Source organism: Nocardioides zeae (assembly GCF_010686755.1).
Classification (GTDB): Bacteria; Actinomycetota; Actinomycetes; order Propionibacteriales; family Nocardioidaceae; genus Nocardioides; species Nocardioides zeae.
In genome coordinates this window covers 16,941-73,994 of the sequence record NZ_JAAGXA010000014.1, presented here as the reverse complement: position 1 = coordinate 73,994, position 57,054 = coordinate 16,941, and the positions used below count along the sequence as shown (strand labels likewise).

Here is a 57,054-nt window from a genome sequence, read left to right as displayed (position 1 = left end):
GGGCTGCTCAGACCTCGAGCAGCTCGGACTCCTTCGACTTGAGCATGTCGTCGATCGCGTCGACGTGCTTCTTGGTGAGGCCGTCGAGACGCTTCTCGGCTCCGGTGACGTCGTCCTTGCCGACCTCGCCGTCCTTCTCGAGGCGCTCGAGGTTCTGCTTCGCGGTGCGTCGCAGGTTGCGGACCGCGACGCGACCCTCCTCGGCCTTCGTGCGGGCGACTTTGATGAACTCCTTGCGGCGCTCCTCGGTCAGCTCGGGGAACACGCAGCGCAGCACCTTGCCGTCGTTGGACGGGTTGACGCCGAGGTCGGAGTCGCGGATCGCCTTCTCGATGGCGTTCATCGCCCCCACGTCGTAGGGCGAGATGAGGATGATCCGGGCCTCGGGGGCGGTGAACGACGCGAGCTGCTGGAGCGGCGTCGGGGAGCCGTAGTAGTCGACGACGATCTTGTTGAACATGCTCGGGTGGGCGCGGCCCGCGCGGATCGCGGCGAACTCCTCGCGGGTCGCCTCGACCGACTTGTCCATCTTGCCGTCGGCCTCGTTCAGGACCTCGTTGATCACTGCTTGCTCCTCATCGATCTGCGCGCGTCGCTCGTCGGGCTGACGCCCAGCGACTCTGGTCTACGTTCGGCTCCCACCGCAACCGGGCCGTGGCCGGTCGGAGTGGACTCGGCTCAGCTCTCGGCGCTGACGAGCGTCCCGATCTTCTCACCCTGCACGACGCGCAGGATGTTGCCCTGCGGCTGCATGCCGAACACGACCATCGGCAGCTTGTTCTCCCCGCACAGGGCGAACGCCGTCTGGTCCATGATCCGCAGGCCCTGGCTGATCGCCTCGTCGTAGGTCACCTGGTCGAGCTTGACCGCGTCGGGGTCGATGCGCGGGTCGGCGGAGTAGACGCCGTCCACCCCGTTCTTCGCCACGAGCACGGCGTCGCACTTGTTCTCCAGCGCACGCTGCACGGCGACGGTGTCCGTCGAGAAGAACGGCATGCCCATGCCGGCGCCGAAGATGACGACGCGGCCCTTCTCCATGTGGCGGATCGCGCGGCGCGGGATGTAGGGCTCGGCGACCTGACCCATCGTGATCGCGGTCTGCACGCGCGTGTCGACGCCGAGCTTCTCGAGGAAGTCCTGCAGGGCCAGGCAGTTCATGACGATGCCGAGCATGCCCATGTAGTCGGCGCGCGAGCGGTCCATGCCCCGCTGCTGCAGCTCCGCCCCGCGGAAGAAGTTGCCGCCGCCCGTGACGACGGCGACCTGCACGCCGGCCTCGACGACGGAGGCGATCTCGGCGGCGATCTCCGACACGACGTCGGGATCGACGCCGACGCTCCCTCCTCCGAAGACCTCACCGGAGAGCTTGAGGAGGACGCGGCGGTATGCGGGCACGGGGTTCCTTTCGGTACGGCGCTGCGGCGGGTGGGCGCGGGCGGCTCGGTCAGGCGGTGGGTGGGTCCGCGACGACGCGGTCGGCATCGGTGCGGCGGTGACCCGGGCACGACGAAGGCCGGTCCGCGTGACGGCGTGGAGCTCTGCACGTCATGCGGACCGGCCTCCTCGTGTGGCGGTGGATCGCGAGGACCACTGCCGGGGTCAGTGCTGCCGGTGGACAGCGGGCCTCACCTTACTGGCCCGCGTGCCCGGAGGGGACACCTCCGATCAGGCGCCGGCCTCGAAGCGCGCGAAGCGCGTCACGGTGGTGCCGGCGGCGTCGAGGATCTGCTTCACGGACTTCTTGTTCTCCGTGACCGAGGGCTGCTCGAGCAGCACGACGTCCTTGAAGAACGCGTTGAGGCGACCCTCGGCGATCTTCGCGGCGACCTGCTCGGGCTTGCCCTCCTCCTGGGCCTGAGCCTGGGCGATCTCGCGCTCCTTGGCGACCACGTCGGCGGGCACGTCGTCGCGCGTGAGGAACTGCGGGCGCATCGCGGCGGCCTGCATGGCGGCGCCGCGAGCGGCCTCGGCGTCGCCCGAGTACTCGACGATGACGCCCACGGCGGGCGGCAGGTCGGCGGAGCGGCGGTGCAGGTAGACGACCGTGTCGCCCTCGAACACGGCGACCTGGCCGAGCTCGATCTTCTCGCCGATCTTGACCGCGAGGCCCTCGACGACCGAGCCGACGGTGCCGTCGCCGAGCGGGACGGCCTTGAGCGCCTCGGCGTCGGCCGGCTTGGCCTCCGCGGCGGCGTCCGCGATCTGCTGGGCGACGGCGACGAACTCGTCGCTCTTCGCGACGAAGTCGGTCTCGCTCTTGAGCTCGACGAGCGCGTTGCCCGACGAGGCGACGAGGCCGGCGGAGGTCTCGCGCTCGGCGCCGCGCGCGGCGGCCTTGGCGGCGCCCTTCACGCGGAGGAGCTCGACGGCCTTGTCGAAGTCGCCGTCGGTCTCGGTCAGTGCCTTCTTGCAGTCCATCATGCCCGCGGCGGTGAGCTCGCGGAGCTTCTTGACGTCAGCGGCAGAGAAGCTGGCCATGGTGTCTTCTTCCTCTGGCTTCGGGGGTGGGGGGTGGCGCTACGTCGCGCCGGGCCCGCGGAACGGCGTCCACGAGCCCGGCGCGACGTCGGTGCTGGTCAGGTCGAGCTGAGGCTCAGGCCTCGGCGGGGGCCTCGGCGGGGGCCTCGGTCGCCTCCGCCGGAGCGGCCTCGGTCTCGACGGCCTCGACGGCGGCGTCGGCCTGAGCGGCCTCGGACGCGGCACCCGTGGCCTCGGCGGCCGGCGTGTCGCCCGCCTCGCCACCGGTCGCGGCGACGGCGGCCTGCTCGGCGTCACCCGTCAGGAGCTCACGCTCCCACGCGGCCAGGGGCTCCTCGGCGGTCGCGCCGGCCTTGCCGCCCGAGCGCTCGATGAGGCCCTCGGCGACCGCGTCGGCAACGACGCGCGTCAGCAGGCCGACGGCGCGGATCGCGTCGTCGTTGCCCGGGATCGGGAAGTCGACCTCGTCGGGGTCGCAGTTGGAGTCGAGGATGCCGATGATCGGGATGCGCAGCTTGCGCGCCTCCTCGACCGCCAGGTGCTCCTTGTTGGTGTCGACGATCCACACGGCGGAGGGCGTGCGGCTCATCTCGCGGATGCCGCCCAGCGTCTTGTCGAGCTTGTCGCGCTCGCGCTTGAGCTGCAGCAGCTCCTTCTTGGTGCGGCCCGAGCCGGCGACGTTGTCGAAGTCGAGCTCGTCGAGCTCCTTGAGGCGGTTGATCCGCTGGTGCACCGTCTGGAAGTTGGTGAGCATGCCACCGAGCCAGCGCTGGTTGACGTAGGGCTGGCCGACGCGCGTGGCCTGCTCCGCGATGGCCTCCTGCGCCTGCTTCTTCGTGCCGACGAAGAGGATCGTGCCGCCCTTGGCGACCGTCTCCTTGACGAACGCGTAGGAGCGGTCGATGTAGGCCAGCGACTGCTGGAGGTCGATGATGTAGATGCCGTTGCGGTCCGTGAGGATGAACCGCTTCATCTTCGGGTTCCAGCGACGGGTCTGGTGTCCGAAGTGGACGCCGCTCTCGAGGAGCTGGCGCATGGTCACGACTGCCATGATGTTCTTCTCTTCTCCCGGAGGCGCACCCGTTGCGTCCGCCCTTGGCACGACGCGGACGTCGTGAGGCGCGGACCGGGAGCGGAGCTCCTGATCGTTCCCAGTTGTCACGACCGGCGGTCGCCGGTCGTCCTGGTGCTCGCACGCGACCGGACCCGGTGGACACCGGGACTGAAGGTCGCGCCCCCGGGCGGTCACCGTGCACCGCCGGAGCGGTGCGCGATGTCGCGGTCAGCGAGCACGCGTAGTCAACCCATACAGCGGGCTGCGGCGGCCAGCCTAGACCCGCGCCCGCGTCGTACGCCAATCGTCCACAGCCCGCCCCTCCCGCCGCGTCCTCCACAGCTCGCGCAGCACGACCCTCGCGACCGGCGCCGGGCCAGCACGATGCCTCCATGCCCCGCCGTCGCCGCCACCTCCTGCCTGCCCTCGCCCTCGCCGGCCTGCTGCTCCCCGGTGCGGCCGCCCACGCTGCCGACGACCCGGTTGGCGGGTGGCCGCTGCGTCCGGAACCGACCGTCGTGACGCGCTTCGACCCGCCGACGAACCCGTACGGCGCGGGTCATCGCGGCGTGGACCTCCTGGGCAGTGCGGGCCAGGTCGTCCACGCCGCGCTGCCCGGGACCGTCACGTTCGCGGGGCGGATCGCCGGGCGGGGCGTCGTGGTGGTGGGCCACGGGGCGACCCGCACGACCTACGAGCCCGTGGCGGCGTCGGTCACCGTCGGGGACACGGTCGCGGGCGGCGGCACGATCGGCACGTTGGAGCCGGCCGGGTCGCACTGCGCGCCCCGCGCCTGCCTGCACTGGGGCTGGTTGGAGGGCGAGACCTACCTCGACCCGCTCCGCCTCGTCGGGGCCGGCCCGGTGCGCCTCGTGCCCCTGGACGGCCTGCCGAGCGGCACCGTCCCCCGTGCGGCGCGCCCCTCCCCCCGGCTGCCCGTCCCCGCTCCGGCGACGCCTGCACCGCCGACGCCCGCGGACGGCGCGTCCGAGGTGCGCGCCGGGGCGGGTCACGCCGGACTGCGGGCAGTCTGATGCCCCTGCCCCGCCCGGCCTCGTCCCTCGCGACGTCATGCGGCGCGGTGCCCCGGCCGACCGGCCCGCATGACGTCCCACGGGGCCTTGCCACCGCCCGGCCACCGCCCGGCCACCGCCCGCCCTCGTCCCTCGGGACGTCATGCGAACCGCCGGCCGGAACCACCACGTCGCATGACGTCCCGGGACGCAACCGGGCGGGGGCAGGGGCCGCAAGAGACATCGGACGGGGAAAGGGGCACGAACGACACCCGGATCCGGCTCCGGCCCGTCGTTCGTGCCCCTTCCTGCCTGGCTGACCTACGTCAACCCGTGTCGCTCCCCGGTCGCGGAGCGAGGCGCCACCCCGAACCGCTCTGCTCGACGAACCCGTCGGCGTCGAGCTCGGCGATGTCACGCTGCGCGTCGGCCGAGGTGACGCCCGCGGCCCGGGCGATGGAGGCCACCGTCGCGCCGCGGTGGACCGGGACGGCGTCGAGCACCTGCTGCTGCCGACCGGTCAGGCGGTCGCGGGGGCGTGCCGGACCCCGGGGTACGACGAGGAGGTGCTCCCCCGGCGCCCCGACGGCCTCGAGGACCTCGGCGCCCTTGGTCACCAGCAACGCGGCGCGCGACCGGATCAGCTCGTGCACACCCTGGGAGAGCCCGCTGGTGACCGGACCCGGGAGGCCCATGACCACGCGCCCGACCGACTCCGCCCAGCTGGCCGTGTTGAGCGCACCGCTGCGCAGCGCCGCCTCGATGACGACCGTGCCCCGGCACAGGGCTGCGATGAGCCGGTTGCGGGCCAGGAAGCGGATGCGGGTCGGCGCCTGGCCGGGCGCCGCCTCCGAGACGATCGCTCCGTGGTCGCCGATCAGGTCGATCAGGGCGGCGTGCGCGGCCGGGTAGGCCTTGTCGACCCCGCTGGCCAGCACCGCGATCGTCGGACCACCGGCTCCGAGCGCACCCCGGTGAGCGGCCTGGTCGACGCCGAAGGCGGCTCCGGACACGACGCACAGACCCGCGACTGCGACCTCGGAGGCGATGTCGTGGGCCGCGCGTCCGCCGTACGTGGTCGCAGCACGCGATCCGACGATCGCAACCGAGCGCCCCACCTGGTCGAGGCGGAGCGGTCCCCGCACCCACAGACCGACCGGCACCTCGCCGCGGCGATGGAGGGCGGGCAGCCCGGCGAGGTCGTCGAGCGCCGTCGGCCACTCCTCGTCCCCCGGCACCACGAAGCGGGCACCCTGACGCATCGCCAGCTCCAGACGACGCCCGGGCTCGACCCCGTCGACCCGCGCCGCCACCCCGGACAGGGCACGATCGACGCGCCGGGGGTTCCGCTGCACCTCGCACACGGCCTCGTACACGGCCTCCGGGCCGACGCGGCGCACCATCTCCAGCAGACGCGCGTCGCCCGGTTCGCCGATGTGGCTGAGCGCGACGCGGGCCAACCGCTCGCGGTCGTCGACGCTCATCCGGCACGCTCCACGAGCTCGAACGGAAGGGGAAGGCCGAGGCGCAGCGCGAGGGCCACGGTCACGTCCTGGGGCCGGGGCGCCGGGGCACCGGCGAGGTCGGCGACGGTCCAGGCCAGGCGGTGCACCCGCGTCGCCCCGCGCCGAGTCAGGAGCCCGTCGTCGACGTGGGCCTCCACCTGCTCGACGCTCGCCCCGTCCAGCGGCCACCGGGCGCGCAGGGCGGACCCGGGGGCGTGGCCGTTGAGGCGCCAGCTGGCGCCGACGTACCGCTCCGCCTGGAGGCGGCGCGCCGCCGTCACCCGTGCTCGCGCCTGGGCGCTGGTGGTCACCGCCCCGAGCGCCGGGCCGCCTCCCCGTGGTGGCGGGCGCACGTCGCGCACGATGTCGACGCGGTCGGCGACGGGGCCCTCGAGCTTCTCCTGGTAGGTCCGCAGCTTCACCGAGGGGCACGTGCAGGCACCCGTGCCCGAGTCACGCTCCCCGCAGGGGCAGGGGTTGGCGGCGAGGACCACCATCGCGCGCGCCGGGAAGGTCGCGGTCTCCTCCCCGCGCGCGATCGTCACCTCGCCGCTCTCCAGCGGCTCCCGCAGTCCCTGCGCCACGGTGCTGGAGAACAGCGGGAACTCGTCGAGGAACAGCACGCCGCTGTGGGCCCGGCTCACCGCGCCGGGACGGGCGCGTCCGCTGCCGCCGCCGAGGATGCTGGCCTGGCTCGCCCCGTGGTGGGGCGCCAGGTAGGGCGGACGGCTGATCAACGTGGTCGTCGCCGGCCCACCGGCCAGCGAGTGGATCGCGGTCAGCTCGAGCGCCTCCTCGTGGTCGAGGTCCGGCAGGATCGACGGGATCCGCTCGGCGAGCGTCGTCTTCCCGGAACCCTTCGGCCCGCGCAGCAGGAGGTGGTGACCACCCGCGGCGGCGACCTCCGCGGCGTACACCGCCTCCCCGATCCCGACGAGGTCGGCGAGGTCGCCCTCCTCCAGGCGCTCCTGGCCGCGCCACGAGAGCAGCCTGCTGCCGGACTCGGCCACGACCGGTGGCGCCTCGGGCACCTCGACGCCGCGGAGCTCGGCCACGACCTGGGCCAGCGACCGCATGCCGAACACCGCGACGTCCGGCACGAGCGCCGCCTCGGCGGCCTGCGGCTCGGGCACGAACACACGACGGATCCCGTGGCTGGCGGCGGCCAGCACCATGGGCAGCACCCCGGGCACCGGGCGCAGCGCCCCGGCGAGCGTGAGCTCCCCGAGGAACAGCGCGTCGTCGGTCGGGATCGGCGGGTCCTTGCGCGGGTCGACGGCGGCGGCCAGCACGGCGACGGCGATGGCGAGGTCGAAGTGCGTGCCCCGTTTCGGCAGGTCGGCGGGCGAGAGCAGGATCGTCGTGCGACGGGTCGTGGGCCAGGCGAAGCCCGAGTTCGACACGGCCATCCGGCAGCGGTCCCGGGCTTCGCTGATCGCCGCGTCGGGACGGCCCACCATGATCGTGGCGACCATGCCGGGCGAGACGTCGACCTGCACGTCGATGAGGTGGCCGGTAGCGCCCTGGAGCGCGATGGTGCGGGAGGTGGCGACCGCCATCAGGCGGCCCTGCGGTGAGGAGTCATGGATCGATCCTCGGAGCGCGGACGGCCCCGTGGGTCGGCCCGGACCGCTGCTGTGGAGAACCCGGCCCGGCGGGCCGGCTGGGGACGGGGAGCGGGCTACCCGATGCCCGCGACGTGCTCGACCTCGGCCGGCCCGGTGCGCGGGCAGAGCACCCCGACCATGTCGATGCGCACGTGCTCGACCCGCAGGCGGTGCTCGGTCATCCAGCGCGCGCCGAGGCGACGGAGGCGCCCGAGCTTGGCAGGCGTGACGGCCTCGAACGGGGAGCCGTACGCCGCCGAGCTCCGCGTCTTCACCTCGCACACCACCAGCACGTCGCCGTCACGGAGCACGAGGTCGAGCTCACCGGCCTCGCAGCGCCAGTTGCGGTCGAGCAGCACCATGCCGGCGGCGACGAGGTGGCGCGCGGCGAGCTCCTCGCCGTGGGCGCCGAGGGCGAGGCGGTGATGGGTCACCGCTCCACCGTGGGCCGTCGGCGTCCGGGCGGCCACCGGCACCGGGGCGTCTGTGGACAGGCGCGGCTCAGGCCGACGCTGGGGACGGTCCCCGGGCTGTCACTGCCGCAGGCGCGGCGCCCGGCAGGTCGGCTCCCGGACCGCGAAGACGTCGGCTCCGCCCAGCTGGACGCCGAGGAGCTCGGCCAGCGGCAGCACCAAGGCGTTCTGCAACGTCGTCACCAGGGGCGTCAGCACGGATCCGGTCAGTGACGACAGCACCGGGTTGACGACCGAGCTGAACAGCGGTGCCGTGTTGAGCACGCGCTGCGTGCGGTACTGCCCACCGATGCCGAGCAGACCCGGATCCCAGTAGCGCAGGTCGAGGGTGGTCGCCGACGTGACCGACACGGACGGCACCGTGAGAAGCACACCGGACCCGGAACCCTGTGGGATCTCGTAGCTGCCCGGCAGCTTGAGGGGGATCTCCTTGTCGAACCCGCCGGCCGTCGCGTGACCGGCGATCGACACCGGGGCATCGAGCTCGAGCGACGGCGGCCGGAGCAGGCTGCCGAGACCCAGCAGGTTCAGGATCGGCGTGATGAGCGAGTCCCCGAGCGGCACCCCGATCGACGCCCGCAACCGCGTGGAGGCGTTGAGGCTGATCGCGCCCACCAGGGCGGACCGCACCCGCACGCGCACCGTGTCCGGACCGGTCGGGTTGCACTGCACCCCGAGCAGCGTGGCGACCGCCTTGCCGAGGTCGATCGAGAGGCTGAGGTCCGTCGCGTCCATGCTCACGCTGGATCCCAGGGCGCTGATCGTGCGACCCTCCACCCGCGCCGTGAGGTCGAGCCGCACCTGCGCGGTCTCCGCCGAGTCGTTGACGCCGAGGCATGCCCCCTGCGTCGGCTCGACGATGGTGAGCCTCGTGGACGTCACCACGGCGCCGGGCAGGTTGATCCCCAGGTTGGGCACGTTCACGGTGCGCCCGTCGTTGACGAGGTACGCCGCGCCCGTGATGAGGTCGAGCACGTTGAGGCTGGCGGCCAGTGCGGCCTGCGGGGTGCCCTGCACGCCGAGGAGGTCCGCCACGGAGATCGTCGGTGTCCCCACCGTCGCGGCCAACGCCCGCAGCACGTCGGCCTGGACGCCCTTGCCCTGGCGGTCCAGCACCGTCGCCGAGGCGATGAAGAGGTCCGCGACCCGCACCGCGGGCAGGTCGAGCAGCTCGTCGACGGTGCCGACACCGAGCCCGGGCACCTGCACGAGGTCGAGCAGGGACACGTTCGCACCCGCCAGGCCCTGGTAGGAGACCGCGGTGAGGTTGACGGCGCTGCCGAACAGCGCGCTGAGGAGGGGGTTGAGCAGAGCGCTCTGCGCCGTGTCGAGCGAGGCGAGGAACGACCCGATCCGGATGCACGCCGACTGGTCGGACGTGGACACGGCGCTCCGCGTCACGTCGCCCCGCCCGCCGGTGAAGAGGTAGCCCACCGAACCGACCGCCGTCACCTTCACCGCCGTCGCCACCACGCTCCCACCGATCGACTGGAACGACCCCGTGGCGTCGAGCCGGCCCAGCTCGTAGGAGTAGTCGTCGGGCTCGGCGCCGAGGCCGTCGTCGTTGCGGTCCACGCTCGCCGCGAAGGCACGGTCGAGCGCGGCGCCCGAGTACGCGCTCTTGGCCCGGCCGTCGAGCTCGCGGGCCATGTCGAGGGACACCAGGTCGGCGATCGCCTGGGCGTCCCGTCGGGCGACGCGCTGCATCCCGAGGTCGACCGCGAACGCGGTGATGATCATGAGCAGGGCGAGGCTGAGCGCGACGAACAGGGCGACCGCACCGCGCTCGTCCCGCGACGTACGCCCTGCCGGCCCGGACGGGCCGAGCAGCAGCCGCCGCAGCATCAGCTCGTCCTCGCCGAGGCGGCGTAGCTGAGCGTGTCGGGCATGACCGCGCCGACGAGCGGGAGCGGGATGAGCGGGTGGCCGTCGTAGTCGTAGGACAGGCTGACCTGGAAGCAGCTGGTCCCGGCGGCGCACCCCGCCGGCGCCGGGTCGAACGTGCAGGTCATGCCGGCGTCGGAGCACGAGACGCCGTACGCCCGCAGGGCCTCCTCGACGGCCGCGCGGGCGTTGCCCTCACGCTTCGAGGAATCGATCGACACCGCCGCCGCACGGGCGCCCTCGGCGGCGGCCTGGCTCATGGAGCCGCGGAAGCTCAGCATGTAGCCGTAGGCGATGATCCCGAACAGCAGCAGGAGCAGCAGCGGGAGCACGAGGGCGAACTCGACCGCCGCCGCGCCGCGCTCCCCTCGCGCCGCGCTCCGCGCCCGGAGCCGGGCCACCACAGCCGCTACCACCATCGCCGTACCTCGACCTGATCACGGGGACGCAGTTGTCCCCTCCCGCAGGTCAGGCTAGGACCGTCACGGCGCCTTGTCCGCGGAGTCGCAGAACAAACCTCTGGAAAGCCGCAAGATTTTGCCAGCCTTCTTGAGGAAGCGCCGCTCAGCCCTTCGGGGGCTCGAAGTCGTCGGGAGCCAGCTCCTCGACGTTGACGTCCTTGAAGGTCAGCACGCGCACGTTGCGGGCGAAGCGCGCCGGCCGATACATGTCCCACACCCAAGCGTCCGACATCGTCACGTCGAAGAACACCTCGCCGTGCTCCGACTTCGACCGCACGTCCACCTTGTTGCAGAGGTAGAACCGGCGGTCGGTCTCCACCACGAACTTGAAGATCTTCACGACGTCGCGGTACTCGCGGTAGAGCTTGAGCTCCATCTCGGCCTCGTACTTCTCGAGGTCTTCGGTGCTCATCGAGGCTCCTTCACGCGGGGACGGACGGGATCACGCCGGCGGCGCCGGGCGCGCCGGGGGCGACTCTAGCGAGCGGGCGGCAGCCGCGCGCCGCACATTGACGAAGCACCACCGGTGGAGGACGGAGGGCCCGTGGGCGGTCAGCCGCTCCTCGTGGAGCGGCGTGATGTATCCCTTGTGGACGTCGAACCGGTAGGCGGGGTGCTCCTCGTGGTGCGCCGTCATGATGCGGTCCCGCGTGACCTTGGCGATCACGGAGGCCGCGGCGACACAGCCGGCGACCCGGTCGCCCTTCCACACGGCCAGGCTCGGGGCGCGCAGCCCGTCGACCGCGAACCCGTCGCTCAGCACGTACGACGGGGCGATCGTCAGGCGCGCCACCGCCCGTCGCAGCGCCTCCACGTTCGCGACGTGCATCCCCATCCGGTCGCAGTCCCCGGGCTCGACCACCACCACGCTCCAGGCGAGCGCGCGGCGCAGCACCTCGTCGTACGCGCGCTCGCGCGCCCGAGCGGTCAGGAGCTTGGAGTCCGCCAGCCCCGGTACGACGCCGGACCGGCCCTCGGGCAGGATCGCGGCGGCAGCGACGAGCGGCCCGGCGCAGGCACCGCGGCCGGCCTCGTCGACGCCCGCCACCGGGCCGAGCCCGTGCCTCCGCAGGGCGCGCTCGTAGCCGTAGAGCCCGGCGTCCCGACGGATCGTGACACCGCGGGGACGCGCGGTCACGCGGCGGTCACTGGGGGTCGGGGACGTCGGCGAACGTCGCCGGGCGCTCCAGCCAGTCCCAGCTCGACCGGGGCCACACGACCGCGAAGACCTTGCCGACGACGAGGTCGGTGTCCACGAACTCGCGCCCGGTCGTGCACGCGGTGTTGACCGCGGGGTCGCAGATGCGCGCCGCGGAGTCCTCGGACTGCGCGCGGTTGTCACCCATGACGAACATCTGGCCCTCCGGCACCTCGACCGTCTCCCAGTCGGCGGTGCAGCCGTTCACCTCGGGGCCGTTGCACTGCAGGCCGTCCGCCAGGTAGGGCTCGTCGAGGGGCTGGCCGTTGACCAGGATCCGACCCTGCTCGTCGCAGCACGAGACGACGTCCCCCTCGAGGCCGATCACGCGCTTCACGAGGTGGCCGCCCGTCGGGTAGAGGCCGATCTTCGACATGACCTGCGCGATCGGGTTGCTCGGGCCCTCCGCGGCGGCGGGGCCGAGCCACCCGCCCGGGTCCTCGAACACGACGACGTCGCCGCGCTCGGGGCCGTTGTCGCCCCAGTACGACGGCTTCTCGACAAGGATCCGGTCGTTGACCTGGAGGCCCGGCACCATCGACTCCGACGGGATGTAGAACGCCTGGAGGAAGAAGGCCTTGATGACGAAGGCCAGGGTCAGGGCCACCACGAGGAGGAGGATCGTCTCCTGCCACAGGGGCAGCTGCTTGCGCTTGCGTCGACGCCTCGCCCGGCCCGCCGGCGCGGCCTCGGTGGTGGTGCCGCCGGCCGTCTCCTCCGCGGCATCGTCGGAGAACGACGACGACCGCGGGTCCCCGTCCTCGTCGTGAGGGTGGGGGGACACGCGGTCGTCGGACGTCACGGGGACGAGACTAGCCACCCGCGCGGCACCCGGCTCGGGCGCCTCGCGGCAAGCCGGTTCAGCTGTCGCGACGCTCCTTGATCTTGGCGGCCTTGCCGCGGAGGTTGCGCAGGTAGTACAGCTTCGCGCGGCGCACGTCACCGCGGGTGACGACCTCGATCGTCTCGAAGATGGGCGAGTGCAGCGGGAAGGTGCGCTCGACACCGACGCCGAAGGAGACCTTGCGGACGGTGAAGGTGCGGCCGATGCCCGAGCCCTGCACGCGGATGACCACGCCCTGGAAGATCTGGACGCGGGAGCGGCTGCCCTCGACGACCTTCACGTGCACCTTGACGGTGTCGCCGGCGCGGAAGGCGGGGATGTCGCTGCGCTTGCTCGCCGCGGCGAGCTCGGTGATGACGTTGTTGCTCATGTGTGCTCCTCGCGAGTGCCACAGGTCAGCCGCGGTTCGATGGTGCGGATCCGATGAAGTCGCGCCGGCACGGCAGTTCCCCTGTGGCAGAGGCGTGCGTGGCGCGACTGGTGATGTTCGCACAGACGGCCCGCCCCGATCCAATCGGGGCGGGCCGCGTGCGGCTGGATCAGTTCAGGGCGTAGCCGTCACCGTGCAGCACGGTGTCGATGCCCGCGATCTCGTCCTCCTCCTTGGCGCGGAAGCCGATGGTCTTCTCGATGAGCAGACCGATCGCGCCGGCGACGACGAACGAGAAGGCGATGACCGTGAGGGACGACAGCAGCTGCGCCGCGAAGAGCTTCCACTCGCCGCCGAAGACCAGGCTGCCGCCGGTGAGCGCCTCGGAGCCGAAGACACCGACGTAGAGGCAGCCGATGAAGCCGGCCACGAGGTGGATGCCGACGACGTCGAGGGTGTCGTCGTAGCCGAGCTTGAACTTGAGGTCCACGGCGAAGGCGCAGATGGCACCGGAGACGAGGCCCAGGACGAGGGCCCACAGCGGGGTCACGAACGCACAGGCGGGGGTGATGGCCACGAGGCCGGTCACGATGCCGGACGCGGCGCCCACCGCGGTGGCCTTGCCGTCGCGGAGCTGCTCGATGACGATCCAGCCGATGAGGGCAGCCGCCGGGGCGACCAGCGTGTTGAAGAAGATGAGCGACGTCTGGCCCGCGTCGGCGCCGTAGACGCCGGTGTTGAAGCCGAACCAGCCGAACCACAGGATCGATGCACCGAGGAGCACGAGCGGCACGTTGTGGGGCACCGACTCCTCCTTCGTGAAGCCGACCTTGCGGCGGCCGAGCACGAGGGCGAGAGCGAGCGCCGCAGCACCGGAGGACTGGTGGATGACCGTGCCGCCGGCCCAGTCGAGGGCACCCTGGCCGAGGCCCCACACGTCGTTCGCGAGCCAGCCGTAGAACTCACCGTCGGCGTTGACGCCCCAGATCCAGCGGAACGTCGGGAAGACCACGAAGGTCGTGAAGAGGGCCGCGAAGAGCATCCAGGGCCAGAAGCGCGCCCGGTCGGCGACCGCACCCGAGACGAGGGCGACCGTGATGATGCAGAAGGCGACGAGGAACGCGTGGCCGCCGAAGAGGTTGCCGGCCTCACCGCTGCCGGCACCCGTCACGAGGTCCGACATCGCGAAGTCTTCGAAGGGGTTGCCGAACAGCTTGCTGCCGCCGTCGGTGCCGTTGCCCGCGATCCCGGTGCCGCCGATGAGCACGTAGAGGATGGTGACGACCGCGATGGAGCCGAAGCTCAGCATCATCATCGACACCACGGACTTGGACTTCACCAGGCCGCCGTAGAAGAACGCCAGGCCCGGGGTCATGAAGATCACGAGAGCAGCGCACAACAGCTGCCACGAAAGATCGGTATCCATTGCCAACCTCTTTGCTTGTCTCGGAGGGAGCCGTGCGACCGCTCCGTCGCCAGTCACCACGTCGGCGGGAATGTTTCCGACGCCGTGTTGCGGGGGGCGCGCCGAGTTGTTTCGACCGCGTAACACCCTTCGAGGCTGTGTGACGCTCAGGTCACAGGCGCGTCATCGGAGCCTCAGATGTGGCTCACACGACACTCAGGAAGCCCTCAGGCTCCGTCGCGCCCGCCGAGCAGGTCCGGCCGCCGCTCGGCCGTGCGGCGCAGCGACTCCTCGCGGCGCCAGCGCGCGACCGCTCCGTGGTCGCCGCTGAGCAGCACCGGGGGCACGTCGCGTCCGCGCCACGACGCGGGCTTGGTGTAGACGGGGTACTCCAGCAGCCCGTCCTCGTGCGACTCCTCCACGAGGGACTCGGGGTTGCCCATGAACCCGGGCAGCAGCCGCACGACGGCCTCGACGATCGCCAGCACGGCGACCTCGCCACCGTTGAGCACGTAGTCGCCGATCGACACCTCGCGCACCTCGGCGCCCGCCTCCGCGGCGTGCTCCACCACGCGGGCGTCGATCCCCTCGTAGCGCCCGCACGCGAACACGAGCCGCTCGCGCGTGCTCAGCTCGCGCGCCGTCGCCTGGCGGAACACCTCGCCCGACGGGGTCGGTACGACGAGCGTGGCGCCCGCGATGTCGAGGGCGTCCAGCGCCTCGCCCCAGGGCTCCGGCTTCATGACCATGCCGGCTCCCCCGCCGTACGGGGTGTCGTCCACGGTGCGGTGCCGGTCGTGGGCGTGGTCCCGCAGGTCGTGCACCCGCAGGTCGAGCAGGCCGGAGCGCTGCGCCTTGCCGGGGAGGGAGAGGTCGAGCGCCCGCAGGTACTCGGGGAAGATCGTGACGACGTCGACGCGCACGCCTCAGGCCCCGGCCTCGCCGGCGCCGCTGGCCCCGTCGGTCTCCTCGGGGTACGGCGCGACGAGCCCCGGCCGGTCGGCGACGACCACGTGGCCGGCCGCGAGGTCCACGGTCGGGACCAGCGCGACGACGAAGGGGACGAGCGTGTCGCGGCCGTCAGGGGTGCGGACGCCGAGCAGGTCCTGGGCCGCACCGTGCAGCACCTGGGTGACCTCGCCGATCACCTGGCCCTCGAGGTCGTGCACGGCCAGGCCCACGAGCTGGTGGTCGTAGAACTCCTCGGGATCGTCCGGGGTCTCCCCCGCCTCGATGGTGGCGTGGAGCATCAGCCCCCGGAGCGCCTCGGCCTCGTCGCGCGAGGCCACGTCCTCGAAGCGCACCAGCAGCACGCCCTGGTGCCACCGGGCCGACTCGATCCCGATGCTGGTGCGCGACGTCGTCACGTCGCGCGGAGCCGTCACCCGCAGCCGGTTCCCCGGCGCGAACCGCCGCTCCGGCTCGTCCGTGCGTACGTCGACGGTGACGTCCCCCCGGATGCCGTGCGGCTTCCCGATGCGACCCACGAGGACCTCGATGCTGCTGCTCACGGGACCGGATCCTACGTGTCGGCGAGGCCGGGAAATGACGGACGGGCGCCACCCCCGAGGGGGTGACGCCCGTCCGGCGAGCGGTCTGCGTCAGCGACGGCGGTCGACGTCGACGAAGTCGACCCGAGCGCCGCTCCGACCGGCGAGCGCACCGATCACGGTGCGGAACGCCGTGGCGGTGCGACCGTTGCGGCCGATCACCTTGCCGAGGTCGTCGGGGTGCACCCGGACCTCGAGCACGGAGCCGCGTCGCAGCTCCTTGTCCCGCACGGTCACGTCGTCGGGGTGGGCGACCACCCCGCGGACCAGGTGCTCGAGCGCGTCGGCCAGCACGGTGCTCAGGCCTCGGTGCTCTCGGCGGGCGCCTCGTCGGCCGCGGGCTCCTCGGCCTTCGCCTCGTCAGCCTTCGGCTCGTCCTTCTTCGCCTTCTTCGTCACGGCGGCACCCTTGGGCTCGTTCTGAGCCTCCTTGAGCGCGGCGTTGAAGATCTCGAGCTTGTCGGGCTTCGGAGCCGCCGTCTTCAGCGTGCCCTCCGTGCCCGGCAGGCCCTTGAACGTCTGCCAGTCACCGGTGATCTTGAGGATGGCCTCGACCGCCTCGGTCGGCTGCGCGCCGACACCGAGCCAGTGCTGAGCCCGCTCGGACTTGACCTCGATGAACGAGGGCTCCTCCTTGGGGTGGTACTTGCCGATCTCCTCGATCACCTTGCCGTCGCGCTTCTTGCGCGAGTCGACGATGACGATGCGGTACTGCGGCACCCGGATCTTGCCCAGGCGCTTCAAACGGATCTTGACGGCCACGGTGGGTGGTGTCTCCTCGAACGTTGCGGGTTGATGAGGGACGTCGCGACGGCGTGGGGCACCGGCTCCGGACCTCGAAGGGCGAGCGGCTCACGGATGAGAGGGTCCGCGGGTCGCACGACTCAGCCGGTCATTCTGCCAGAGCGCGCACGTCGCGGCGAATCGGGTCCACCCGCGTCGTACGCGCCCCGGCAGCGCCGGACCTCAGCTGACGCCGGCGTCGTCCAGCAGCGCGTCGCGACGGGCGCGGCGCGCCCGCTGCTCCACCGGGTCGGGCACGGGCACCGCGGCGACGAGGCGCTGGGTGTACGGGTCCTTCGGGTGGTTGATGACCTGCGCGCTGGGGCCGATCTCGACCAGCTTGCCGTGGTGCATCACCGCGATCCGGGACGCCAGCATCTCGACGACGGCGAGGTCGTGGCTGATGAAGAGGCACCCGAACCCGTGCTGCGCCTGCAGCTCGGAGAAGAGGTCGAGCACACGGGCCTGGACCGAGACGTCGAGGGCCGACGTCGGCTCGTCGGCGACGAGCAGCCGCGGCTCGAGCGCCAGGGCCCGGGCGATGCCGACGCGCTGCCGCTGACCGCCGGACAGCTCGTGCGGGTAGCGGTTGCGCATGGCGCGCGGCAGGTGCACCTGGTCGAGCAGGGTCTCGACGCGCTGGCTCAGCTCCTTGCCCTTCACCCCGGTGTGGAGGTGCAGCGGCTCGCCGATCGACTCGCCCACGGGGATGCGGGGGTTGAGGGAGGACCCCGGGTCCTGGAAGACGATGCCCACCCGGCGACGCAGGTCGCGCAGCGTGCGCCGGTTGGCGTCCGCCATGTCGACGCCGTCGACCATCAGGCGTCCGCCGGCGACGGGCAGCAGGCCGACGACCGCGCGCCCGATGGTGGTCTTGCCGGAGCCCGACTCCCCCACCAGGCCGACGACCTCGCCCTCGCCGATCTCGAGGCTGACCTCGTCGACCGCGCGGAAGACCGGCTGCGATCCCCGCTTGGGGTACTCGAGCACGAGGTCCTCGATGACCAGCACCGGCTCCCGCTTCTCGGTGGGCACGGGGTCCGGCCGCGTCGTGGCACCGTCACGGGCCTGGGTGCGGGTGGCCTGGCCGAAGTGGGGCACCGCGGCCAGCAGCTGCTGGGTGTAGGGGTGCTGCGGGCGGGCGAAGACGTCGGCGGTCGTGCCGGTCTCGACGATGCGTCCGTCCTTCATGACGACCATGCGGTCCGCCATGTCCGCCACCACGCCCATGTCGTGGGTGATGAGCACGATGCCCGAGTCGATGCGGTCCTTGAGGTCCGCGATGAGCTTGAGGATCTCGGCCTGCACCGTGACGTCCAGCGCCGTCGTCGGCTCGTCCGCGATGAGCAGCGTCGGGTCGCAGGCCAGCGCCTGGGCGATCATCGCGCGCTGCCGCTGGCCGCCCGAGAGCTGGTGGGGGGAAGGAGTTGAAGCGTCGCTCCGGCTCCGGGATCTCGACGAGCCGCAGCAGCTCGAGCGCCCGCTCCTTCGCCGCCGACGGCGACATCGGGAGGTGGGTACGCAGGGCCTCCACCACCTGGGCGCCGATCGGGTAGACCGGGTTGAGCGCCGTCATCGGCTCCTGGAAGATCACGGCGATCTCCTTGCCGCGCAGCCGACGCTGGGCGGCGCCCCGGAGCCCGAGCACCTCGGCACCCTTCAGCTTGGCGCTGCCCGTCGCCCGGCCGTTCGGCGGCAGGAGGCCGAGCAGCGACATCGACGACTGGGTCTTGCCGGAGCCGGACTCGCCGACGATCGCCAGCACCTCGCCCGCGCGCACCTGGTAGGACACGTCGAGCGCGGCCGGCACCCACTCGTCGTCGACGAAGAAGTGGACGCTGAGGTCCTCCACGTCCAGCACGACGGGCTTGGCCGCGGCGTCGTCCGACGCCGGCTTGGTCAGCGACGGGCCCTCGGGGGTGGTGGTCACAGCTCACCTTCCTGGATGGATGCCCGGGGCGACCCCGGGGTGCTGCTCTGCTGGTCTGCGTGTCGCTCTGGGAGGCTGGCCCCATGGCCACCCCGTACGTCCAGACCTACCGATCCGCGGTCGCACGCCGTCTGGCGGTCGCCCTCATGGGCGGCGCCGGCGTGGTGCTCGTCGGCCTGGCGGTCGGCGGTGACGTCGAGCTGCTCCTGCGTTGGGGCGGCGCCGTGCTGCTGGTCGGCGCGATCGGCTGGGTCGTCTACTGGCGCCCCGCCCTCCACCTCACCGACGACGGCCTGCAGGTCGTCAACCCCTTCCGCACCGTCGAGGTGCCGTGGGGTGCGCTGGTGGAGGTCGACGGCCGGTACGGCGTGCGTCTGGTGCTCCTCGACGACAGCTCCGTCGACGCCTGGGCCTGTCCCCCACCGCTCGGCATGGACCGGGCGAAGGGGAAGGAGTCCGAGGCGGCCGGAGCGGTGCGCGATCGCTGGCGCCGCGAGGAGGCCACCGGTCGCGCCGGCGGTCCCGAGGCCACGCGGTCCGTGGTGCGCCCCGACCCCGCCGCCGTCACGACGCTCGCGCTCCTGGCGCTGGCCGCGGTGGTGACGCCCTTCCTGGTCTGAGGCCCGGTGGCGGCACGAGGTCACGCGGAGCCGCCCGGCTCGTCGTCCCGACGGTCCGTCTCCCGCGCCCTCTTCTCGACGTCGACGCCCGCGACGTCGACGCCCGCGACGTCGGCGCCCGTCGGCAGCGCCGGGGTGGCCGCCACGAGGCTCTCCTGCTGGGCCAGGCGCGCCCGGTTCATCGCGCGGACGGACGGGATCTTGCGCTGGCGCGGGTCGAACGCGTCGCGGAGGCCGTCGCCGATGAAGTTCACGCACAGGGCGATCACGATGATGAAGGCACCCGGCCACCAGAACAGCCAGGGCCGCGTCTGGAAGTAGGACTGGTAGTCCGAGACCATCTTGCCGAGGGAGATGTCGGGCGCCTTGACGCCGAACCCCAGGTAGCTGAGGGAGGCCTCGAGGAGCACCGCCGCCGACATGAGCAACGTCGTGTTGACGATGATCGGGCCCATCGCGTTGGGCAGCATGTGCTTGAGGATGATGCGGGTGTCGCCGGCCCCGGCGACGCGGGCGGCGTCCACGAACTCGCGTTCGCGCAGCGACAGGAACTCCGCCCGGACGAGACGGGCGAGCGTCGTCCACACGACGAGACCCAGCACGAGGGCCAGCACGTAGACACCCGCTCCACCTGCCATCTTGCCGAGCACCGCGCCGATGACGATGAGCGGGAAGGTGATGACGAGGTCGGTGAAGCGCATGAGGACCTGGTCGGTCGCACCGCGGTAGTAGCCCGCGAGCGCACCGACCGCGATGCCCATGACCGCGGCCACGATGCCCATGATGACCATCACGATGAGCGAGGTCTGGGCGCCCAGCATCGTGCGGGCGAAGATGTCGCGCCCGAGGTTGTCCCGGCCGAACGGCGCGTCGCCCCAGGCCAGCCCGCTGCCCCCGAGCCAGGAGGGCAGGCCGAGGGTCGGACCACCGCGGTCGTTGACCGCGTCGAACTCCGCCGGGCGGTCGCCCGGTGCGTACTTCCACCAGCCGGGGATGTTGCCGACGCCGATGGAGCTGAAGGCAAGGATCGCGACGAGCGCGAGCACCACCATGCCGACGAGGGCGCCGCGGTGCGTGAGGAAGCGCCGCAGGACGATACGGCCCTGCGAGAGGCCCGCGACGTCGCGGTTCTCGATGCCGTTCTCGTGCGGCTCGTCCGGCGTGGGGGCCGGAGGCGGGGTCGTCATGGTCATGCGAGTGGTCCTCCGTGCAGAGGTCGGCAGGGGGCGGTCACGGGACCCGGACGGGTCGGGGTCGACGCACTCATGCGTTCACCCGGATCCGGGGGTCGAGCACCGCGTAGACGAGGTCGGCGACGAAGTTCGCCACGACGGCCAGGATCGCGACCACGAGCAGGTAGGCCATGATCGGGTCGATCACGTTCTTGCCCAGGGAGTCCACGAACAGGAAGCCCATGCCGCGCCAGCCGAAGATGCGCTCCGTGATCACCGCGCCGCCGATGAGCGTGATGATGTCGACCGGCACGATCGAGGCGAGCGGGATCAGCGCGTTGCGGAACGCGTGCCGCATGATCACCGTCCGCTCGGTGAGGCCCTTGGCCCGCGCCGTGCGGATGTAGTCCTGGTTGAGCACCTCGAGGGTGCTGGCCCGGGCGTACCGCGTGTAGGCCGCGAACGAGATGAGCGTCAGGGTCAGGGTCGGCAGCAGCAGGTGGCCGAACAGGTCGAGCGTCTGCATCCAGAAGTTGCCGTCGAAGTTCGGCGTGCGGCGACCCGACGTCGAGATGGGACGCCCGCCGATGCGCACGTGGTTGACGTAGACGTCCCACGTCGAGAACAGGCGGTCGATGAAGAGCAGGAACGCCACGGGCAGCGCGGTGAGTGCCGCGGTGCGCACGACGGTGCTGCGGTCGGGCCCGCCCCACAGGAAGCCGACGAGGCCGCCGACCACCACCGCGAGCAGGCCCATGCCGATGACGATCGGCCAGCTGGCGCCCGCGTAGTACCAGAAGAAGCGCATCGGCTGATAGAGCGCGATGCCCAGCCCGGCGACGGTCAGGGCGGCGTAGAGCGAGCGCCGGTCGCCGAGACCGGTCGAGAGGATCGTGACGCAGAGCGCCGCACCGATCGACAGCACGGCGACGCCGACGATGCCGAGGGTCGGGTTCGAGATGAAGTCGGTGAGCTCGACGTAGAGGAGGACGGCGAGCGTCGCGCCGCCGGCGATGGCGAAGTTGCGGAGCCGGTTCGTCGCGGTGCCCCCGAGCGCGGCCATGAGCGTGACGCCTGCGAGGAGCACGCACACCACGTAGAACCACCACGCGATGGACGGATCCGCGAGGAAGTCGTTGAAGCCGATGGCCAGGAACTGCTTGAGGAGCACCGCCACCCAGAAGGTGGGCAGCGAGTAGAGCAGGAACGACACGAAGGTGATCGAGTAGTCGAAGCCCGAGTACTGCCGCAGCGCGCTCACGATGCCGACGAAGACACCGATGAGGATGGCGAGCACCGTCGCCAGCGAGACCAGCTGCAACGTCGTGAGGATCGCGCCGCTGAGCAGGTCGCTGACCTGCTGGTTGGTCTGCCAGTTGGAGCCCAGGTCGCACTGGCCGACGACGCAGCCCGCGGCGCCGCCCAGCCAGTCGAAGTAGCGGTGGAACACGGACTCGTCGAGCTGCAGCAGCTGGCGCCGCTGCTCGATGAGCTGTTCCTTGTTCTGGGCGGTGCTCGTGCGGAGATCGGCCAGCGGGTCGATCGCGATGCTGACGAGGACGTACATCACGAACGTCGAGACCAGCACGACGAGGCTCGAGGTGAGCAGTCGTCGGACGAAGAACATGACCATCGGTGTGCCAGGACCTTCGGGGTGAGGGGGGCCGTCGGTTTCGACCCCGCAGGGGTGGACGGTCGCGAGCAGGGGCCGCCGGCCGGGCGACGGCCGACGGCCCCTGACTCACGGGTGGAGGCGGAGGATCACTCCGTCTCGGGACCCGTCCAGTTCCAGTAGCCGTAGAAGATCGTCGGGTTCAGCGGCGCCGAGGTGACGTTGCCGATGACGTTCTTGTTGTAGGCCTCGACCGACGGGAACTGGAAGACGGTCGAACCGATCGCGTCCTCCGTGAGGATGGCGTCGATCTGGCCCTGGATGTCCTCCTGCTCGCCCTCGTCCGTGGTGACGGCCAGCTCGTCGAACAGGTCGTCGACCTCGGGGTTGCTGTAGCCGATGAGGTTGTTCAGGCCGCCCGTGTAGAACGTCGCCTGCGACTCCGTCACCGCGGTGGACGTGGACTGCCAGCCGAAGGAGACGGCGTCGTACGTGCCGGAGCCCAGGTCCTCGCCCCACGTGCCGCGACGGTCGGCGATCAGGTTGAAGCCCGCGTCGGCCAGCTTCGGCTGGACGATGTCGAACTGGTCCGAACGGCGCTGGTTGTCCGCGGGGATCAGGAAGCGGACGTCGATCGGGCCCTCCACCCCGGCCTCGGCCAAGATCTGCGCAGCCGCCTCGCTGTCGCCGTCGCCGTACGCCTCCTCCATGCCGCTGGCCTCGGAGACCGCCTCGTAGGACGGGGAACCCGGGGTGACGAGGAACGAGTTGCGGACCTCGGCGTCGGGGTTGATCGGCTTGATGAGCGTGTCGACGATGTCCTGGCGCGGGTAGGCCGTGAGGAATGCCTGACGCACCTGGCGCGCCGTCTCGGCGTCGCCGCCGTAGGTGGCCGGGTCGAACGGGCCACCGTTGTCCATCACGAGGTCGACGTGCTCGTAGGTGCCCTCGACGCCGGTGTCGACCTCCGCCTGGTCGACGGCCTCCAGGGCCTCGAGCACGTCGGTCGTGGCCTGCGGGCCGAAGAGGTCGAGCTCACCGTTCTGGAGCTGCTGGACCTGCGCGAGCGGGTCGTCGCTGTAGGTGACCGTGACCTCGTTGATGGAGGCCGGCAGCTCGCCCGTGTAGTCGGGGTTCGCCGTGAGCGTCAGGTACTCGCCCTCGACGTAGTCCGTCAGCTCGTAGGCACCGCTCGAGAGGTGGAGCAGCTCGTCGTCGGGAAGCGCCGTGAAGTCGTAGCCCGTGTTCCAGAACTCGGCGAGCGACGACAGCGCCGCCTTGTCGTTGCTCTGGACCGCGTCGACGAGCGCGTCCTTCGCCGCCTGCGGGTCGTCGATGCCGAGGGCCTTCATCGCAGTGACGTGGGCCGGGACGCCGAAGTCGAGCGCCACCTCCCAGTCGGCGAAGGGCTCGGAGTAGACCAGCGTCAGCGTCTTGTTGTCGTTGCTGAGCTCGGGGAGCTCGGTCACGAGGGGCAGACCGGGCGAGGACGAGTTGAAGTAGACCTCGCCGCCCAGGTTGCCGACGTCGTCGGAGGCGTCGATGGTGTTGAGGTTGCCGCTCGTACCCACGAACTGCAGCAGGAGGTCCGTGGCGTCGATCGGCGTGCCGTCGGACCACGCCGCGTCGTCGGCAACCGTGTACTCGACCGTCAGCGGGTCGTCGCTCGTCTTCTCGAACGTGCCCAGGGACTCGTCGCGGACGAGGGCTTGGTTCTCGTCGTAGTAGAAGAGGTTGCCGCGCAGCATGTAGTTGATGATCGAGTTCGCGGTGGCGTTGCCGTCCGACGTGTCGTCGTTGTACGAGTAGTACGGCTGGTTCCACCCGATGGTGATCGCGTCCGGCGCCTCGCCCGCGGCGGCCCGGTCGGAGTCCTCCCGGGCCCGCTCCTCGCTCTCGTCCTCCGGTGCCGAGCACGCGGTCAACGCCATGGTGACCGCGATCGCGGCCACGGTGAATCCCCTGAGTCTCACAGGTCCTCCCGCTCTTTCCGTCTCACCGGTGCACCCCACACCCCTCGGGTGGGACCGAGTGGCACCGCGGCGTGAAGTTAGCGTGCGGGTCGAGCCCACGAACAGAGAGCGGCAGCGTCTAGACCTCTATCGTTACGCAAGCGAGACTTGCGGTGTCCTCCCCGTTCAGCCGCAAGGACCCGCCTCCACGCCGCACTCGCCGCAAGATCTTCGCCCTCGCGCCGACCTGTCGGACCGATCTGCGGCGGAGTGGTCGCGTCAGCGGACGCCCGCCACCACCCGGCCACGCAGCACGACGGCGCGGGGAGCGAAGAGGGTCGAGAGATCGCGCAGCGGGTCGGCTGCCGTGACCACGAAGTCGGCCGGCGCGCCCTCGGCCAGGGTGGCGTTCCACCCCAGCCAGGCACGCGCTCGCCACGACGCGGCTCCGAGCGCGTCGTACGCCGGCAGGCCGAGCGCAGCGAGCGCGACCACCTCCCCCACGAGGTTGCCGTGACGGGCGACCCCACCGCCGTCGGACCCGGCGTAGAGCGGTACGCCGGCCTCGAAGGCGCCCATGAGCGTGGCGCGGCGGCGCACGTGCAGGTCGGTCATCGTGGCGGCGTACGCGGGGAAGCGAGCCGCCCCGCCGCGGGCGTGCTCCGGGAACTTGTCGAGCTGCATGACCGTCGGCACCAGTGCCGTGCCGGCCGCGACCATCCGCTCCACGAGCTCCGGCGTCAGCCCCGTGCCGTGCTCGATGCAGTCGATGCCCGCGTCGAGGAGCCCGGCGAGCACGTCGTGGCCGAAGCAGTGGGCCGTGACCTTGGCGCCCTGCTCGTGGGCGGCGGCGATCGCCGCGGCGAAGGACGGCGCGTCGAAGGACGGCGCGAGGTCGCCCGTCTCCCGGTCGATCCAGTCCCCCACGAGCTTGACCCAGCCGTCGCCGCGCCGCGCCTCGTCGGCGACCCGGGCCGCCAGGTCCTCCGGCTCCACCTCGTGGGCGTAGCCCCGGATGTAGCGCTTGGTGCGCGCGACGTGCCGCCCGGCCCGGACCAGCCGCGGCAGGTCCTCGCGCTCGTGCATCCACGCGGTGTCGAGGGCGGAGCCGCAGTCGCGGATGAGCAGCGCACCCCCGTCGCGGTCCGCGATCGCCTGCGCCTCGGCCTCGGCGTCCGAGACCGGACCGTGGTCGTCGAGCCCGATGTGGCAGTGGGCGTCGACGAGACCGGGCACGATCCAGCCCTCGGCCGCGACCTCCGCGCCAGGCTGGGGCTCGTAGGTCACGTGCCCGTCGACGACGTAGAGGTCGGCGACCTCACCGTCGGGCAGGACCGGTCCGGAGAAGCGCAGCGCCGTCATGCGCCGGACGTTACAGGCGGTCGAGCAGCCAGGTCGGGCCGACCGCGAGCGCACCCAGGTGGGTCACCCGCGCCTGCAGTGCCCGGTCCCCCGTGACCACCGTGGTGCGAGCCCCGTCGGCCACGGCCGCCTCGGTGCGCGCGACGATCTCGGAGTCGCCGTCCCGCGGCGCGTGGACGACGAGCACGTCGCCGTCCCTGCCGGCGCGGACGCCGCCCTTCGCGCCACCCTCGAGCACGAGGACGACCCGGTCGGTGTCGAGGTCGGCCACGAGCAGCCCCTCGTGGAGCCGCCGGGCCGCCCCGGCGCGGTCCTTCCACCACCCGTCGGGACGCGCGCCCACCACGTTGGCACCGTCGACGACGAGCACCCTCACGCCGGGCCCTCGCCCCGAGAGCTCACTTGAGGAACTTGGAGAAGTCCGAGGGCAGGTCGAGCGCCGCGGCGGCCTTCTCGTAGTCCACCGGCTCGTCGTTGCCGCCGAACGGGTTGCCGCCCCCGGCGGCGGCCTTGTCCTTGGACGCCCGCTCCTGCTGCGCGGCCTTCGCGGGGTTGCCCGAGACGCGGCGCCCCTTGCCCTTCTTCGGCTGCTGCTTGGCCTTCGCCTTCTTGCCGCCCCCGCCCGGCATCCCGGGCATGCCCGGCATCCCCGGCATGCCGCCGCCCCGGGCCATCTGCTGCATCATCTTGCGCGCCTCGAAGAAGCGGTCGACGAGCTGGTTGACGTCGGAGACCTGGCGGCCGGAACCCTTGGCGATGCGGGCGCGGCGCGAACCGTCGATGAGCTTCGGGTTGGCGCGCTCGGCCGGCGTCATCGACTGGATGATCGCCTGGATCCGGTCGATCTCGCGCTCGTCGAAGTTCTCGAGCTGCTCGCGGAACTGCCCCATCCCGGGCAGCATCCCCATGATCTTCGACAGCGAGCCGAGCTTGCGCACCTGCTGCATCTGCTCGAGGAAGTCGTCGAGGGTGAAGTCGCCGTCGCCGCGCCCCGCGAGCTTGTCGGCCGCCTTCATCGCCTGCTCGGCGTCGAAGGTGCGCTCCGCCTGCTCGATCAGGCTCATCATGTCGCCCATGTCGAGGATGCGGGACGCCATGCGGTCGGGGTGGAAGAGGTCGAAGTCGGTCAGCTTCTCGCCGTTGGAGGCGAACATGACCGGCTTGCCCGTGATCGAGGCGATCGAGAGGGCGGCGCCACCACGCGCGTCGCCGTCGAGCTTCGTGAGGACGACGCCGTCGTAGCCGACGCCGTCGAGGAAGGCCTGCGCGGTCGAGACCGCGTCCTGGCCGATCATGGCGTCGACGACGAAGAGGACCTCGTCGGGCTGCACGGCGTCACGGATGTCAGCGGCCTGCTGCATCAGCTCGGCGTCGACGCCGAGACGGCCGGCCGTGTCGACGATGACCACGTCGTGCAGGCGACGCTTGGCCTCCTCGATCGACGCCCGCGCCACCGAGACCGGGTCGCCGACGCCGTTGCCCGGCTCGGGCGCGTAGACCGGGACGCCGACGCGCTCGCCGTTGACCCGGAGCTGGTTGACCGCGTTGGGGCGCTGGAGGTCGCAGGCGACGAGGATCGGGGTCTTGCCCTGGTCCTTCAGCCACAGCGCCAGCTTCGCGGCCAGCGTCGTCTTGCCGGCGCCCTGGAGGCCGGCCAGCATGATGACCGTCGGGCCGTTCTTGGCGTACCGCAGCCGCCGGGTCTCGCCGCCGAGGATCGCGACGAGCTCCTCGTTGACGATCTTGACGATCTGCTGCGCCGGGTTGAGCGCCTTCGAGACCTCCTCGCCGCGCGCCCGCTCCTTGACCGCGCCGACGAACTGCTTGACGACGGGCAGGGCGACGTCCGCCTCCAGCAGCGCGATGCGGATCTCGCGCGCGGTGGCGTCGATGTCGGCCTCGGAGAGCCTGCCCTTGCCGCGCAGGTTCTTGAAGGTGTCCGACAGGCGGTCGGAGAGTGTGGCGAACAACGAATCGTTCCTCAGGCTCGTGCGGACGGTGCGCGGCCCGACGCCGCGACGTCCCAGGGTAACCGGCGGGCGCCCCTCACCGGTCCACGGTCGCCGAGAGCAGTCCGCGCAGGGTGTGCGCCGCCTCCGCCGCCCGCTGCTCGGACAGCACGCCGGCCGATGCCTCCTGCACGTAGAAGACGTCGACGGCCTGCGGGCCGAGGGTCGAGATGTGCGCCGAGCGCACGGAGATGTCGAGCTCGGCGAGCGCCCGGCACACCAGGGCGACGACGCCCGGTCGGTCGTCGGTCCGCACCTCGAGCACCGTCGCGCGCCGCGACGCCTCCGGGCGCACGACGACCGACGGCTCCCGCGTCGACCGCACCATGCGGGCGATGCGGTCGCGCGGGTCGAGGCGCGCGTCGACGATGGCCGCCACCCGCTCGCGCAGCACCGCGGCGGCCACCTCGCGCTCCCCCGTCTCCCACACCGACACGGCGTACGGGCCCTGCGACCAGGCGCGCGCCGCCCGCACGGTGATCCGCTGCACGGCGAGCGCCGCGGCCACGTCGGCGAGCACCCCGTTGCGGTCCGCGGCGAGCGTCGTGATGCGCGAGCCGTCGACCGTCTCCTCCACGGTGACCGCGACGGCGCGGGGGTCGCGGCGTACCTCCGCGGGGACCTCCAGCTCCACCTCCCCGGCGACCGGGGCGGCCGCGCCGGTCGCGCGGGCGAGCAGGGAGGCGAGGGTACGGCGCGCCAGCTGCCGCACCAGGCCGGCGCGCCAGCTGGACCAGGCCTTGGCGGAGGCCGCACGGCAGTCGGCCTCGGTGAGCGCCACGAGCAGCGAGAGCGCCTCCGGGGTGGTCACGTGCCGCGCGACGAGCTCGACCGTCGCCGGGTCGTCGGGGTCGCGGGTGGTGGCCGTCTCCGACAGGAGGAGGTGCCAGCGCACCAGGTCGCCGACGAGGTCGACCTCGTCGGGCGCGAAGCCCATCCGGGCCGCGACCTCACGGGCGATCGGCTCGCCGGCGACGCTGTGGTCGACGAGCCCGCCCTTGCCGATGTCGTGGAGCAGCGCCGCGACCATGAGCACGTCGGGCCGGGCGACGGTGCGGATGAGCGCCGCGGCCTCGATGCAGGTCTCGACCACGTGCCGGTCGACGGTGAAGCGGTGGATCACCGAGGCGTGCGGCAGGCCGTGCACCCGCGACCACTCCGGCAGGAGGCGCTCGGCGACGCCGGTCTCCTCGAGGGTGCTCCAGACGTCGAGCAGCCCTCGGCCCGAGGCCAGCAGCCGCACGAAGAGCTGGCGCGCCTCGGCCGGCCACGGCACCGGCAGCGGAGCCGACTCGGCGCCGAGACGGGCCGCGGTCGCCGGCGCCAGCAGCACGTCGCGCTCGGCCGCCTCCGCCGCCGCCCGCAGCACGAGCAGCGGATCAGCGGACGGACGCGCCCCCTTCTCCAGCACGATCTCCCCGGCCGCCAGCGCCACCCCGGGCGCGACCCGCTCCAGCTGGGGACGGCGGGGGCGCGTGGGCACACGCTCCTGGGCCAGCACGGCGTCGACGCGCCGCCAGGTCGTGCGCGAGATGTGGTCGATGCGGCGTCCGATGCCCCGCACGTGCCCCTGGGCCGCGACCGCGTCCGCGAGGCCCAGGCGCGCCGCGAGCTCGTCCCACAGCTCGGGGGCGACCCGGTCGGTGGCCCGCCCGGCCGCGGCCTGCAGGTGGTCGCGCACGTCGAGCAGCGCCCGGCGGCTCTGGTCGAGGTCGGTGTGGGGGATGTCGACGAGCCACGTCGCCACCAGTGCCTTGAGCACGGTGGCGTCGCGGAGGCCGCCCTCCGCCTCCTTGAGGTCGGGCACCGACACGTGGGCCAGCTCCCCCACGAGGTCGTGGCGCGCCCGGGTCAGCGCACGCAGGCCGGGCAGTCGTCGCCGGGCGTCGCGCCGCCACGCGGCGAACAGCTGCGCCCGCAACCGCAGCGTCACGTTGGGGTCGCCCGCGAGGTGCCGCGCGTCGAGCAGCCCCAGGGCGACCTTGAGGTCGTCGGCCGCCGCGGTGAGCGTCTCGTCGACGGTCCGCACGGCGTGGTCGACCTTGAACCCGCCGTCCCACAGCGGGTACCAGAGCCCCCCGGCCAGCGCCTCCACGTCGACGCCGGCGTCGTGCACCAGCAGGAGGTCGAGGTCCGAGTACGGCGCGAGCTCGCGCCGCCCGTAGCCCCCGACCGCGACGAGCGCGACCCCCACCTCGGGGCCGCCCCCCGCGTCGTACGCCGCCGTGCACGCCGCGTCGGCCACCGCCGTCCGCTCGCTCCGCTCCGTTGCGCTCACGTGCTGCTCCCTCCCGGACACGCACGACGCCCGGCCGCTCCGAGGCGGCCGGGCGTCGCGGTGACGTCGTCGGCGGCGTCGTGGATCAGGGGTCGGTCAGATCGCCGAGGCGTCGCGGTCGCCGGTGCGGACCCGCACGACCGTGTCGATGCCGGAGACCCACACCTTGCCGTCGCCGATGCGACCGGTCTGCGCGGTCTTGACGATGATGCCGACGATGTCGTCGGCGTCGCCGTCCTCGACCACGATCTCGATGCGGATCTTGGGGACGAGCGCGATGTCGTACTCCGCGCCGCGGTAGACCTCCGTGTGGCCCTTCTGCCGGCCGTAGCCGCTGACCTCGCTGACGGTCATGCCGGTGACCCCGAAGGTCTCCAGCGCCTCGCGCACGTCCTCCCACTTGTGGGGCTTGATGACTGCGGTGACGAGCTTCATGTTCACACTCCCTCGGAAACGTGCGTGGACCCTGCCAGGTGCTTGGAACCGCCGAGACCACCGCTGCGGGCGCCGACGAGATCGTAGGCCGACTCACCGTGCTCGACGCCGTCGATGCCCTCGACCTCGTCGTCCTCGTGGACCCGCAGGCCGACGATCGCCTTGACGACCAGGCCGACGACCAGCGTGGCCACGGCGGACCACAGGACGGCGAAGAGCGCGACCGCGGCCTGCACGACGAGCAGCTTCGGGCTGTGCCCGTAGGCGATGCCGCCCGAGGTGCTGAGCACGCCGATCGCGACGGTGCCGATGAGGCCGCCGACGAGGTGGACGCCGACGACGTCGAGCGAGTCGTCGTAGTTCCAGCGGTACTTGAGGCCGACCGCCAGCGCACACGCCACACCGGCCACGATGCCGAGGGCGATCGCACCCAGCGGCGAGAGCGCACCACAGGCGGGGGTGATGGCGACGAGGCCGGCGACGACGCCGGACGCGGCGCCGAGCGACGTGGCGTGACCGTCGCGGATCTTCTCCACGACGAGCCAGCCGACGATCGCGGCGCAGGTGGCGACGGTCGTGTTGAGCCACACCAGGCTGGTCTCGTCGAGCCAGTACTGACCCATCGCGTCGCCGGTGAGGTCGCCGGGCACCCACGAGCCGACGTTGAAGCCGAACCAGCCGAACCACAGCAGGCCGGCACCGAGCATGGTCAGCGTCAGGTTGTGCGGCTTCATCGGCTCCTTGCCGAAGCCGATGCGCCGGCCGAGGAGCAGCGCGAGCACGAGGCCGGCCACGCCGGCGTTGATGTGCACCACCGTGCCGCCCGCGTAGTCCACCGGGGCGACGGCCGCACCGCCGTCACCGGAGAAGACCAGGTCCGCCAGACCGTTCTGCGCACCGCTCAGGAAGCCACCGCCCCACACCATGTGCGCGAGCGGGAAGTAGGAGAGCGTCACCCACAGCGGCACGAACAGCAGCCACGCCGAGAACTTGAGGCGGTCCGCCACGGCACCGCTGATGAGGGCGGCCGTGATGACGGCGAAGGTGAGCTGGAAACCGACGGTGAGGTACGTCGCTCCCTCCACGTTGCGCAGACCGAACAGCTCGAACGGGTTGCTGAACAGCAGCGCGACGTCCTGGGTGCCGTAGGTCATCGACCAGCCCCACAGCACGTAGACGAGGCCCACGACGCCCGCGGCCGAGAACGACATCATCATCATGTTGAGGACCGACTTGGACCGGCTCATGCCCCCGTAGAACAGGGCGAGGGCCGGCGTCGTCATCAGAAGCACCAGCGATGCCGAGGCCAACATCCAGGCCTGGAGCGCGTACTCCATGGAAACTCCCGTCGTCGTACGTCGTCCTGCCCGTCCGCGACGGCGGTGTGCGGCGCACGGGAGGACCGGTGCAGGCAACCATCGAGTCCCGAGGTTTCCTCGCCGACCTCACCTTGTTTCGCGCGGGAAACACGTCCGGACGCTTTGTTACGTTCCGGTGAACCGCGCGGTCGACGCTCAGCCGTTCGGCGGAGCGCTCGCCTCGGCCTCATCCATCGCCGCCAGGACGCGGTCGACGAAGAACGGGGTCAGCGTGCGCACGAAGGTCGCGGTCATGTGGGTGAAGTCCCGGTAGACCGCGACGTTGCCGATGACCGGGGAGCAGGACCGCTCGGTGCACTGCAGGTCGCGGAGGCTGACGAGCGCGCTGCCCGGCGTCTGCTCGACGGCGGGCGCGATCGCGTCGTAGCCCGCGAACGCGCGCGACGGCGGCTGCGCGCACTCGGTGACGGCGGCGAGGCCCTCGCGCTCGACGCACTGCACGACGTCCTTGTCCATCATCGGGTTGTCCTGGATCGCGACGACGACCGCGCCCCGCGCGATCTGCGACTCCCAGGCCTCGCGCAGCCCGCGCACCGTCGTCTCCTCCGGCGTCTCCCCGTCGACGGGCTCGGCGAGGAAGCCGGACTGGAGGCTCGTCGTGATGATGAGGTCGTAGGGCTCGGAGTCGGCGAGCAGGTCGGCGACGTTCCGCTTCCACTCGTTGCACTCGTCGCGCCGCGCCCCGACGCTGTTGCCCTGGGGCACCGTGCTCCAGGAGCACCCCGCGCGGCCCGTCACGTCGATCTGCCACCCGAGCTCGGAGTACATCTCCTCGTAGGCCGGCAGGAACACGTTGTTGTGGGAGTCCCCCACCGCCAGCACCCGGAGCGGCTCGGCGTCAGCGGGGGGCTCCGGGGTGTCGTCCCGCAGCGGCAGGCTGCAGACCTGCGGGTCGCTCACCCCGTACGGCGCCCAGCAGCGCCCGTCGTTGTAGTCGTCGCGCCCGGCGACGGACGGGTCGGGCACGATGACGGTGCCGAAGTCGCCGCAGTCGTCGTTGACCAGCTGGCCCGCGCCGAGGCAGCGGAAGTCCGCGCTGGCGAGGAGCGCGTTCGCCTCCGCGATGAGCTCGTCCTGGCGGTGCTCGGCGTAGCGGATCCCGCCGAACGCCGACCCGGCCACGACGCACGTGACCGCGAGCATCCACGCCCCGACGGCGCGGGCGGACCGCCCGCCGCCGAGCAGGCGCGGAGAGAACCGCACCGGGTCCTCGATGAAGCGCGTCGAGATCCACGCGAGCAGCACCGTGACGACGGCGATCCCCAGCTTGTCCACGGTGCGCAGCGGCTGCTCGGTCACGAACGGCACGAGCACGATGAGCGGCCAGTGCCACAGGTAGATCGCGTAGGACAGGTCACCGATCCAGGTGACCGGGCGGAACCGGCTCGCGAGCGCGACCGGACCCGCGTCGGCCGCCGCCAGGAGGGCCACGGTGCCGAGGACGGGCAGGGCCGCGGCGTACCCCGGGAACGCCGTCTCCCCCGTGTAGGTGACGACGGTGACGAGCACGGCGGCCGCGCCCGCCCAGCCGAGCACCTCACGCGTCCAGCGCGGCAGCCGCGGCGCGAGCGCGGCGAGGAGCACGCCCGCGAGGAACTCCCAGGCGCGCGTCCAGGTCGAGAAGTAGGCGATGCCCGGCTCGGCGGTGGTGAGGTGGATCGAGTACGCGAGGCTGGCGCTCGCGAGCACTGCGAGCACGGGCACCACGACGACGCGGCGGGGCCGGCGGCTGCCACCCTCGCCACCCTCGCCACCCTCGCCGCCGCGGCGGCGGAGCAGCAGGGCCAGCGCCGCCAGGATGAGGGGCAGCAGGATGTAGAACTGCTCCTCGGTCGACAGCGTCCAGTAGTGCTGGATGGGCGACGGTGCGTCACCGGCCGCCAGGTAGTCGACCGCCTCGTTGGCGAGCACCCAGTTCTGGACGTAGAAGGCCGAGCCCACGACCTCCTTCAGCACGCCGGTGCGCTCGCTCAGCGGCATCACGACGTGGGCGGCGACCGTCACCACGAGCAGCACCAGCAGCGAGGCGGGAAGCAGGCGCTTGGCCCGCCGGGCCCAGAACCGGCCCAACCGGATGCGCCCCGTGGACTCGAGCTCCCTGAGCAGGTGGGACCCGATGAGGAAGCCGGAGATGACGAAGAAGACGTCCACCCCGACGAAACCGCCGGTGAGACGGTTCGGCCACAGGTGGTAGAGCAGGACCGACCCGACCGCGACCGTCCGCAGGCCCTGGATGTCCGGCCGGAGGTCACCGGGGGCCGGTGCCGCCGCACCGGGCTTGAGCGGGGCGGGCGCGCGGTGGGCGCCGCGCGGGCTGCCCCCGGAGGTGGTCGCCACCAGGGTCAGCCCAGCAGGGCGTCGACGAACGCGCCGGCGTCGAACGGCGCCAGGTCGTCCGGGCCCTCGCCCAGGCCGACGAGCTTCACGGGCACGCCCAGCTCGCGCTGGACCGCCACGACGATGCCGCCCTTGGCGGAGCCGTCGAGCTTGGTGAGCACGATGCCGGTCACGTCGACGACCTCGCTGAAGACGCGGGCCTGCACCATGCCGTTCTGGCCGGTGGTCGCGTCGAGCACGAGGAGCACCTCCGTGACCTCGGCCTGCTTCTCGATGACGCGCTTGACCTTGCCGAGCTCGTCCATGAGGCCGGCCTTGTTCTGCAGGCGGCCCGCGGTGTCGACCAGCACGGTGTCCACACAGTCGGCGATGCCCTGCTTCACCGCCTCGAAGCCGACGCTCGCCGGGTCGGAGCCCTCCGGACCGCGGACGACCGGAACGCCGACGCGCTCGCCCCAGGTCGCCAGCTGCTCGACGGCGGCCGCACGGAACGTGTCCGCCGCACCCAGCACCACGCTGCGGTCCTGGGCCACGAGGATGCGCGAGATCTTGCCGACCGTCGTGGTCTTGCCGGCGCCGTTGACGCCGACGACCAGGACCACGCCGGGCTTGCCGTCCGCGCCACTGACCTTCAGGGTGCGGTCCATCGTCGGGTCGACGAGGGTGACGAGCTCCTCGCGCAGGACGGCGCGCACGTCCGTGGCGCCTCCCTCCACGCGCAGCCGCGTGCGGAGGTTGTCGACGAGCTGCTGGGTGGGCGCCACACCGATGTCGGCCGTGAGCAGCGTGTCCTCGATGTCCTCCCACGCGTCCTCGTCGAGACGGTCGCGCGACAGGATCGCGAGCAGCCCGCGGCCGAGGCCGCCCTGGGAGCGGGAGAGGCGCTGGCGCAGGCGCACGAGGCGCGACTGGGTGCCCTCGGGGCGATCGAGCTCGGGCGCCGGAGTCGGCGGCTCCTCGATCGTGACGGGGCCTTCGGGGACCTCGGTGAGGGTGCCCGTCCCGCCCGCGGGGACGTCCTCGCCGTCGCGGTCGCCGTCGCGGTCGCCGGGGCGGCGCTCGTCGACCGGACGCTCCGGCGCCAACAACCCGCCGGCACGGTCCTCCGGGGCCTCGACGGGCGGCGCGCCGCGTCGGCGACCAGCCGTCGCGACGAGTCCGACGATGGCGACGACGGCCAGGACGCCGATGCCGATGACGAGGTAGAGCCACTCACCCATGGGCGCAATCCAATCATCCGCGAGCAGTCCGACCGGCATCCGCGCGAACGCGGCGGGGCGTGGCGCGCTCCGGACCCCAGGAGGGGTCGGGGCTCGCAATTGGCTTGGACAGATCCGGCACGTCGACCGCCGCGCCAGCACCCGCGCGCGCCGTGATGAGGGCCGATCGAGTGCCGATCGACGCTGTTCGACCTGTTCCGCGTGGGATCGAGGGCGGATCGAGTGCGGCGCCCGTGCCGGATGTGTCCAAGCTGTTCGGGACCGTGGGGGACATCCCTGCCGCGCCTGAGCCCGTCGGCCATCCCCAGGTGGCCCCGACAGGTCGGCCGTCCCCAGGGTGGGCCGAGCGAGGCCGGCGGGCGACCTTCCCGGGCAGGCTCGTCCCATGAGCCCTCGGGACCCCGTGCTGCCGCCCACCCGCTACAAGCGCCACTACCGGAGCAACCATCCCGGGCGCGCGCCCGGCCGCACCATGAAGGGGGCGACGGCGGCACTGTCAGCCATCTACTGCGCTGCGGAACGGTGCGATCGCGACGGATGGGAGCGCACGCGGCTGGCGGACGTCGCGGGTGACGTCGGGATCGCCCGGGGGTCGCTGCACCGCTACTTCCCGACGAAGGACGCCCTGGGGCTCGCCGTCGTCGAGCACGGCTCGGCGCAGTGGGCAGCGGCCGCTCGCGACGCCCGTGACGCGAGCCGGGTGTCGGCGGACCCACCGGAGGGACTGCTCGATCCCTTCCAGTGGTCGGCACGGACGACCATGCGGGCCGAGGCGCCGCGACGGCTCGGCGCTGTCCTCGTCGATGCGGCACGTCACCACGCGACGGTGCGGGTCGTCACCACCCTGGCGGCCACTCTCGGCGCCAGCTCCCACGCGGACGAGGTGCGCGACCTGGTCGCGTCCGCCGACGCGGAGGTCGCGGAGGCCATCGAGCAGGCAGCGGACCTGGCCTTCCGTGCGGCCGTGGCACGAGAACGAGGCGCACTGCGCGGTCACACCACCGACGGCACCAGCCGCTCGACCGACGGAGACGACGAGGCGTGGGCCGCGAGGAGTCCGGGCCGGGCGCACCCCGATCCCGACTTGCAGCTCGCCCTCGCTCGCGTCCTGCGCAGCGCAGCGGCCGAGGTGCGGGACGAGACGGCTGTCGCCGCCTTCAGCCGCCTTGCCTCGGTCGCCGTCGGCTGACCGGTCGCCCCGACGTCAGCGACGCAGGTGGACGTCCTCGTCCTCGCGGATCACCGGGAGGCTCGGCACCGAGCCGCGCAGTCGCTGCACCCAGCGGTTCTCGCTCCCCTCGGCCTCGGCCGAGGTGCTCGCCGCGACGGCGACGACGACGCCGGCCACGACGAGGACGAGGAAGAGGGACAGCCAGACGACGAGCACAGGGGCCTCCGAGAGGTGGGACGGGAAGGAACGCAGGGCTGAACCACACGTCTGCGATTCAGGGTGCCACCTCCACCCAAGCGGCGACGAAACCGCGCGACCGTCCCGGGTCCCGGCCCGGCCTCAGCCCCGGAGCAGGGGCTCCACCGCGGCCCGGACGGCGGCCGGGAGCGGGGCGACGGGCCGGTCGCCGGGGCCACCGGTGTTGTCGACGTAGACGTGGACGAAGCGCCCCTCGGCGGCCGCCTCCTCGTCGGGTCCCCCGTCGGGTCCTTGGAAGAGCCCGATGCGGTAGATCACCGACGACGTGCCCACGCGGTCCACGACCAGGCCCATGTCGATGGGGGCGGGGAACCCGATCTCGCGGAAGTAGCGGCACGAGGTCTCGGCGACGATCCCGATCTGCGGCTGGGCGCGCACGTCCAGCCCGGTCGCCTCGTAGAGGTGGGCGTTGACGGCGGTGTCGAACAGCTCGTAGTAGGTCGCGTTGTTGAGGTGGCCGTAGGCGTCGTCGTCCCGCCACCGGGTGGTGGCCCGGCGCCAGACGGCGAAGTCGGAGCGGCGGGGTCGGGGTGGGCGGTCGCTCATGCGGGTTCCTCCTCGCGGGAGCCCTCCCGCAGTCGCTGGCTGATCACGGTGGAGACGCCGTCACCGCGCATCGTGACGCCGTACAACGCGTCGCCGACCTCCATCGTGCGCTTCTGGTGGGTGATGACGAGGAGCTGCGAGCTCTCCCGGAGCTCCTCGTAGATCTCGAGCAGGCGCCCGAGGTTGGTGTCGTCGAGGGCCGCCTCCACCTCGTCGAGGATGTAGAACGGCGAGGGCCGCGCCTTGAAGAGCGCCACCAGGAAGGCGACGGCGACGAGCGAGCGCTCACCGCCCGAGAGCAGCGACAGGCGCTTGACCTTCTTGCCCGGCGGCCGCGCCTCGACCTCCACGCCGGTCGTCAGCATGTCGCTGGGGTCCGTGAGCAGCAGCCGCCCCTCGCCTCCCGGGAACAGCCGCGCGAAGACGTGGTCGAAGGCCGCCTGCACGTCCAACCAGGCCTCGGTGAAGACCTGCTCCACCCGCGCGTCCACCTCGCGGACGATGTCGAGCAGGTCCTTCCGCGTGCGACGCAGGTCCTCGAGCTGCTCCGTGAGGAACTGGTGACGCTCCTCCAGCGCGGCGAACTCCTCGAGCGCCAGCGGGTTCACCTTGCCGAGCTGCGCCAGGGCGCGCTCGGCCGTGCGCAGCCGCTTGGCCTGCTCCTCGCGGTCGTACGGCGCGTGCCCCTCCTCGAGCGGCACGGGCACGTCGGGTCCGTACTCCGCCACCAGCACCTCGGGATCCGTGCCGAGCTCCTCGACCGCCCTCGTCTCGAGCTGCTCGATGCGCATCCGCTGCTGGGCGCGCGCCATCTCGTCGCGGTGGACGCTGTCGACCAGCTCGTCGTGCTGACGCCCGAGGTCGCGCAGCGTCGCCCGGACCGCCAGGAGCTGCTCCTCGCGGGAGCGACGCGACTCCTCGACGCGACCCCGCTGGACCGCCGCCTCCGCGACCGAGAGCTCGAGCCACGACAGGGCCACGTCAGCCCCCGTCACCACGGCCTCGGCGGCGGCCGCCTGCCGTCGCAGCCGCTCGCGCCGCTCCGCCGCCCGCGCCCGCGTCTCGCGCTCCTGCCGCGCCTGGCGCAGCAACCCGTCGGCCCGACCCTGGATCGCGCGGCCCCGCTCCTCCGCGGTGCGCAGCGCCAGGCGCGCCTCCATCTCGGCCTGCCGCGCGTCGCGCGCCGCCGCGGCGAGCTCCTCGCGGTCGGTCGTGTCCGGTTCCTCCTCCGGCGCGGACTCGGCGCGCGCGAGACGCTCCTCCAGCTCCGCGAGCCCGGCGATGCCCTCCTCACGGGCCTGCTCCGCGGCCGCGGTGGCGGCACCGAGCCGCTCCGCCTCCCCGGTCGCCGCCCGAGCAGACGACCCGTGCTGGGCGAGCTCCTCGGCCACCGCGGCCAGCGCGGCGTCCGACTCGTGCAGCCGGGCCAGCGCGGCCTCGACCCGCTCGGCCGCGTCCTGCCGCTGCGTCTCCGCGGTCCGCACGGTGAAGGTCAGTCGCTCGACCTCGGCCGTCGCCGCGGTCAGCTGCTCGGTCGCCTCGTCGACGGCGGCCTGCACCTCGAGCAAGCTCGGCTGCGCCTGCGAGCCACCGCTCGCGCGGTCGGCGGCGAGCACGTCCCCGTCCTGCGTCACGACGACGAGCTCCGGGGACGCGGCCAGCAGCGTCCGCGCCGTACGGAGGTCCGCCACCACCGCCACCCGCTCCAGCAGCCGCTGCACGCCCGCCCGCAGGCGGTCGGGCACCTCGACGACGTCGAGCGCGTACGTCGCGTGGCCCGGCAGCGCCGGCCACGTGGCGCGGTCCGACACCCCGGGCGGGGCGGCCCCGTCCGCCTGGGCCACCACGAGCTGGGCGCGGCCTGCGTCGTCGTCCTTCAACAGCTCCATGGCCGCGACGGCCCCGTCGACGCCCTCGACGGCGACGGCGTCGGCGGCCGCACCGAGGGCCGCGGCGACGGCGGTCTCGAAGCCGTGGCGCACCGCCAGGAGCTCGGCGGTCGACCCGAGCACGACCCCGAGCCGGTCACCGGCCGCGAGCAACGCGCCCGCGGCGTCCTTGCGGGTGAGTCCGAGCTCGAGGGCCTCCTTGCGGGCGGCGAGCGCCGAGCGACGCCGCTCCGCCTCCTGCAGCGCGGTCCGCGCGCCCGCGATCTGCTCCTCCAGGTCGTCGAGCGCATCGGCGGCCGCCTCGTGCTCCGCGTCGAGGCCCTCCTCGCCCGCGTCGAGCCCGGCGACGCGGGTCTCGAGCGCCGTGAAGTCGCGGTGGGCCCGCTCCGCGCGGGCGAGCGCGTCGGCGCGGGCCTGGGTGAGCCGCCCCACCTCGTCCTCGGCCGCGCGGGCCCGGGAGCGGACGGCGTTCACCTGGCCGTGGAGACGAGCCAACCCCTCGCGGCGGTCCGCGGCCGCACGCTGCAGCGCGCTGATCCGCCGCTCCTCCGCGGCGGCTGCCTCCTCGGCGTCCGCCCGACGCTCGACGGCCCGGGCCAGCGCCGCGGCCTTCTCCTCCACCTCGGCCCCGATGCGCTCCTCGTTGGCGCGCACCCGCTCGGCCTCGGCCTCCAGCTGCTCGGGGTCCCGGCCGGACGGGGTGGCGGGTTCGTCGTGCCGCGCGGTGCGCACCCGCTCCGCGGCGAGCGATCGCGTGCCCTGGAGCCGGTCCCGGAGGCCGGACAGCGCGAACCAGGTCTCCTGCGCGGCGGCCAGCGCGGGGAGGTCCTCGCGGAGGGCGGCCTCGACGGCGCCCTCCGACTCCCGCGCCGCGGCGAGCTCGGCGGCGACCGCCTCCCGGCGCTGCACCAGCAGCGACTCGTCGGCCAGCTCCTGGGCGAGCGCGGTGCGTGCGGTCACGATGTCGTCGGCGAGCAGCCGCGCGCGGGCGTCGCGGACGTCCGCCTGCACCGTCTGCGCGCGCCGCGCCACCTCGGCCTGCCTGCCCAGCGGCTTCAGCTGGCGGCGGATCTCGGTGATGAGGTCGGAGAGCCGGTGGAGGTTGCCCTCGGTCGCGTCGAGCTTGCGGAGCGCCTTCTCCTTGCGCTTGCGGTGCTTGAGGACGCCGGCGGCCTCCTCGATGAACCCGCGCCGGTCCTCCGGCGTGGCCCGCAGGATCGAGTCGAGCTGCCCCTGGCCGACGATGACGTGCATCTCGCGCCCGATGCCCGAGTCGCTGAGCAGCTCCTGCACGTCGAGCAGGCGGCAGGCGGTGCCGTTGATGGCGTACTCCGAGCCGCCGTTGCGGAACATCGTGCGGCTGATCGTCACCTCGGCGTACTCGATCGGCAGCGCCCCGTCGGCGTTGTCGATCGTCAGCGCCACCTCGGCGCGACCGAGCGGCGGACGACCGGAGGTGCCGGCGAAGATGACGTCCTCCATCTTGCCGCCGCGGAGGCTCTTGGCTCCCTGCTCGCCCATCACCCAGGCCAGCGCGTCCACCACGTTGGACTTGCCGGAGCCGTTCGGGCCCACGATGCAGGTGATGCCGGGCTCGAGCTGGAGGGTCGTCGCGGACGCGAAGGACTTGAACCCCTTGAGGGTCAGGCTCTTCAGGTACACCCGCGGATCTCCTCGCCGACGCCGGTCGCTCCCGGTAGGTCGGGCCAGGCTAGGCCATGGGAGCCCGCGAGGAGGGGGACCGACTCACTCCCCCGCGTGCGCGATGCGCGGCAGCTGGCGCCAGATGAGGGCCAGGATCAGGGCCGAGCCGGCACACCCGAACCACAGCGTCGCCCGCACGCCGCCGACCTGGGCCAGTGCGCCGCCCAGCACCGCACCCGCCACGAGGCCCGCCTGCATGCCCAGCAGGTAGACGCTGGTGACCCGTCCCTGCATGGCCGCGGGGACCGCCCGCTGGCGCACCGTCGTCGACGTCGTGCCCCACACGGAGGCCTGCACGCCGAAGGCGACGAGCACCGCCATCGCGACCACCGGCCACGTGGTCAGCGCCAGCACCCCGTGGGTCGCGGTCTCGACGAGCAGCCCCACGCGCATCATGGAACCGAGCGCGAAGCGGCGCTCGAGCGCGCCGTACGACAGCGCCCCGACCACGCCACCCACGGCCGCGCACGCGGTGAGCAGGCCGAAGCCGAGCTCGCCGAGGCCGAGGCGGTCCGACGCGTAGACCACGAGCACCGCCCAGGTGGCGCCGAAGGTGACGTTGAAGCAGAGGATGGCGAGCGCCAGCGTGCGGACCGGGGGGTTGCCCGCCAACCAGCGCACCCCCTCGGCCACGTCGCGGCCCACCGAGCGCCGGCCGGGCTCGCGCACGAGGGCGGGGAGCTCGAGCCGGGCCAGCTGCAGCACGACGAACGCCAGGAGCACCGCCTGCGCCGCGACCGGCCACACGGCACCGGCCGCGAAGAGCGCCGCACCGATCGGCGGTCCCGCGAGCTGGTTGATGGTCATCGCGCCGACCATCACCCGCGCGTTGGCGATGCCGAGGTCGCGCTTGGCGACGAGCATCGGCATGAGGGTGGCGCCCGCCGTGTCGCTGAAGCACTCCGCGGCGCCGAGGAGCAGGAGGCTGACGAGCACCCACGTCACGCCCACCCGGTCGGTCGCGAGGGCGACGACGAGCACCGTCACCACCACCACCCGCACGACGTTGGTGACGAGCATGAGGAGGCGCCGGTCCACGCGGTCGGCGACCACGCCGGCGTACAGGCCGAGGACCACCCACGCGGCCCGCGGCGCGGCCGCGCCGAGGGCGATGAGGAAGGGGTCGCTCGTGAGCGAGGCGAGGAGCAGCGGACCGGCCGCGATCATCACGCCGTCGGCGAGGTTGGCGGTCCAGAAGGTGAGGACGAGGCGGCGGAAACCAGGGCCGAGGCGGGCCGGGGCCAGCAGGTTCCAGAGACGGTGCACCGAGATGGGGGACGTGCTGCGGAGCCCCGGTGACCGGGGCTCCGTCCAGCGGCCGTCAGGCCGGCTGCAGGTCCTGCGCGTCCTCGAGGAGCACGGCCGCCTGCGCGGCCGTGAGCCGGTCGTTCTCCGCCTGGAGACGCAGGACGAGCTGCTCGAGGTCGTTCACCCGAGCGCGGAGGCGGGCGTTGTCCACCTCGAGGCGGGCGGGAACCCGCAGGTCGCTGTTCAGGTAGCCGATCAGCGCCTTGGCCATGAAGATCCTCCGGGAGCGTGACGCAGTGGGTGGGTGGGCCCGATCGGGCCGTCGTCTAATGTCTCACCCGGCCGCGCGACGGTCAATCCGACGCGTGGTCCTGCGCGGGACCGGTTGGCAGACCGGGCAGAAGTAGGACGAGCGGTTCATGAACGCGACCCGGCGGATGGCGGTGCCGCAGCGCGGGCACGCCCGCCCCTCCTGCCCGTAGGCCGACAGCGAGCGGTCGAAGTAGCCCGACTCCCCGTTGACGTTGACGTAGAGCGCGTCGAAGGACGTGCCGCCCTGCGCCAGCGCGTCGCTCATGACCGCCCGGGCGTGGTCGAGCAGCTCCTGCACCTGGGCGGCCTTGAGCCGCTCCCCCGGCCGTTCGCCGTGGATCCGCGCCCGCCACAGCGCCTCGTCCGCGTAGATGTTCCCGACCCCCGACACGACGGTCTGGTCCAGCAGGATGCGCTTCACCGCGGACACCCGACGACGTACGGCGCGCACGAACGCCTGGTCGTCGAACGCGGGGTCCAACGGGTCGCGCGCGATGTGGGCCATCTCCGGCGGCAGCTCGGCCCCACCGACGCTGACGGCCACGCCGCCGAACATGCGCTGGTCGACGAACCGCAGCTCGCGACCCTCGGCGGCACCCTCCAGGTGGAACCGCACGCGGAGGTGGCGCTCGTCGGCGGCGTCAGCCGGCTGCACGAGCATCTGGCCGCTCATGCCGAGGTGGGCGGTGAGGGCGTCGCCGTTGTCGAGCGGCAGCCACAGGTACTTGCCGCGCCGGCGCGCGCCGGTGATCCGGCGGTCGAGGAGAGCGGCGGCGAAGCCGGCAGGACCGCCGGGGTCGCGGCGTACCGGCCGGGGGTGGAGCACGTCGACGGCCGTGATGCGCGCACCCACCACGTGGCGCTCGAGCCCGGCCCGGACGACCTCGACCTCAGGGAGCTCCGGCACCGTCGGTGCTCCCGGCGGCGGGGCCCGCGGCAGGCTCCGGGGCAGGCTCGGCGGCGGCCCCGACGGACAGCTCGCCGTAGGCCGTCTGGGCGGCCTGCTGCTCCGCCTCCTTCTTCGAGCGCCCGACGCCGTGGCCGTAGACGCCCTCGCCGACGCGCACCCGCGCCGTGAAGGTCTTGAGGTGGTCGGGGCCCTCGTCGGTGATCAGGTACTCCGGGACGCCGAGGGAGCGCTCGGCGGCGATCTCCTGCAGCGAGGTCTTCCAGTCGAGGCCGGCGCCGAGGGCGGCGGCGGCCTCCATGAGCGGGTCGAACAGCAGGTGCACGACGTCGGCGGCGACGGTGATGCCGCCCGAGAGGTGCACGGCTCCGATGACGGCCTCGAGGCAGTCGGAGAGGATGGAGGCCTTGTCGCGGCCCCCGGTGGCCTCCTCGCCCCGGCCGAGCTTGATGTTCTCGCCCAGACCGATGCCGCGCGCGACCCCCGCGAGGGCGCGGGCGTTCACCACGGCGGCGCGCAGCTTCGCCAGACGCCCCTCCGAGAGGTCGGGGTGCGTCCGGTAGAGCGTCTCGGTCACGACGATGCCGAGCACCGAGTCGCCGAGGAACTCGAGGCGCTCGTTGTGGGGCAGCCCGCCGTTCTCGTACGCGTAGGAGCGGTGCGTCAGAGCGCGCTCGAGCAGCTCGGGGGCCAGCTCGGGGCCCCCGAGCGCTGCTCGGAGCTCGGCGTAGTCAGACAGGGCGAGCGAGGGGTTCAGCGAGTCGCCGGAGGCGCTCAGAGGACCTGGCGACGGCTCGCCTTGGCGCCGTACTGGCCGCAGCTCGCGCACGCACGGTGCGGGAGGTGCTGAGCACCGCAGGCGGGGTTGACACAGGTCACCAGCGACGGCGCGGACGCCTTCCACTGCGAGCGACGGTGGCGCGTGTTGCTGCGCGACATCTTCCGCTTCGGGACAGCCACTTCATTCTCCTCGTTCGTCCGCCGGCCTGGTGCCGACCGATCCTCACCCCGCCGGGTCCGGCGGGTCCCCCTGCGGGGACGTTCTCGGGTCTTGCTGCGAGCCTCGGCTCAGGTCGTGCTGTCGTCGCCGCGGTCCTCGACCAGCCCGACGAGACCGGCCCACCGGGGGTCGATCGGCTCGCCGTGCGTGTGTCCCGGGTCGTCCGCCAGCCGCGCGCCGCACTCGACGCACAACCCCGGGCAGTCCTCGGAGCACACGGGCTGGAACGGCAGCGCAAGCACCACCGCGTCCCGCAGCAACGGCTCGAGGTCGACCAGGTCGTCCTCGAGCCGACGGACACCGAGCTCGTCGTCGGCCTCGGGATCGGCCGCAGCCCCGTCGTCGTACACGAACAGCTCCTGGAAGGACACCGACAGCTCGTCGGAGATCTCCTCCAGGCACCGCACGCACTCGCCGACGAGAGCGGCGCGTGCCGTTCCCGTGACCAGGACGCCCTCCATGACCGCCTCCAGCCGCAGGTCGAGGTCGACCTCCGAGCCTTCGGGGACAGCGAGGACCTCGATGCCCAGCTCTGCCGGCGCCGGCACCGAGCGCTCCACCTCGTGCTGGGACCCCGGGCGGCGGCTCAGCTCGCGTGTGTCGAGCACGAGCGGCGCTCTCGGGTCCAAGCGGTTCAGTGGTCCACCTTCGGTGCACGGACAGGACAGAACCGGGAAAGCGTACCGACGACCCTCGGCTGCGCCAAACCGGTCCCCGTCCGGCGCGACCCGTAGCGACCGGCGCGCCTCAGGCCTCGGCCCGGCGCTCCGCGATCCGGGCGAGCAGCCGCGCGTGGACCTCGGGCGTCAGGAACGGCTCCACGTCCCCGCCGAGGCCCGCCACCTCCTTGACCAGGCTCGACGAGACGTGCGCGAACGCGGGCCGCGAGGCCACGAACACCGTCTCCAGACCGCTGAGGTGGTCGTTCATCTGGGCCATGGGCAGCTCGTACTCGTAGTCCCCGGCGCTCCGCAGCCCCTTCACCACGGCGACCGCCCCGACCGCCGTGCAGAAGTCCGTGAGGAGGCCGCTGAAGCCCTCGACGCGCACCCCGGGGAGGTCGGCCGTCGCCGACGCCGCCATCTCGAGCCGCTCCTCGTCGCTGAAGAGGCGCCGCTTGCTGGCGTTGACCCCGACGGCGACCACGACCTCGTCGAAGAGCCCCACCGCGCGGGTCACGATGTCCAGGTGGCCCCGCGTGAGCGGGTCGAACGAGCCCGGGCACACCGCACGCGTCATGGCGCGGAACGGTACCAGCCGCACCAGAGGGTCGTCTCGCCGTACTTGCGTCCCACCTCGAGCTCGATCCCCGGCGGCCACGCGGGCTCCGGGCTGCGGGTCGAGCGCTCGACCACCACGACCGCCTCGGCGGCCAGCCAGCCGTGCGCCACGAGCGCGGCCAGGTCCGCCTCCACCGCGGCGTCGGCCAGCGGGTAGGGCGGGTCGCTGAACACGACGTCGTACGGCGCGGACGGCGCCCGTCCGAGCGTCGTGCCCACGGAGCCCGCCACGACCTCGACCTCGGCGTCGGGACCGCCGAGCCGGGCGCCCACGGTGCGCGCGTTGGCCGTCACGAGGGCGGCCGTGCGGCGGTCGTGCTCCACGAGCGTCACGACAGCGCCCCGCGACCACGCCTCCAGCCCGACGGCGCCCGAACCGGCGTAGAGGTCGAGGAACCGCAGGCCCTCGAGCGTGCCGACCCACGACGCGAGGCGCGAGAACAAGGCCTCGCGCACCCGGTCGGAGGTCGGCCGCGTCGCGTCGCCCCGCGGCGTGGCCAACCGGCGTCCGCCCGCCCGACCCGCGACGATGCGCGTCACGACTTCTCCAGGTACGACGCGGTCGACGACGCCTCGAGGTCGAGGACCGCGGCGCGCACGCGCGGCAGGCCGTCGAGCTCGGGATCGTCGGCGAGGAGGTCCTCGGCGGTGCCGCGTGCGGCGACGATCGTCTTCTCGTCGCGGAGCACCCGCAGCGTCTGCAGGCTCGACCGGTAGCCCGACTGGGAGGCACCCAGCACGTCGCCCTCCCGGCGCTGCTCGAGGTCGACGCGGGAGAGCTCGAAGCCGTCGGTGGTCGAGGCGACCGCGTCGAGGCGCTCGCGGGCCGGCGTGCCCGCCTGCGCCCGCGTCACCAGCAGGCAGAGGCCGGGCAGGCCGCCACGGCCCACGCGGCCGCGCAGCTGGTGGAGCTGGGAGACGCCGAAGCGGTCGGCGTCGAGCAGCACCATCGTCGTGGCGTTGGCGACGTCGACGCCGACCTCGATCACGGTGGTGGAGACGAGCACGTCGATCTCGCCGGCCGCGAACCCGCGCATCACCGCGTCCTTCTCGTCGGGGTGCAGCTTGCCGTGGAGCGCCGCGACCCGCAGCCCGTGCAGCGGCCCGCCCGGGCCGGTGAGCTGCTCGAGCGTCGTCTCGACGGCCGCCGGGGCCGGGGTGGCCCCGCCCCCGTCGCCGCCCCCCGACCTGCCGGTCGCGATCGGCAGCACCTCGCCGTCCTCGTCGAGGTCGACGGCGTCGCTCTCGCCCTGCTCGCTGGTGCCCTCGCTGATGCGCGGGCACACGACGTACGCCTGGTGGCCCATCTCCACCTCCTCGCGCACCCGCGCCCACACCCGGTCGATCCAGCGGGGGGCGTCCGCGAGCGGGACGACCGTGGTCTGGATCGGGGCGCGGCCGGCGGGCAGCTCGCTGAGCACGGACGTCTCGAGGTCGCCGAACACCGTCATGGCGACCGTGCGCGGGATCGGGGTCGCCGTCATGACGAGCACGTGCGGCGGGGTGGCGGCCTTCGCCGTGAGTGCGGCGCGCTGCTCGACGCCGAAGCGGTGCTGCTCGTCCACGACGACGAGGCCGAGATCGGCGAGGACGACGTTGTCCTCCAGCAGCGCGTGGGTGCCGACGACGATCCCCGCCTCCCCCGACGCGATCCGCAGCAGCGCCGCGCGCCGCTGCGCGGTCGACATCGATCCGGTCAGGAGGGCGATGCCCGTCGCCTCGTCGGCGCCGCCGAGCATCCCCGGCTGCGCGAGCGGGCCGAGCAGCCGCGTCAGCGAGCGCTCGTGCTGCTGGGCGAGCACCTCGGTGGGCGCCAGCAGCACGGCCTGGCCGCCCGAGTCGACGACGCGCAGCATCGCCCGGAGCGCGACGAGCGTCTTGCCCGAGCCGACCTCGCCCTGCAGCAGCCGGTTCATGGGGTGGTCCGCCGCGAGGTCGGCCTCGAGCTGGGCCCCCACCTCCCGCTGGCCCGCGGTCAGCTCGAACGGCAGCAACGCGTCGAAGGCCGCGAGCAGCCCGCCCACCCGGCCGTCCGGGTGGACGCCGGTGCGGGGTGCGGCCGCGACCCCGCGGAGCGCGGCACGCCTCCGGGCCAGCACGAGCTGGGTCACCAGCGCCTCGTCGAAGCGGAAGCGCTGCATGCCCCGGGTGACGTCGCCCCACGAGTCGGCCTGGTGCACGCGCTCGAAGGCCTCCCGCAGCCCGACCAGCCCGTTGGCCTCGCGCAGGGACGGCGGCAGCGGGTCCTCCGGCTCCTCGAGCACGCTGAGGGCGAACCCGATCGCCGCCTGCAGGTCCCACGACTCGACCCCGGCGGTCGCGCGGTAGATCGGGAACAGGTTGCGCAACGCCGCCACCGCGGCCCGGCCCGCCTCGTCCTGGTCGGTCGGCGCCACGGTGTCGGGCAGCTCGAGCGGCACCATCGTGGGGTTCGTCAGCTGCCAGCGCCCCCCGAACGTGTCGAGCTTGCCGAGGAACACCCCCACGGTGCCCACCTGGTGACGCCGCTCGTGGTGGGTCGCCATGCCCTTGTGCGGGGCGAAGTAGGTGAGCCGCAGCGACGGGCCGTCGGTCGCGACCACGACCTCCAACCGGTACGCCGTGCGGCGGGTGCGGCGGTCCGTGTAGGACCGCAGGCGGGACTCGCTGACCCGGCCCACGACGCTGACCTGCCGGCCCACCTCGAGGTCGGGGTCGAGCGCGGTCAGCTCCCCCACCGGCAGGTAGGTGCGCGGGAAGTGCCGCAGCAGGTCACCGACCGTGCGGAGCCCGAGCTGCTCGCGCACCTTCGTGACCTTCTTGGCCGCCCCACCGAGGACGGCCTCGATCGGCGAGTCGAGCGTGATCATGGGGCTCTGCCTACCTCACTCCACCGACAGCAGGAGGGAGTAGCGCGGCTGCCCGCCGTCGTAGGTCACCACGTCGACGCCGGGGTGGACCGTCTCGACGTGGGCCGCGAGCCGGGCGGCCAGGTCGCCCGAGCCCTCCCCACCGACGATCGTCACGAGCTCGCCGCCGACCGCGAGGAGCCGCGTGAGCACCTCGACCGCGACGCCCAGGCGGTCCTGTCCGACGACGGCGAAGTCGCCCATGACGACGCCGAGCACCTCGCCCGGCTCGCACGGGCCCGCCGACGTGATCGCCCGCTTCGAGGCCTCCGTCACCGCGCCGTGCCGGCAGTGCCGGGCCGCCGCCGTCATCTCGAGCACGTCGGACCCGAAGGCGCGGCCCGGCTCGTGGACCGCCAGGGCGGCCAGCCCCTGCACCTGCGCCCGGCTCGGCACGACCGCGACCTCCACGTCGCCGTCCTCCTCCGCCGTGCGGGCCGCGATCTCGGCGGTGCGCAGTGAGTCGTGGTCGTTGGGGAGGATGACGACCTCGGCGGCACCCGTCCGGCGCACCGCCTCGAGCAGCAGGCCGGCCGAGGGCCGTTCACCCGGACCGCCCGGCACCGCCAGGGCGCCCGCGTCCTCGAAGAGCGCGGCCAGGCCCGGACCTGCGGAGACCGCGACGACCGCGCGGCCGGTGCGCCGCGTCGTACCGGCGCCGTGGCTCCCCGGCCGACCGTGGCCGTGGCCCCCGCCGTGACCGTGCACGGAGTCGTCGAAGTGGGTGATGCGGACCTGGTGGGGACGCCCCGCGGCGATGCCGGCCTCGACGGCCGCGCCGGCGTCGTCGACGTGCACGTGGATGCTCCAGAGGTCGTCGCTGCCGACGACGACGAGCGAGTCCCCGATCTCCGCCAGCCGGGCGCGCAGCTCGGCGACCGCCTCGGCGGAGGTGGGCTCGAGGAGGTACATGACCTCGTACGCCGGGGTGGCCGTCTGGTCCGCCGCGTCGGCGCCGTCGGGCTCGGGCGCCGGGAGCGGGATCTGGTGGTGGCCCAGGCGCACGGGGCCCGACAGCCGACGGCGACCGGTGAGCGCCGTCTCGGCGGCGTCGAGGATGACGCTCAACCCCCGGCCACCGGCGTCGACGACGCCCGCCGCCGCGAGGGCCGGGAGCTGCTGGGGCGTGAGGAGGAGGGCATCGCGTGCCGCGGCGGCCGCCGCCACGTAGACGTCGCGCGAGCGGGCGCCCGGCGCTGCCGCAGCCTCCGTCGCCGCCTCGCTGGCGGCGCGGGCGACGGTGAGGATCGTGCCCTCGACGGGCTCCCCCACCGCGGCGTAGCTGGCGGCCGTCGCCTCGGCCAGCGAGCCCGCCACGAGCGTCGCGGCGCGCACGTCGGGGGTGGCCCGCTCGAGGTGGCCCGCGATGGCGCCGAGCATCTGGGCGAGGATCACGCCCGAGTTGCCGCGCGCGCCCATGAGCGCCCCGCGGGCCAGCGCGCGCAGGGCGAGCACGAGGTGCTCGGGACGCACGGCACCCGGCACGGGCGGACCGGCGTGGGCGTCACCGGCGATGCGTCCGAGCCCGGCCTCGCGCAGCACCTGGCGCAACGACTCGCGGGCCGTCGACATGGTGAGGAACATGTTGGTGCCCGTGTCCCCGTCGGGCACGGGGAAGACGTTGAGCGCGTCGATCTCCTCGCGCGCGTCGCCCAGGGCGTCGGTCGCGATGTCGACGAACCGAGCCACGACCTCGAGCCGCACGGGCTGACCGGGCGGACCGGGCTGCCCGGGATCGGTCATGGGTCCTCCGGGGCTGGGCGGGGCGCAGCGGTGCGCCGTGGGGTGATCGAGCCGAGGTTAGTCGGACCGGGCCCGTCGTGGGACGATGCGGTGGTCGCGGCACGGGGTCGCGGCGACGATTGGCCCACTCTCGCGGGCATCCGCTACTCTTCTGCGGTTGCCTTCTCCGAGCACCGCACCCGCGGACCCGTTCGGTGGTGACAATCGAATCGTCTCTACATCGACTTCAGGAGTTCACGGTGGCTGCCGTCTGTGACATCTGCGACAAGAAGCCGGGCTTCGGCAACAATCGGCCGTGGTCGCGGAAGATCACGAAGCGTCGCTTCAACCCCAACATCCAGCGCGTCCGCGCGAAGGTCGGTGGCACCCCCACCCGCCTCAACGTCTGCACCGGCTGCCTCAAGGCCGGCAAGGTCACGCGCTGACCTGACGCCTCGCGTCTCACCGGAGGGCCCGCCAGCACCGCTGGCGGGCCCTCCGGCATTTCGTCGCCGGGCGCCCGGGGTCAGAAGTGCCGCCAGCCGGTGGGGCCCTCGTGGGGGGCGCCGTCGACGGTGACCCAGGGCTCGTCGGCGGCGACGCGCTCGTGCACCCGTCCGATCACGCTCCACCCCTCCGGCAGCTCGGCGTCCGCTGCGAACGCCGCGAGCAGGCCGTGGTCGTCCCCGCCGCTCAGCACGAACTGCTGCGGGTCGGCCCCCAGCGCCGCGCCGACCGCGTGCAGCGGCTCGTCGACGCCGAGCGCCTCGGTCGCGACGTCGATCCGCACGCCCGAGGCGACCGCGACGTGCGTCGCGTCCGCCAGCAGCCCGTCGGACACGTCGACGAGCGCGTGGGCGCCGGCCTCGGCTGCGGCGGCGCCCGCGTCGTACGGCGGCTCGGGGCGCCGGTAGGCGTCCACCAGCACGCGCGGCGACCGGAAGCCCCGCCCGAGCACGGCGAGCCCGGCCGCTGCCCAGCCCTGCCGCCCGCAGAGGGCCAGCACGTCGCCCGGGAGGGCACCCGAGCGCAGCACGGGGGCCTTCGCCACGCTGCCGATCACGGTGACGGCGGCGACGATCTCGCTGGCCCGGGTGACGTCGCCGCCGACGACCACCGCCCCGACGCGCGCGGCCTCGGCGGCGAACCCCGTCGCGAAGTCCTCGACCCAGCCCAGCGTGAGGTCCTCGGGCAGGGCGAGCCCGAGGGTCAGCGAGTGGGCGCGGCCGCCCATCGCGTTGATGTCGGACAGGTTCTGGGCCGCGGCACGGTGGCCGACGTCCTCCGCCGAGCACCAGTCGCGGCGGAAGTGCCGGTTCTCGACGACGAGGTCCGTGGACACCACCGCGTGGCCGCGGCGGATCCGGAGGACGGCGGCATCGTCACCCGGCCCGACCAGGACGTCCTCGCGCTCGGCGCGGAACCGCTCCAGCAGGGCGGCGACGACGGCGAACTCGCCCGCCTCGGACAGCGGGGTCTCACGGGGAAGCGACGCCATGGGTCCATCCCACCAGACGCCGCCCACGCTTCCGTGCACGCCCTGCGGAGCCCGGGTGCCGGGCTGCGTGGGATGCTCGGCGGCGCTCGTCCCGCTCGTCCCCTCGCGCCACGGAGGTCCGCGTGCTCCTGTCCCCGCGCCGTACGCCGCGTGCCGCCGCCGGCCTGGCCCTCGCCCTCGTCGGGACGGCCGTCGGCCTCACCGCCTGCGGGGCCGACCCCGTGCGCGTCGAGGGCGCCCCGGCGCTGGCGGACCTCCCCGACGCCGACCGCGCCGCCTGCGAGGCCGTGCTCGACGCCCTGCCCGACGAGGTCGACGGGCAGGAGGTGCGGGAGGTCGAGCAGGACGGGCTGTCCGCGCGGGCCTGGGGCGAGCCCGCGGTGGTCGTCGTCTGCGGGGTCGACATGCCCGCCTCGTTCACCGAGATCTCGGACTGCGAGGAGGTGGGCGGTGTGGGCTGGTACGCCGAGCCCGCGACCTACCGCGACCAGACGACGGACGCCGTGCTCACCACGATCGGCCAGGAGCCCGTCGTCGAGCTGCGCATCCCGGCCGAGCGCCGGCCGCCGGTCGAGGAGATGGTCGACGTCGCGCCCGCCGTGCTCGCGGGCACGGAGACCGTCGAGCCCTGCGTCTGAGCCCGTGCCGGGGGCTCAGCGGAGCCCGACGTCGCGGCCGAGCGCGAGCGTGACCAGGCGGTCGACGAGCGTCGGGTAGTCGACCCCGCTCGCCGCCCACATGCGGGGGAACATCGAGAGGCTGGTGAAGCCGGGCATCGTCTCGACCTCGTTGAGCACGACCCGGCCGTCGGGGAACACGAAGAAGTCGACGCGGGCCAGGCCTTCGCAGTCGAGCGCGTCGAAGGCGGCCACGGACAGCTCGCGCACGCGGGCCTCGACGTCGGCGGGCACGTCGGCGGGCACGTCGAGGGCGGTGTTCTCCTCGGGCAGGTACTTCGCCTCGAAGTCGTAGAACGCGTGCTCCGAGGTCACCCGGATCTCCGCCAGCGCACTCGTGCGGTGGTCGTCCGCGCCCTGCCCCGCGAGCACCCCGCACTCGATCTCGCGGGCACCGACCGCAGCAGCCTCGACGACGACCTTCGGGTCGTGCTGCCGGGCCTCCGCCAGCGCGGCGTCGAGGTCGGCGAGGTCGTCGACGCGGGAGATGCCGAAGCTGGAGCCGGCCCGCGCCGGCTTGACGAACACCGGGAGCCCGAGGTCGGCGATCCGGCGACGTACGCCCGCCTCGTCGCGCGCCCAGTCGCGGGGCGTCACCGTCACGTAGGGCAGGACCGGGAGGCCCGCCGCCTCGAAGAGGCGCTTCATGTGGATCTTGTCGGTGCCGACGGCCGAGGAGAGCACCCCGGCGCCGACGTAGCGCACCCCCGCCATCTCCAGCAGCCCCTGGAGGGTGCCGTCCTGCCCGAACGGGCCGTGCATGACGGGGAAGACCACGTCGACGTCGCCCAGCACGCGCGGCACGTCGGCGGCGTCGTTGACGACGAGCTCTGCGGTCGCGCCCGGCACGAGCTGCACCGCGGTCTCGCTGCGCACCGACGGCAGGACGCCGCCCGGCCCGAGCTCGAGCCGGTTCGTGGCGGGGTCCTCGAGCACCCAGCTGCCGTCGCGAGCGATGCCGATGGGCACGACGTCGTACTTCTCCGGGTCGAGCGCGGCGATCACGCTGCCGGCGGAGATGCAGGAGATCGAGTGCTCCGCCGACCGTCCGCCGAAGACGACGGCGACCCGGGGACGTGGGGAGGGCGCGCTCATGGGGGCTGACCCTACCGGCCTAGGCTCGCTCCCATGCCCGACGACTCCCCGTCCGTGCCCCGGCCCGCGGCGCCCGCGCACTCCCCCGAGCCCGCGGCGGGTCTCCGCCCCGCCACCCGCGCCGTCCACGTCGGCCGCCCGCCGGTGGTCCCCGACGCCCCGCTCAACACCCCCATCACCATGGCCGCGACGTACGTCGGGGGTGGCGACGTCGAGTACGGCCGCTACGGCAACCCGACCTGGCTGGCCTTCGAGGAGGCGCTCGGCAGCCTCGAGGGCGGACGCGCGCTCGCGTTCTCCTCGGGCCTCGCGGCCGTCGCGACCGTGCTCGACCTCGTGGCGGACGGCGAGACCGTCGTGGCGCCCCAGCACGCCTACCAGGGCACGCTGGGCCAGCTGGGCGACGCCGGGCTCCGCGGACGGGCCCAGGGGAAGCTCGTCGACATCGCCGACACCGCCGCCGTCGCGGCCGCCTGCGAGGACGCCGCGATCCTCTGGATCGAGTCGCCCACCAACCCGGCGCTCGAGGTCGCCGACATCGCGGCCGTCACGGAGGCGGCCCACGCCGCCGGCGCCCAGGTCGTCGTGGACAACACCTTCGCGACGCCCCTGCTGCAGCGGCCGCTCGAGCTCGGCGCGGACATCGTGCTGCACTCGGCGACGAAGTACCTCGCCGGGCACTCCGACGCCCTGCTCGGCGCGCTCGTCGTGCGCGACGACGCCCTCTTCGACGTGCTCAAGGGGCGCCGTGACCTCCTCGGCGCGATCCCCGGCACCCTCGAGGCCTGGCTCGCGCTGCGCGGCCTGCGCACCCTGCACCTGCGCGTCGAGCGCGCCCAGGCGAACGCGGTCGAGCTCGTGCGCCGCCTGGAGGCCCACCCGGCGGTGTCCCGGGTGCGCTACCCCGGCTTCGGCGCGATCGTCGCCGTCGAGCTGCACGCCGGCCCCGACGCGGCCGACCTGCTCTGCCGCACCACGGACCTCTGGGTCTTCGCCACCAGCCTCGGAGGCGTCGAGTCGACGCTCGAGCGGCGGCGTCGGTGGAAGACCGAGGCACCGACCATCCCGGAGTCCCTCGTGCGGCTCTCCGTGGGCGTCGAGGACGTCGAGGACCTCTGGGCCGACCTCGCGCAGGCGTTGGACCGGCTGGGCTGACGTCCCGCGGAGGGGCTCGTCCGGACCCCTGCTCCCTTCAGGACGTCATGCGGTCCGGTGCCCGTGGCGACCGGCCCGCATGACGTCCGCCGTCAGTCCGTCTCGGCCTTGGTCTCGCGCGCCACGAACGACTCCATCATGTCGCGCGCCGTCATCCGTCCCGCGACGACCTCGTCGACGTGGTCGGCGATCGGCGCGTCGACGCCGGTGCGCCGCGCGAGGTCGCGCAGCGAGCTGCACGACTTGGCGCCCTCGGCGACCTGGCGGGTCGACGCGTAGATCTCCTCGGTCGTCATGCCGTGGCCCAGTCGCTCGCCGAAGGTGCGGTTGCGGCTCAGCGGCGACGAGCAGGTGGCGACGAGGTCACCGAGCCCCGCGAGACCCATGAGGGTCAACGGGTTGGCGCCGAGCGCCATCGAGAGCCGCGCCGTCTCCGCGAGCCCGCGCGTGATGACCGATGCCGTCGTGTTGTCGCCGAACCCGAGGCCGACCGCCATGCCGACGCTGAGCGCGACCACGTTCTTGTAGGCGCCACCGATCTCGCAGCCCACGACGTCCGTCGTCGTGTAGGGGCGGAACGCCGGCGTGTGCACGAGCTTCTGGAGCCGCACCGCGGTCTCCTCGTCCTCGCACGCGACGACGGACGCGGCGGGCTCGCGGCGCGCGATCTCCTTCGCGAGGTTGGGGCCGCTGACGACGGCCACCTGGCGGCGCGGCACGTCGAGGGACTCCTCGATCACCTCGCTCATGCGCTTCACGGTGCCGAGCTCGACACCCTTCATGAGGGAGACCGAGACCGCGTCGCGCGGCACGAGGTCGCGCCAGCCCTCGAGGGTCGACCGGAGCGTCTGGGACGGCATCGACCAGACGACGACGTCGGCCCCCGCCAGGGCCTTCTCGGGGTCGGTGGTCGCGTCGACCGTGGGCGGGACCTGGATGCCCGGGAGGTACTCCGTGTTCTCGTGCCGCTCGTTGATGCGGTCCACGACCTCCTGCCGACGGCCCCACAGGGTCACGTCGCCGCCGCCGTCGGCGAGCACGAGCGCGAACGCCGTCCCCCACGACCCGGCGCTCAGCACCGCCACCTTCGTCATGCGTCCTCCTCGTCGTGGCGCTGGTCGGCCAGCTGGTCCTGCGGTCGCTCCGTCGTCCCGGCCGGCTGGGGTGGCACGGCCCGGGGCCGCCCGAACTCGCTCACGCCCTGCGCCCGCGGGTCGAACCGCTCGGCGGGCGGGTCCTCGCCGCGGATCCCGGCGAGCAGGTCGGTGATGGCCCCCATGATGCGCTCGGTCGCCTCGGCCGCGGTCGCGGTGTCGACGCGGTCCCCGGTGAGGTCGGCGAGGTCGACGGGCGGGCCGGCGTGGATGGTCACGTGCTTGCGCGGCAGCAGCCGCGGGGTGGAGGAGTACGGCGCGAGCACGTCCTGCGCACCCCAGTGCGCCACCGGGATCACGGGCGCGCCCGTGGCCAGGCCGATCCGCGCGGCGCCTGTCTTGCCGGTCATGGGCCAGAGGTCCGGATCGCGGGTGATGGTCCCCTCGGGGTAGACGACGACGCAGGCGCCGGCGTTCACGGCGGCCACCGCCGCCTGGTACGCCGAGAGGCCGGCGCTCTCGCGCTCGACGGGGATCTGGCCCGCCCCCGTGAGGAACGTGCCCAGACCCTTCACCTCGAACAGGCTCGACTTCGCCAGGTAGCGCGCCAGCCGGCCGTGGTCGTACACGAAGTGCGCTGCGAACAGCGGGTCGACCTTGGTGATGTGGTTGAGCGCGATGACGCACCCGCCCGTGGCGGGGATGTTCTCGCCGCCCACCCACGTCCGCGTCACCGCGGCCGTCAGCGTGGGCTTCAGGATGGAGGCCCCGAGCGTGTACGCCCACCCCCGGCGCTCGCTCAGCCTGCGCACCGACATCGTCTGCTCCTCACCGACACCACCCCGCGGGCGCCGCACGTGAGGATAGGCGCTCGTCGTGCGGAGGGCCGACCCCGCCGTGCCCCTCCCCCGCCCGACCTGCTGCGACAATCGCTCCCGATGAGCCCGTCCTCCGCCGTCGTGATCCTGCCCGTGAAGCCTCCCGCGGTCGGGAAGTCGCGCCTGGTCTCGATCCCGGTGCCCCGCCGGGAGCTCGCCGCGGCGTTCGCGCTCGACACGGCGGCGGCCGCGTTGTCCACCCCGCGCGTGACCGCCGTGCTGGCCCTCACCGACGACCACCGCTTCGCCGACGAGCTGGCCGGCGTGGGCTGCGTGGTGCTCCCCGACCCCGTCGACGGCGACCTGAACGGCAGCCTCCGCCAGGGCGCGGCGGAGGTGCGCCGCCGGTGGCCCGAGGCCCGGCCCGCAGCGCTCTGCGCCGACCTGCCGGCCCTCCTGCCCCAGGACCTCGACGCCGCGCTCGCCGTGGTGCTCGGGCGACCGGGTCCGTCGTTCGTGGCCGATGCCGACGGCACCGGCACCGTGCTCTACTCCGCCGACGCCGAGGAGTTCGACCCCTGCTTCGGCGTCGGGTCCGCCGACGCCCACGCCCTCGGCGGCGCGGACGCCGTCCCGGGCGCCCTGCTCACGCTGCGCCGCGACGTCGACGACGCGACGGCCCTCGTCGCCGCGACGCGCCTCGGCCTCGGCGCCCGCACCCGCGCCCTGCTGCACTGAGCCCCCGCCCGGGTCTCAGGCTCCACCCGGGTCTCGGGCTCCACCTGGGTCGGGGGGGGGGGGGGGGGGGGAGGGGGCGGGGGGGGCCCCCCCCCCCCGGGGGGGGGGGGGGGGGGGGGGGGGG

General features: G+C 73.3%; 54 protein-coding genes and 1 pseudogene. 7 read left to right on the top strand and 48 right to left on the bottom strand.

The features are described from left to right. Positions 1-7 precede the first annotated feature (7 nt). The 4 genes from frr to rpsB all read right to left on the bottom strand — a co-directional run bounded on the left by frr (position 8) and on the right by rpsB (position 3,529). The gene (gene frr, locus G3T38_RS17620; protein WP_338037744.1) at positions 8-562 is read right to left on the bottom strand and encodes a ribosome recycling factor; all 555 of its coding nucleotides are present in this window, start codon (positions 560-562) and stop codon (positions 8-10) included. A gap of 116 nt (positions 563-678) precedes the next feature. Beyond that, positions 679-1,395, bottom strand: a complete 717-nt coding sequence (pyrH, locus tag G3T38_RS17615) for a UMP kinase (RefSeq protein ID WP_338037743.1) — start codon at positions 1,393-1,395, stop codon at positions 679-681. 270 nt (positions 1,396-1,665) lie between these two features. Then, positions 1,666-2,478 carry a translation elongation factor Ts gene (gene tsf, locus G3T38_RS17610; RefSeq protein WP_163773708.1) on the bottom strand — a complete coding sequence of 271 codons (813 nt, stop codon included), beginning with the start codon at positions 2,476-2,478 and terminating at the stop codon, positions 1,666-1,668. Positions 2,479-2,593: 115 nt separating this feature from the next. After that, complete coding sequence (gene rpsB / locus G3T38_RS17605) at positions 2,594-3,529, bottom strand: 30S ribosomal protein S2 (protein WP_163773706.1); 936 nt, start codon at positions 3,527-3,529, stop codon at positions 2,594-2,596. 395 nt (positions 3,530-3,924) lie between these two features. Between rpsB and G3T38_RS17600 the strand changes: the two genes are divergently transcribed. Continuing rightward, the gene (locus G3T38_RS17600; protein ID WP_163773704.1) at positions 3,925-4,566 is read left to right on the top strand and encodes a M23 family metallopeptidase; all 642 of its coding nucleotides are present in this window, start codon (positions 3,925-3,927) and stop codon (positions 4,564-4,566) included. 305 nt (positions 4,567-4,871) lie between these two features. On the opposite strand, the gene dprA is transcribed toward G3T38_RS17600, so the two are convergent. The 16 genes and pseudogenes from dprA to G3T38_RS22370 form a co-directional block, all read right to left on the bottom strand. Next, positions 4,872-6,029 (bottom strand): DNA-processing protein DprA, encoded by a 1,158-nt coding sequence (dprA, locus tag G3T38_RS17595; protein ID WP_163773702.1) that lies wholly within the window; start codon positions 6,027-6,029, stop codon positions 4,872-4,874. After that, positions 6,026-7,609, bottom strand: coding sequence for a YifB family Mg chelatase-like AAA ATPase (locus G3T38_RS17590; RefSeq protein ID WP_163773700.1), 1,584 nt, complete (start codon positions 7,607-7,609; stop codon positions 6,026-6,028). The genes dprA and G3T38_RS17590 overlap by 4 nt, the downstream gene beginning before the upstream one ends. A 122-nt stretch (positions 7,610-7,731) precedes the next feature. Next, positions 7,732-8,091 carry a YraN family protein gene (locus G3T38_RS17585; protein WP_163773699.1) on the bottom strand — a complete coding sequence of 120 codons (360 nt, stop codon included), beginning with the start codon at positions 8,089-8,091 and terminating at the stop codon, positions 7,732-7,734. A 99-nt stretch (positions 8,092-8,190) separates the two neighbouring features. Continuing rightward, positions 8,191-9,975, bottom strand: coding sequence for a pilus assembly protein TadG-related protein (locus G3T38_RS17580; protein ID WP_163773696.1), 1,785 nt, complete (start codon positions 9,973-9,975; stop codon positions 8,191-8,193). Next, the gene (locus tag G3T38_RS17575) at positions 9,975-10,433 is read right to left on the bottom strand and encodes a TadE/TadG family type IV pilus assembly protein (RefSeq protein ID WP_163773694.1); all 459 of its coding nucleotides are present in this window, start codon (positions 10,431-10,433) and stop codon (positions 9,975-9,977) included. Before G3T38_RS17575 ends, G3T38_RS17580 begins: the two co-directional genes overlap by 1 nt. A gap of 145 nt (positions 10,434-10,578) precedes the next feature. Continuing rightward, positions 10,579-10,887 carry a DUF2469 domain-containing protein gene (locus G3T38_RS17570; RefSeq protein WP_163773692.1) on the bottom strand — a complete coding sequence of 103 codons (309 nt, stop codon included), beginning with the start codon at positions 10,885-10,887 and terminating at the stop codon, positions 10,579-10,581. A 30-nt stretch (positions 10,888-10,917) separates the two neighbouring features. Next, on the bottom strand, positions 10,918-11,613 hold the full coding sequence (locus G3T38_RS17565) for a ribonuclease HII (protein ID WP_163773690.1): 696 nt from the start codon (positions 11,611-11,613) through the stop codon (positions 10,918-10,920). Between the two features lie 7 nt (positions 11,614-11,620). Further along, complete coding sequence (lepB, locus tag G3T38_RS17560; RefSeq protein ID WP_338037741.1) at positions 11,621-12,475, bottom strand: signal peptidase I; 855 nt, start codon at positions 12,473-12,475, stop codon at positions 11,621-11,623. A gap of 58 nt (positions 12,476-12,533) precedes the next feature. Continuing rightward, the gene (gene rplS, locus G3T38_RS17555; RefSeq protein ID WP_163773688.1) at positions 12,534-12,887 is read right to left on the bottom strand and encodes a 50S ribosomal protein L19; all 354 of its coding nucleotides are present in this window, start codon (positions 12,885-12,887) and stop codon (positions 12,534-12,536) included. Between the two features lie 169 nt (positions 12,888-13,056). Then, positions 13,057-14,313, bottom strand: a complete 1,257-nt coding sequence (locus tag G3T38_RS17550) for an ammonium transporter (RefSeq protein ID WP_163773685.1) — start codon at positions 14,311-14,313, stop codon at positions 13,057-13,059. Between the two features lie 206 nt (positions 14,314-14,519). Further along, the gene (gene trmD / locus G3T38_RS17545) at positions 14,520-15,215 is read right to left on the bottom strand and encodes a tRNA (guanosine(37)-N1)-methyltransferase TrmD (RefSeq protein ID WP_163773683.1); all 696 of its coding nucleotides are present in this window, start codon (positions 15,213-15,215) and stop codon (positions 14,520-14,522) included. Positions 15,216-15,218: 3 nt separating this feature from the next. After that, a complete protein-coding gene (gene rimM / locus G3T38_RS17540; protein ID WP_338037740.1) occupies positions 15,219-15,803 on the bottom strand; it encodes a ribosome maturation factor RimM in 585 nt (194 codons plus the stop codon). Positions 15,804-15,893: 90 nt separating this feature from the next. Further along, complete coding sequence (locus tag G3T38_RS17535; protein ID WP_163773681.1) at positions 15,894-16,136, bottom strand: RNA-binding protein; 243 nt, start codon at positions 16,134-16,136, stop codon at positions 15,894-15,896. 5 nt (positions 16,137-16,141) lie between these two features. Then, positions 16,142-16,603 (bottom strand): 30S ribosomal protein S16, encoded by a 462-nt coding sequence (gene rpsP, locus G3T38_RS17530; protein WP_163773680.1) that lies wholly within the window; start codon positions 16,601-16,603, stop codon positions 16,142-16,144. 204 nt (positions 16,604-16,807) lie between these two features. Beyond that, positions 16,808-18,007: an ATP-binding cassette domain-containing protein gene (locus tag G3T38_RS17525; protein WP_241729024.1), complete on the bottom strand. Its 1,200-nt coding sequence runs from the start codon at positions 18,005-18,007 to the stop codon at positions 16,808-16,810. Between the two features lie 121 nt (positions 18,008-18,128). After that, positions 18,129-18,389: pseudogene (locus G3T38_RS22370) on the bottom strand (ATP-binding cassette domain-containing protein); the annotation flags it as partial. Positions 18,390-18,637: 248 nt separating this feature from the next. On the opposite strand from G3T38_RS22370, the gene G3T38_RS17520 reads away from it, so the two are divergent. Further along, a complete protein-coding gene (locus tag G3T38_RS17520) occupies positions 18,638-19,174 on the top strand; it encodes a PH domain-containing protein (RefSeq protein ID WP_163773678.1) in 537 nt (178 codons plus the stop codon). Positions 19,175-19,194: 20 nt separating this feature from the next. Here G3T38_RS17520 and G3T38_RS17515 read toward each other — a convergent pair whose 3' ends face one another. From G3T38_RS17515 to ftsY, 11 genes are all read right to left on the bottom strand, one after another. Beyond that, positions 19,195-20,367, bottom strand: coding sequence for an ABC transporter permease (locus G3T38_RS17515; protein ID WP_206675917.1), 1,173 nt, complete (start codon positions 20,365-20,367; stop codon positions 19,195-19,197). Between the two features lie 70 nt (positions 20,368-20,437). Then, complete coding sequence (locus G3T38_RS17510; RefSeq protein WP_206675916.1) at positions 20,438-21,973, bottom strand: ABC transporter permease; 1,536 nt, start codon at positions 21,971-21,973, stop codon at positions 20,438-20,440. A gap of 134 nt (positions 21,974-22,107) precedes the next feature. Next, positions 22,108-23,910 carry an ABC transporter substrate-binding protein gene (locus G3T38_RS17505; RefSeq protein ID WP_206675915.1) on the bottom strand — a complete coding sequence of 601 codons (1,803 nt, stop codon included), beginning with the start codon at positions 23,908-23,910 and terminating at the stop codon, positions 22,108-22,110. Positions 23,911-24,189: 279 nt separating this feature from the next. Next, positions 24,190-25,272 (bottom strand): amidohydrolase family protein, encoded by a 1,083-nt coding sequence (locus G3T38_RS17500; RefSeq protein ID WP_163773672.1) that lies wholly within the window; start codon positions 25,270-25,272, stop codon positions 24,190-24,192. Between the two features lie 10 nt (positions 25,273-25,282). Beyond that, positions 25,283-25,648, bottom strand: a complete 366-nt coding sequence (locus G3T38_RS17495) for a PIN domain-containing protein (protein ID WP_163773670.1) — start codon at positions 25,646-25,648, stop codon at positions 25,283-25,285. A gap of 22 nt (positions 25,649-25,670) precedes the next feature. After that, the gene (gene ffh, locus G3T38_RS17490) at positions 25,671-27,242 is read right to left on the bottom strand and encodes a signal recognition particle protein (RefSeq protein WP_163773668.1); all 1,572 of its coding nucleotides are present in this window, start codon (positions 27,240-27,242) and stop codon (positions 25,671-25,673) included. A gap of 76 nt (positions 27,243-27,318) precedes the next feature. Next, complete coding sequence (locus G3T38_RS17485; RefSeq protein WP_338037738.1) at positions 27,319-29,580, bottom strand: [protein-PII] uridylyltransferase; 2,262 nt, start codon at positions 29,578-29,580, stop codon at positions 27,319-27,321. Positions 29,581-29,655: 75 nt separating this feature from the next. Then, on the bottom strand, positions 29,656-29,994 hold the full coding sequence (locus G3T38_RS17480) for a P-II family nitrogen regulator (protein WP_163773665.1): 339 nt from the start codon (positions 29,992-29,994) through the stop codon (positions 29,656-29,658). A 2-nt stretch (positions 29,995-29,996) separates the two neighbouring features. After that, positions 29,997-31,331: an ammonium transporter gene (locus G3T38_RS17475; RefSeq protein WP_206675914.1), complete on the bottom strand. Its 1,335-nt coding sequence runs from the start codon at positions 31,329-31,331 to the stop codon at positions 29,997-29,999. Between the two features lie 177 nt (positions 31,332-31,508). After that, on the bottom strand, positions 31,509-33,710 hold the full coding sequence (locus G3T38_RS17470) for an acyltransferase family protein (RefSeq protein ID WP_163773663.1): 2,202 nt from the start codon (positions 33,708-33,710) through the stop codon (positions 31,509-31,511). A 5-nt stretch (positions 33,711-33,715) separates the two neighbouring features. Next, positions 33,716-34,930 (bottom strand): signal recognition particle-docking protein FtsY, encoded by a 1,215-nt coding sequence (ftsY, locus tag G3T38_RS17465; protein WP_163773661.1) that lies wholly within the window; start codon positions 34,928-34,930, stop codon positions 33,716-33,718. Positions 34,931-35,315: 385 nt separating this feature from the next. Between ftsY and G3T38_RS17460 the strand changes: the two genes are divergently transcribed. Beyond that, positions 35,316-36,119 (top strand): TetR/AcrR family transcriptional regulator, encoded by an 804-nt coding sequence (locus G3T38_RS17460; RefSeq protein ID WP_163773660.1) that lies wholly within the window; start codon positions 35,316-35,318, stop codon positions 36,117-36,119. A 15-nt stretch (positions 36,120-36,134) separates the two neighbouring features. Here G3T38_RS17460 and G3T38_RS17455 read toward each other — a convergent pair whose 3' ends face one another. From G3T38_RS17455 to G3T38_RS17395, 13 genes are all read right to left on the bottom strand, one after another. Beyond that, on the bottom strand, positions 36,135-36,317 hold the full coding sequence (locus tag G3T38_RS17455; RefSeq protein WP_163773659.1) for a hypothetical protein: 183 nt from the start codon (positions 36,315-36,317) through the stop codon (positions 36,135-36,137). A gap of 123 nt (positions 36,318-36,440) precedes the next feature. Continuing rightward, positions 36,441-36,905, bottom strand: coding sequence for an acyl-CoA thioesterase (locus G3T38_RS17450; protein WP_163773657.1), 465 nt, complete (start codon positions 36,903-36,905; stop codon positions 36,441-36,443). Continuing rightward, positions 36,902-40,456 carry a chromosome segregation protein SMC gene (gene smc / locus G3T38_RS17445; protein WP_163773655.1) on the bottom strand — a complete coding sequence of 1,185 codons (3,555 nt, stop codon included), beginning with the start codon at positions 40,454-40,456 and terminating at the stop codon, positions 36,902-36,904. Before smc ends, G3T38_RS17450 begins: the two co-directional genes overlap by 4 nt. Before the next feature lie 84 nt (positions 40,457-40,540). Beyond that, the gene (locus G3T38_RS17440; RefSeq protein ID WP_163773652.1) at positions 40,541-41,764 is read right to left on the bottom strand and encodes an MFS transporter; all 1,224 of its coding nucleotides are present in this window, start codon (positions 41,762-41,764) and stop codon (positions 40,541-40,543) included. Positions 41,765-41,819: 55 nt separating this feature from the next. Beyond that, positions 41,820-42,017: a hypothetical protein gene (locus tag G3T38_RS17435; RefSeq protein ID WP_163773650.1), complete on the bottom strand. Its 198-nt coding sequence runs from the start codon at positions 42,015-42,017 to the stop codon at positions 41,820-41,822. 63 nt (positions 42,018-42,080) lie between these two features. After that, entirely contained in the window at positions 42,081-42,965 is an 885-nt protein-coding gene (gene mutM, locus G3T38_RS17430; RefSeq protein WP_163773648.1) for a bifunctional DNA-formamidopyrimidine glycosylase/DNA-(apurinic or apyrimidinic site) lyase, read from the bottom strand. Beyond that, complete coding sequence (gene rnc / locus G3T38_RS17425; protein WP_163773737.1) at positions 42,949-43,785, bottom strand: ribonuclease III; 837 nt, start codon at positions 43,783-43,785, stop codon at positions 42,949-42,951. The genes mutM and rnc overlap by 17 nt, the downstream gene beginning before the upstream one ends. Continuing rightward, a complete protein-coding gene (gene rpmF, locus G3T38_RS17420; protein WP_163773647.1) occupies positions 43,740-43,925 on the bottom strand; it encodes a 50S ribosomal protein L32 in 186 nt (61 codons plus the stop codon). The genes rnc and rpmF overlap by 46 nt, the downstream gene beginning before the upstream one ends. A gap of 108 nt (positions 43,926-44,033) precedes the next feature. Next, complete coding sequence (locus G3T38_RS17415) at positions 44,034-44,573, bottom strand: YceD family protein (RefSeq protein ID WP_338037737.1); 540 nt, start codon at positions 44,571-44,573, stop codon at positions 44,034-44,036. A gap of 139 nt (positions 44,574-44,712) precedes the next feature. Beyond that, a complete protein-coding gene (gene coaD / locus G3T38_RS17410) occupies positions 44,713-45,204 on the bottom strand; it encodes a pantetheine-phosphate adenylyltransferase (RefSeq protein WP_163773645.1) in 492 nt (163 codons plus the stop codon). Then, entirely contained in the window at positions 45,201-45,785 is a 585-nt protein-coding gene (gene rsmD / locus G3T38_RS17405; RefSeq protein WP_163773643.1) for a 16S rRNA (guanine(966)-N(2))-methyltransferase RsmD, read from the bottom strand. The genes coaD and rsmD overlap by 4 nt, the downstream gene beginning before the upstream one ends. Beyond that, positions 45,782-48,094, bottom strand: a complete 2,313-nt coding sequence (locus G3T38_RS17400) for an ATP-dependent DNA helicase RecG (RefSeq protein ID WP_163773641.1) — start codon at positions 48,092-48,094, stop codon at positions 45,782-45,784. Before G3T38_RS17400 ends, rsmD begins: the two co-directional genes overlap by 4 nt. 15 nt (positions 48,095-48,109) lie before the next feature. After that, a complete protein-coding gene (locus G3T38_RS17395) occupies positions 48,110-49,876 on the bottom strand; it encodes a DAK2 domain-containing protein (RefSeq protein WP_163773640.1) in 1,767 nt (588 codons plus the stop codon). A gap of 239 nt (positions 49,877-50,115) precedes the next feature. On the opposite strand from G3T38_RS17395, the gene rpmB reads away from it, so the two are divergent. Next, positions 50,116-50,301: a 50S ribosomal protein L28 gene (gene rpmB / locus G3T38_RS17390; RefSeq protein ID WP_163773638.1), complete on the top strand. Its 186-nt coding sequence runs from the start codon at positions 50,116-50,118 to the stop codon at positions 50,299-50,301. Positions 50,302-50,381: 80 nt separating this feature from the next. Here the strand turns inward: rpmB and G3T38_RS17385 are convergent, their stop codons facing one another. After that, on the bottom strand, positions 50,382-51,353 hold the full coding sequence (locus tag G3T38_RS17385) for a thiamine-phosphate kinase (RefSeq protein ID WP_163773636.1): 972 nt from the start codon (positions 51,351-51,353) through the stop codon (positions 50,382-50,384). Positions 51,354-51,475: 122 nt separating this feature from the next. On the opposite strand from G3T38_RS17385, the gene G3T38_RS17380 reads away from it, so the two are divergent. Then, the gene (locus G3T38_RS17380; RefSeq protein ID WP_163773634.1) at positions 51,476-51,991 is read left to right on the top strand and encodes a DUF3515 family protein; all 516 of its coding nucleotides are present in this window, start codon (positions 51,476-51,478) and stop codon (positions 51,989-51,991) included. 15 nt (positions 51,992-52,006) lie between these two features. Here the strand turns inward: G3T38_RS17380 and G3T38_RS17375 are convergent, their stop codons facing one another. After that, positions 52,007-53,125, bottom strand: coding sequence for a D-alanine--D-alanine ligase family protein (locus G3T38_RS17375; protein ID WP_163773632.1), 1,119 nt, complete (start codon positions 53,123-53,125; stop codon positions 52,007-52,009). Positions 53,126-53,158: 33 nt separating this feature from the next. Between G3T38_RS17375 and G3T38_RS17370 the strand changes: the two genes are divergently transcribed. Further along, entirely contained in the window at positions 53,159-54,280 is a 1,122-nt protein-coding gene (locus G3T38_RS17370; protein ID WP_163773630.1) for a trans-sulfuration enzyme family protein, read from the top strand. Between the two features lie 92 nt (positions 54,281-54,372). On the opposite strand, the gene G3T38_RS17365 is transcribed toward G3T38_RS17370, so the two are convergent. Together G3T38_RS17365 and G3T38_RS17360 are read right to left on the bottom strand one after the other, a co-directional pair. Then, positions 54,373-55,374, bottom strand: coding sequence for an NAD(P)H-dependent glycerol-3-phosphate dehydrogenase (locus G3T38_RS17365; RefSeq protein ID WP_163773627.1), 1,002 nt, complete (start codon positions 55,372-55,374; stop codon positions 54,373-54,375). Beyond that, on the bottom strand, positions 55,371-56,192 hold the full coding sequence (locus G3T38_RS17360; RefSeq protein ID WP_174268140.1) for a lysophospholipid acyltransferase family protein: 822 nt from the start codon (positions 56,190-56,192) through the stop codon (positions 55,371-55,373). The genes G3T38_RS17365 and G3T38_RS17360 overlap by 4 nt, the downstream gene beginning before the upstream one ends. Before the next feature lie 120 nt (positions 56,193-56,312). Between G3T38_RS17360 and G3T38_RS17355 the strand changes: the two genes are divergently transcribed. Further along, on the top strand, positions 56,313-56,930 hold the full coding sequence (locus tag G3T38_RS17355) for a CofC family guanylyltransferase (RefSeq protein WP_163773625.1): 618 nt from the start codon (positions 56,313-56,315) through the stop codon (positions 56,928-56,930). Positions 56,931-57,054 lie beyond the last annotated feature (124 nt).

Excerpts from the sequence above, each read along its gene's own strand:
- tsf (WP_163773708.1), bottom strand. The coding sequence starts at position 2,478 with ATGGCCAGCTTCTCTGCCGCTGACGTCAAGAAGCTCCGCGAGCTCACC.
- rpsB (WP_163773706.1), bottom strand. The coding sequence starts at position 3,529 with ATGGCAGTCGTGACCATGCGCCAGCTCCTCGAGAGCGGCGTCCACTTC.
- G3T38_RS17600 (WP_163773704.1), top strand. The coding sequence starts at position 3,925 with ATGCCCCGCCGTCGCCGCCACCTCCTGCCTGCCCTCGCCCTCGCCGGC.
- dprA (WP_163773702.1), bottom strand. The coding sequence starts at position 6,029 with ATGAGCGTCGACGACCGCGAGCGGTTGGCCCGCGTCGCGCTCAGCCAC.
- G3T38_RS17590 (WP_163773700.1), bottom strand. The coding sequence starts at position 7,609 with ATGGCGGTCGCCACCTCCCGCACCATCGCGCTCCAGGGCGCTACCGGC.
- G3T38_RS17580 (WP_163773696.1), bottom strand. The coding sequence starts at position 9,975 with ATGCTGCGGCGGCTGCTGCTCGGCCCGTCCGGGCCGGCAGGGCGTACG.
- G3T38_RS17575 (WP_163773694.1), bottom strand. The coding sequence starts at position 10,433 with ATGGTGGTAGCGGCTGTGGTGGCCCGGCTCCGGGCGCGGAGCGCGGCG.
- G3T38_RS17570 (WP_163773692.1), bottom strand. The coding sequence starts at position 10,887 with ATGAGCACCGAAGACCTCGAGAAGTACGAGGCCGAGATGGAGCTCAAG.
- rplS (WP_163773688.1), bottom strand. The coding sequence starts at position 12,887 with ATGAGCAACAACGTCATCACCGAGCTCGCCGCGGCGAGCAAGCGCAGC.
- G3T38_RS17550 (WP_163773685.1), bottom strand. The coding sequence starts at position 14,313 with ATGGATACCGATCTTTCGTGGCAGCTGTTGTGCGCTGCTCTCGTGATC.
- G3T38_RS17525 (WP_241729024.1), bottom strand. The coding sequence starts at position 18,007 with ATGATCGCCCAGGCGCTGGCCTGCGACCCGACGCTGCTCATCGCGGAC.
- G3T38_RS17520 (WP_163773678.1), top strand. The coding sequence starts at position 18,638 with ATGGCCACCCCGTACGTCCAGACCTACCGATCCGCGGTCGCACGCCGT.
- G3T38_RS17515 (WP_206675917.1), bottom strand. The coding sequence starts at position 20,367 with ATGACCATGACGACCCCGCCTCCGGCCCCCACGCCGGACGAGCCGCAC.
- G3T38_RS17510 (WP_206675916.1), bottom strand. The coding sequence starts at position 21,973 with ATGTTCTTCGTCCGACGACTGCTCACCTCGAGCCTCGTCGTGCTGGTC.
- G3T38_RS17500 (WP_163773672.1), bottom strand. The coding sequence starts at position 25,272 with ATGACGGCGCTGCGCTTCTCCGGACCGGTCCTGCCCGACGGTGAGGTC.
- G3T38_RS17480 (WP_163773665.1), bottom strand. The coding sequence starts at position 29,994 with ATGAAGCTCGTCACCGCAGTCATCAAGCCCCACAAGTGGGAGGACGTG.
- G3T38_RS17475 (WP_206675914.1), bottom strand. The coding sequence starts at position 31,331 with ATGGAGTACGCGCTCCAGGCCTGGATGTTGGCCTCGGCATCGCTGGTG.
- ftsY (WP_163773661.1), bottom strand. The coding sequence starts at position 34,930 with ATGGGTGAGTGGCTCTACCTCGTCATCGGCATCGGCGTCCTGGCCGTC.
- G3T38_RS17460 (WP_163773660.1), top strand. The coding sequence starts at position 35,316 with ATGAGCCCTCGGGACCCCGTGCTGCCGCCCACCCGCTACAAGCGCCAC.
- G3T38_RS17450 (WP_163773657.1), bottom strand. The coding sequence starts at position 36,905 with ATGAGCGACCGCCCACCCCGACCCCGCCGCTCCGACTTCGCCGTCTGG.
- G3T38_RS17435 (WP_163773650.1), bottom strand. The coding sequence starts at position 42,017 with ATGGCCAAGGCGCTGATCGGCTACCTGAACAGCGACCTGCGGGTTCCC.
- coaD (WP_163773645.1), bottom strand. The coding sequence starts at position 45,204 with ATGACGCGTGCGGTGTGCCCGGGCTCGTTCGACCCGCTCACGCGGGGC.
- G3T38_RS17400 (WP_163773641.1), bottom strand. The coding sequence starts at position 48,094 with ATGATCACGCTCGACTCGCCGATCGAGGCCGTCCTCGGTGGGGCGGCC.
- G3T38_RS17395 (WP_163773640.1), bottom strand. The coding sequence starts at position 49,876 with ATGACCGATCCCGGGCAGCCCGGTCCGCCCGGTCAGCCCGTGCGGCTC.
- G3T38_RS17385 (WP_163773636.1), bottom strand. The coding sequence starts at position 51,353 with ATGGCGTCGCTTCCCCGTGAGACCCCGCTGTCCGAGGCGGGCGAGTTC.
- G3T38_RS17375 (WP_163773632.1), bottom strand. The coding sequence starts at position 53,125 with ATGAGCGCGCCCTCCCCACGTCCCCGGGTCGCCGTCGTCTTCGGCGGA.
- G3T38_RS17370 (WP_163773630.1), top strand. The coding sequence starts at position 53,159 with ATGCCCGACGACTCCCCGTCCGTGCCCCGGCCCGCGGCGCCCGCGCAC.
- G3T38_RS17365 (WP_163773627.1), bottom strand. The coding sequence starts at position 55,374 with ATGACGAAGGTGGCGGTGCTGAGCGCCGGGTCGTGGGGGACGGCGTTC.
- G3T38_RS17360 (WP_174268140.1), bottom strand. The coding sequence starts at position 56,192 with ATGTCGGTGCGCAGGCTGAGCGAGCGCCGGGGGTGGGCGTACACGCTC.
- G3T38_RS17355 (WP_163773625.1), top strand. The coding sequence starts at position 56,313 with ATGAGCCCGTCCTCCGCCGTCGTGATCCTGCCCGTGAAGCCTCCCGCG.